We start from the raw sequence: 54,551 nt of genomic DNA on the forward strand, positions 1-54,551 counted from the left end.
CCCCCGGCCTGGGCCTGGTTCCGGCCGCCCCCGCGGGGCTGCGGGGGGGATACCATTCTTAGCCCGGGTCTTAGTGTTGGGGGCCCCACCGCTTGAGGGTTGAAGGTCAGGCGCCCGGGTCGGCCGTGGCGTCCGCGGGGCGGGGCGCGGCCATCTCCCCGCGACCGAGCCGGCTGTGCGAGCGGCCGTAGGCGAAGTAGACGAGCAGGCCGAGCGCCATCCAGACCAGGAACCGGACCCACGTCTCGGCGATCAGGTTGAGCATGAGGTAGCCGCACAGGAGCACCGAGGCGGTGGCGACGACGTAGATGCCCGGCACCCGGAACGCGCGGTGCAGGTCCGGGCGGGTCCGGCGCAGGACCAGCACGCCGACGCTGACGAGCATGAAGGCGAACAGCGTGCCGATGCTGACCAGGTCGCCCAGCGTCTCGAACGGCACGAAGCCCGACAGCACCGAGACCATGATCGCGGTCAGCGCGGTGATGCGGTACGGCGTGCCCAGCGTCGGGTGGACCTTGGCCAGGCTGACCGGCAGCAGCCCGTCACGCGCCATCGCGAACGCCACCCGGGTCTGCCCCATCAGGAGGATCAGCACCACGACGGTCAGCCCGATCGTGGCGCCGATGGCGATCAGGTCGGAGATCCAGTGCAGCCCGACCTTCTCGAACGCCGTGGCCAGCGGGGCCGCGTCGTCGGGGTCGATGTCGCGGTAGGACTGCATCCCGGTGATCACCAGGCAGACCGCGATGTAGAGGACCGTCACGATCGCGAGCGACCCGAGCACCCCGATCGGGATGTCGCGCTGGGGGTTCTTCGTCTCCTCGGCGGTGGTCGCCACGACGTCGAAGCCGATGAAGGCGAAGAACACGATCGCCGCGCCGGCGATCACACCGGCGATCCCGAAGACCGCCGGCTCGAGGCCGAAGATGGACGTGATGAGCGGCGTCTTCCACGCCGAGGCGTCACTGCCCGCGGACGGCTCGCTCGGCGGGATGAACGGCGAGTAGTTCGACGTCTTGATGTGGGCGATGCCGACGATGATCACGAGGGCGACGACGCTCAGCTTGATCGCGACGACGACCTGGTTGACGCGGCTGGAGAGCTTGATGCCGCCGATGAGGACCGACGCGCAGATCAGCGTGATGACGATCGCGGGCAGGTTGACCACACCGTCGCTGGCTGACGTCAGCGAGGCCGGAAGCTCGAGCGCGGTGCCGTCCAGCAGGGACACGAGGTAGCCGGAGAAGCCGACCGCCAGCGCCGAGGCGCCCACGGTGAACTCCAGCACCAGGTCCCACCCGATGATCCACGCGATCAGCTCGCCGAAGGTGGCGTAGCTGAAGGTGTACGCACTGCCCGCGACGGGGACGGTCGAGGCGAACTCGGCGTAGCAGAGGGCGGCCAGCGCGCACGCGAGCCCGGCGATCAGGAACGACAGCGAGATGGCCGGTCCGGCGTTCGTCGCCGCCACCAGGCCGGTGTAGACGAAGATGCCGGCGCCGATGATGACGCCGACGCCGAAGATCGTGAGGTCCAGTGCGCCGAGGTTCTTCTTGAGCCGGTGCTCGGGCTCCTCCGTCTCGGCGATCGACTGCTCGACGGACTTGGTGCGGAAGAGGCTCATCCCAGCAACCTAGGACTCGCCAGCCGTTACCGTCGAGTCACGTCCGGGCGCCCCGAACCCAGGCCAACGCGATCCGTCATGCGGAGCTGATCGGATGACCTCGGGAACGTATGACGAGTCCCCCGGGCCGCCCGATCCGTCATCCAGAACCGATCCGATGACCTCGGGAACGTATGACGGACCGTCGGCGGACCGGGCTCAGGCCGAGTGGTCGACCTGCACCGGCGCCACACCCTCGTCGAGGGCGGTGACGTCCTCGACGATGCCCCGGGCGATGGTCTGCGCGTCGAGGCCGATGCGGGTCAGGATCGCGTCGCGCTTGGCGTGGTCGAGGAACTCCTGCGGGATGCCGTGCAGGCGGAACGGCGTGTGCACGCCCGCGTCGTTGAGCGTCTGGAGGAGCGTGGCGCCGCAGCCGCCGACGCGGCCGTTGTCCTCGACGCTGACCACCAGCCGGTGCTTCGCGGCGAGCTCGATCAGCGCCGGGGCGACGGGCTTGACCCACCGGGGGTCGACCACGGTGACGCCGATGCCCTGCGCCGTGAGCCGTGAGGCCACGTCGACGGCGGTCGCGGCCATCGAGCCGACCGCGACGATGAGCACGTCGGGCGAGCCCTCGCTGACCAGGATGTCGACCCCGTCGTGGCGCTCGATCGCGGGGATGTCCTCGGGCGGCGGGCCCTTGGGGAACCGGACCACGGTGGGAGCGTCGTCGACCTCGACCGCCTCGCCGAGCAGCTCACGCAGCCGGGGCACGTCGCGGGGCGCGGCCAGGCGGAGGCCCGGGACGACCTGCAGGATCGACATGTCCCACATGCCGTTGTGGCTGGCGCCGTCGTCGCCGGTGACGCCGGAGCGGTCGAGCACGAACGTCACCCCGCACCTGTGCAGTGCGACGTCCATCAGGACCTGGTCGAAGGCGCGGTTGAGGAAGGTCGCGTAGACCGCGAAGACGGGGTGCATCCCGCCCATCGCGAGACCCGCCGCCGAGGTGGCGGCGTGCTGCTCGGCGATGCCGACGTCGAAGGTGCGCTCGGGGAACTTCTCGGCGAAGACGTCGAGCCCGACCGGGTGCATCATCGCGGCCGTGATCGCGACGAGGTCCTCGCGCTCCTCGCCGAGCTCGACGATCGCCTCGGAGAAGTGGTCGGTCCAGATCTTGCCCTTCGGCTTCTCGGCGCCGGTCTGGACGTCGAACGGGCCGGGCGCGTGGAACTGGTCGGCCTCGTGGCGCAGCGCCGGGTCGTAGCCCTGGCCCTTGCGGGTGATCGCGTGGACGATGACCGGCCCGCCGAAGCGCTTGGCGCTGGCGAGCGCCTGCTCCATGGCGGCGCGGTCGTGGCCGTCGACCGGACCGACGTACTTCAGGCCGAGATCCTCGAAGAGGCCCTGCGGTGCCAGCGCGTCCTTCATGCCCTTCTTGACCGCGTGCAGCGCGTCGTACGCCGCGTGGCCGACGCCCGGGACGGCGTTGAGGCGCTTCTTGACCAGGTCGAGGACCTGCTCGTAGCGCGGGTTGGTGCGCAGCGAGGTGAGCGCCGTGGCAAGGCCGCCGATCGTGGGCGTGTAGGAGCGCTCGTTGTCGTTGACCACGATCACCAGCCGGCTGTCCTTGGCGATCGCGATGTTGTTGAGCGCCTCCCAGGCCATGCCACCGGTCAGCGCGCCGTCCCCGATCACGGCGACGACGTGCCGGTCCTCGCCGCGGATGGCATAGGCCTTCGCGAGCCCGTCGGCGTACGACAGGGACGTGGAGGCGTGGGAGTTCTCCACGATGTCGTGGTCGGACTCGGCCTGGCTCGGGTAGCCGCTGACGCCGCCCTCCTTGCGCAGGGTGCCGAAGTCGGCGTGGCGCCCGGTGACGAGCTTGTGGACGTAGGACTGGTGCCCGGTGTCGAAGACGACGCGGTCGTGCGGGGAGTCGAACACCCGGTGGATCGCCAGCGTCAGCTCGACCACCCCGAGGTTGGGGCCGAGGTGTCCGGTGTTGGTCGCGACGGTGCGGATCATCAGGTCGCGGATCTCCGCGGCGAGCTCGTCGAGCTGCTCCGCCGAGAGCCCGCGGAGGTCACGCGGAGACGCGATCGAGTCGAGGTGTCCCATGGGGGATGAGTCTATTTCATGCCGGGTCGTAGACGGCCACCGACGGCTCGTGCAGGCTCCCCATCCACACCCTGCCCTCGTGCTCTCTGACACCCGTGACCATGTGGTAGCCGGGGTGGTCGATGTCGAGGTCGTGCACCCGCCGGCCGCCGTCGTCGTAGGCCTGCACCCGGATCGTCTGCTTCGGCTTGGGCTGGAGCGCCTCGGGGATCCTGGTGACCGCCTTCCGCAGCGCCAGGGGCGCCGAGCCGAGCCGCTCGACCAGTCCGTCGACCGGGCTGGCGATCGTCACCCAGATCAGGCCGTCACTGCCGCGGCTGATGTTGTCCGGGTACCCGGGCAGGTCACTCGCCAGGAGGTCACGCTCCCCCGCCCGCGGCCCGGTCAGCCAGTGGCGTACGACGGTCCTCCCGCGCGTCTCGGCGACGCAGACGTAGGACTCGTCGGCCGCGAGCGCGACGCCGTTGGCGAAGGCCAGGCCCTCGATCACCGAGGTGAGCGTGCCGTCGGGGTCGCGCCGGAACAGCCGCCCGGTGCGGGTGTCCTGGACGAAGTCGTCCTTCCACTGGTCGACGCCGTAGTGGAGCGAGGAGTCGCTGAACCAGATCGTGCCGTCGCCCGCGACCGCGGCGTTGTTGCAGAACCGCATGGGTCGACCGTCGATGCGGTCGCAGAGGACCGCGACCGCACCCGACCCGGGGTCGACGTCGAGCAGGCCGCGCTTCGCGTCGCAGACGAGCAGGTGGCCGCCGCCAAGCAGCTCGATCCCGAGCGGGCGCCCTCCGGTGTCGGCGACGCGGCGGGTGCTGCCGGTGGTCGGGTCGAGGGCCCAGATGGCGCCGTCCTCGGTGCCGGTCCAGACAGTGCCGTCAGGGCCGACGAGGACGTCCTCGGCCCCCATCGACGGGACGGGGTGCACGGTGAAGGTCATGGCGCCATGCTGGCGTAGACGTCGCTGCGGAGGAAGGCCGGGACGATGCCCTCGGCTCCCTTCGTCAGCGGCAGCCCACGGGCCACGTCGGGGTCGACGAACACGATCTGGCGGCCCTCCCGGCAGTCGATGTCTGCGTCGGTGAGGTCGACCGCGGCCGCGAAGACCCACATCCGGTCCCAGGTGCCGTAGGACTCGCGGTGGTCGTTGGCGAACGCACCGACCTCGCGCAGGTCGGCCGGCTCGAGGCTGACGCCGGTCTCCTCCTCGAGCTCGCGCAGCGCGCCGACGTCGGGCGTCTCCCCCGGCTCCAGGTGGCCGCCGGACAGGCCCCAGACGTCGGGGTCGATGCGGGCGTGCTCGTCGCGCTCCTGCAGCAGGATCCAGCCGCGCCCGTCGACCAGGATCACCCCGGCGAAGCCGCGTGCGTCGTCGGGCGGCACGGGCGTGTGGTCGGCAGCCCACGCCCGGACCGCCCCGAGGGCGATCGCGGTGGAGCGGACGATCGGGAGGTCATCGATCGTGGCCGGGTCGACGAAGACGATCTGTCGGCCCTCGCGGCAGTCGACGTCGCGGCTGCCGAGCTCGGTCGGGGCCACGAAGACGTGGTAGCTGAACCGGCCGTGCTCGGACTCCACCTCGAAGGTGCCGAGGTCGTGCACGCTGTCGGCCGCCACGACGACGCCGGTCTCCTCGGCCAGCTCGCGGACGGCGCCCTCCCGGGGCGTCTCGCCCGGCTCGATGCCCCCACCGGGGAAGCACCACGTGTCCGGCCAGACCGGGGCGTGCTCGTCACGCTCCTGCATCAGGAACCAGCCGCGCGGGTCGACGAGGGTGAGGCACACGAAGTCCGTCCGGACCAGAGCCGATGAATCCATCGGGCGACCCTAGCCACCCTCACATGCGCACCCGGTAGCGGCGCCCCCGGAGCGCCTCCTCGACGAGCCCGACCTCGCGTCGTACGGCGAGCAGGCGGGCGTCCTCGAGCTGGAAGGTCTGCACGGCCGCCTCGACGACGGCCTGGCTGGCGACGTCCTTGAGGTCGCCACGGATCTCGCTCAGGCCACGGCGGGTGGCCAGCTGCTGGGCCTCGACGTGCAGCACCGCGAAGCGCGCGAGCACGACGACGTGGCGGCGCAGCCCGGCGAAGCGCCGGTAGTCGGGTGGGCACAGGTCGAGCAGCCAGCTGGCCGCGGTGACCTCCCAGTCGGGCGCGTCGGGCGGGCGCACCTGCCGGGGCCAGCCGGGCGGCGCGACGCCGGCGTGCCCCTGCGGTGGCGTGGGCCGCTGCCGGGGCTGGGGAGTCGGGAACACCTCATCAGTCTATCGAACGCCTGTTCGACAGGTGCGAGAAGTCAGGAGGCCGGGAACTCCCGGGCGAACAGGTCCTCGAGGAAGGCGAGGTCGGGGTCGCGCAGGCCGGCGGAGTCGTGCCGCCACCACACGTCCGGGTAGACCAGGCGACCCGTCATCCACTCCTCGTAGCCGTCGAAGGTCACCACCTGGAACGCCGCCTCGGGGGTCCGGCGCGACGCCGGCTCGAGGCCGTACGCGCTGGCCCGGGCGAAGCCGCGGGCGCCGTAGTACGCCGGACTGCCCTCGAGGAAGAGCGCCGGCCGCCCCGAGCTGCGACCCGCCTCGATCGCGGCCGCCACGAGCTCCGTGCCGATCCCCTGGTGCTGCCGCTCGGGCTGCGTGCTCAGCGGGCTCAGCATCGCCACGTCCACCAGCTGCGGTCGCGCGTCGAGCCAGCAGTGGCTGACACCGACGTGGCCGACGACCGTGGCGTCCTCGACCGCGACCAGCTCGGCGAGGACGAGCCCAAGGCTGCGCACCTCTGCCCACAGGTCGCCCACCTGGTCGCCGTGGGCCGCGTCGTCCGCACCGAAGGCAGCCCGGATCACCGCGTCGATGCCCGGCGCCTCGGACGGTGCGGCAGGTCGGATCTCGATGGGTCAGCCCTCCAGGAACGACCAGCGCACCTCGCGCCGGTCGTTGTCGACGTTGAGGTCCACCAGGCAGATGCTCTGCCACGTGCCGAGCGCCAGCCGGCCCCCGAGCACGGGCACCGTGCAGTGGGGCGGCACGATGGCCGGCATCACGTGGGACCTCCCGTGCCCACGCGACCCGTGCCGGTGCCGCCAGCGGTCGTCGGCGGGCAGCAGGTCGGCGAGGGCGGCGAGCAGGTCGTCGTCCGACCCGGCGCCGGTCTCGAGGATGGCTAGGCCGGCCGTCGCGTGCGGCACGAACACGTGCAGCAGCCCGTCACCGCGCCCGGCCACGAGCTCGGCTGCGTCCCCGGTCAGGTCGAGCACGACCTCCGCACCACCCGTGCGGTACGTCCTCGTCTCGCTGTGCATGCCGGCAACGCTAGCCGGGGAGCCGTCCCACAGCGCTAGCCTCCGTCCATGGGACGGCTCCTCCCCCTCGTGACGATGGCCGCGGCCGCGCTCCTCGCCGCCTGCGGCGGTGGATCCACGGACACTCCGGCTGACGGCTCGACCACGTCCTCGCCAGGCCCGGCAGACACCTCGTCCGCGGCCGCGGCCACGGCGCCGTACGTCGAGGTCGACGCCGGCCCGGTCGGCACCACCTCCGCCGACGGTGCTGTCTGGGTGGTCAGCAGCGGATCGGACCAGGTGTCGCGGATCCCGGTGGGGGCGACGGAGCCCGACCTCGTGGTCGACGTGCCCGGCACGCCGTTGCGGGCGGTCGCCGACGGCGGCGCCGTCTGGGTGACCGCCTTCCGGGGCGAGCAGCTGCTCCGCGTCGACGCGGCGTCCGGAGAGGTCACCGACACGATCGACACCGGCGCCGGACCGGAGGGCGTCACCGCGGGCTTCGGCTCCATCTGGCTCGTCGAGCAGGACGCCGGCCGCCTCGTGCGGATCGATCCCGGCACCGGGAAGGTCGCCGACCGGATCGACATCGGCGTGGGGTCGCGCCTCGTGGCGGCTGGCACCGACGCGGTGTACGTCGCCGCCTTCGCCGACGACCGGCTGCTCCGCGTCGACCCCACCAGCCTCGAGGTGACGCGGTCACCCAGGCTGTGCAGCGGGCCGCAGGGCATGGTCGAGCTCGGGGGCAGGCTGTGGGTGGCCTGCACGTTCGCCGACCGGGTCGTCGCCGTGGATCCCGCGACGCTCCGGCGCACGGCCGCGGTGCCGGTCGAGGGCCTGCCCGACTCGGTCGTCGCCCACGACGGTCGGCTCCTGGTGCTGGCCGAGGAGGGACCGCGCCTGGTGGTCGTCGACCCGGACGCCGCTGAAGTGACCGACGAGGTGGTGCTCGGGGAGGAGACCGCCCTCTACGACAGCGCCAACCTCGACCTCACGGTGGCCGGCGGCGAGGCGTGGGTGACGTCGTTCAAGGCCGACCGGGTCTACCACGTGCCGGTGCCCTGAGCCGGCCCCTGAGTCAGCCTCAGTCGCGGAGCGCCTCCTCGATGCGCTCGACCTTGGCCGTCAGCTGGCCGTCGTAGCCGGGGCGGATGTCGGCCTTCAGCACCAGCCCCACGCGCGGCGACGCCTCGGCGACCACGTCGACGGCCCGCTTCACCACCGCCATCACCTCGTCCCACTCCCCCTCGATGTTGGTGAACATCGCGTTGGTCTCGTGCGGGAGCCCGGACTCGCGGACGACACGAACGGCGGCCGCCACCGCCTCGGTGACCGACCCGCTGGGGTCGTGGGCGACGGGCGAGAGGGAGAAGGCGACGATCATGGGGCCACGCTAGCCATGGGGCTCAGCAGGCGCCCACCTGGCCCGTGGCGTACGACGCCGAGCGCCCGTCCTCGCACGCGCCCGCCCCGTCGTCCGTGGTGTTCAGCATGGACAGCCCACCCTGGACGTACAACGTGAGGCGTACGCCGCCCTTCCGGACCACCACCTCGGTGTCGTCGCGGGCGACCTCCCACCCGGTGGCGAGCAGCGACGCCCGCCAGGCGGCGAACGACGCATCAGCCGGGCCGTGGATCGCGGCGGTGCAGCCGAACCGCGAGCTCGAGACCGGGCCGTACAACCAGTAGCCGCCGGGATGGGCCGGGACGTGGAACGCGGCGTCGACGTCGCCCGGCACCGTGCCCTCGGCGCTCGGCCCGTTGCAGGTGAACGTCGCGTCCTGCGCGGCGAGGCGCGCGACCCGGTCGCGCTGCCCGAGCTCGCCGCTGACGACCAGTCCGGCGACGGTCACGGCCACGAAGCCGGCGAGGACCGCCATCGAGGTGCGCGGGGACGAGCCGAGACCGGCCGCGACCACGGCGACGACGAGAGGCAGCACGGCGAACGCCGCCAGGTCTCCCGCGCCGCTGCCGTACTCGGACGCGACGCCCCACGTGGTGACCAGCAACAGGGCCAGCAGGGCGGAGGCCACGGACCACGTGGCGACGGCGACGGCTCGGCGGGCAGGGCTCATCTGCGCAGTGTGGACGTCACGAGGGGCGGCGCGGATCCGCCCGGGTACTCAGCTGACGAGGGCCGTCAGGCGTTGGTGCCCTCCTCCTCGGGCGGGCCGCCCTGCGGGTCCGGGGTGCCGCCCTGGCAGGTCACACCGAACTCGGGTGCCGTGTGCCCGTCGGCGTACTCCTCGAGGAACAGGCCCAGGCGCTCGTCGTCGGGGCCGTCGAGCTGCAGCTGGGCTCCCCACACGGTCACCACCACCGCGGACGGGAGGCCCTCGCGCGGCGACATGATCCCGTTGTCGGGGAGCTGGGCTGCGAGCCGCTCGACGTCGTCGGCGGAGAGGTCGGGGTCGTGGGTGATCCAGACCGTGCCGTGCTCGAGGTCGTGGACCGCGTTCTCGTCGCGGACCGGCTCCTCGTAGACGCCGCACGCGAGCCAGATCGGGGCGTGCGGTCCCCCTGCCGGCGGGGTCTGCGGGTAGTGCACGTCCTCGGTCGTGTGCGACCGGTCCGCGATCTCCCAGGTCTCGACCAGGCTCAGGTCGAGGGCTCGCTGCGCCACCTCGTCTCCCCGCAGGGCCTTGTCGACCAGCGGGGCGAGCAACGCGGCCGCCAGCACCGCGACGGCGCCGGCAGTCGCCAGCACAAGCGGTAGCCGGGTGTTCCGCTCCGGCTCGCTGTGCGTCGATCCGGGGACCGGCGAGGCGCCCGGGTCGTCCGACGGACCCTCACTGTCGCCGGTGCGCGCCTCGTCCGGACCGGGGGTCTCGCTCACGGGCGTCAGGTTACCGGCGCACCCGTTGCGCGGCCGTGCCGCGTCAGCTCCGACGCGTGCGGCCCAGGCACCAGAGGAGCACGCCGGTGCCGACGGAGAGCGCGAGGCAGCGCACGAGGTTGGCGTCGAGGAGGCTGTCGATCGTCGCCTGGGACTGGCCGATGTCGTCGAGCCGGTCGTGCATGGGGATGGCCCACAGGACCGTCGACAGCAGCGAGACGGCCCCCGAGACGGCGACGACCGCGGCAGCGCGGACCGGCACGTCGGCGGGGCGGCTGCGCAGGAAGGCGATGCTCGCCAGGAAGGTGACGAAGCCCGGCACGATGACCACGACCGGGATGGCGTGGTTGTAGGCCTGGTGGTAGGCGAGGAAGTCCTGCTCGCCGACGGCCCGGAAGAGCGGGTAGGACACGAGCTGGGCCTGCCAGCCGATGCCGGTGGAGTACGCCGACAGCGCGGCGAGGCCGACGAGGCCACGGCGTCGCCAGGGCGATCCGGGCGTGGATCCGGGCGTGGATCCGGGCGTGGTGCGGGCGTCGGTGGTGTGGAGTGATGACAGGATCATGCGGAGGCTCCGAAGGGACGGCGGGACACATTGACTCTAGTCAGGATAAAGTGATTTGAGTATGAGTCAACCGAATAGGCGCTACGCGAGCGCCGTCCGCGACGAGCAGGCCGCCCTCACCCGACGCAGGGTGGTGCAGGCCGCGGCCGCGCGCTTCCACGCGGAGGGCTACTCCGCCACCACCGTCGCCGCCGTCGCCCGTGACGCCGCAGTGAGCGCGCAGACGGTCTACAACACCTTCGGCACCAAGGCGGCGCTCCTCAAGGCCGCCTACGACGTGACCCTGGCCGGCGACGACGCCGACGTGCCGCTGGCCCAGCGGCCCGAGGTGCAGGCGCTCTACGCCGAGTCCGACGCAGCGGTCTTCCTCCGGGGGTACGCCGCCCTGGGGCGGACGGTCGTCGAGCGGGTCGGCCCGCTGATGCTCCTCATCGCCGCCGGCGCCGACGCCGGCGACCCCGACCTCGTCGAGATCCGCGACACCACCGACCAGGAGCGGCTCGTCGGCACCTCGATGGTCGTCGGGAAGGTCGCCGACCTCGGCGCCCTCTCCCCCGACCTCACCCGCGAGGCGGCCCGCGACCGGATCTGGACGCTCAACAGCGTCCAGGTCTGGCACCTGCTGACCGGCCGCGGCTGGACCGGCGACGAGTACGCCGCGTGGATCGGCGACGCGATGTGCGCCGCGATCCTTGCCGACCACTGAGGCGCAGGCCGGCTCCGGTCAGGCCAGCGCGGCGCGCACGGCCTCGGCGCGGGCGTCGTACTCGTCCTGCGGGATGTCGGGCAGCATGTCGGCCCAGACGGGCAGGTTCGAGCCGCGGAGCTCGAGCACGCCGAGGGGTCGGGCGAGGAGGTTCACGGACAGGTGCCCGCCGCCGTTCTCCCACTTGCACACGTGGACGTTGCCGACGCCCGGGAGGGCACGCAGGGCGCGGTAGGTCCTGCGGACGAGCCGGCCCAGCTCCTCGTCGGCGGTCTCGTCGAGGTCGTCGAGCCGCTCGTGGGCACGTGCGACGACGTTGGCCACGAACATCGTGCTCGTCCCGCCGGGACGGATCACGGCCAGCCGGTCGCCCGTGTGCAGGACCAGGTCGTCGCGGGCCAGTGCCTTGCAGGTGCCACAGGCGTCGGCGCCGCGCGAGCGGTCCGGCTCGGGGACGACCCGCTCCCCCATCGCCTTCGGGGTCAGGCCCTCACGCTCGAAGGGAAAGACCTCCCAGTCGGCCATGCCGCCCACCGGCGGACGGCCGGCCGCGTCCAGGTGGTCCTGGACGCGGCCGCGCCACACGTCAGCCGGGTCGGTCACCCGCGCAGCAGGTTGCGCAGGACGTACTGCATGATCCCGCCGTTGCGGTAGTAGTTCGCCTCACCCGGGGTGTCGATGCGCACCACGGCCTCGAACTCGCTGGCCTCGCCGTGGGCCTGGTCGGTGCCCGGGGCGGGCTCGACCTTGACGGTGACCGTCTTGGGGGTCGTGCCGTCGTTGAGCTCGGTGATCCCGCTGATGCTGATGATCTCGGCACCGGTGAGGCCGAGGTCGTCGGCGGTCTTGCCCTCGGGGAACTGCAGCGGGATGACACCCATGCCGATGAGGTTCGAGCGGTGGATGCGCTCGTAGGACTCGGCGATGACGGCCTTCACACCGAGCAGTGCGGTGCCCTTGGCGGCCCAGTCGCGCGACGAGCCGGAGCCATACTCCTTGCCCGCCAGGACGACCAGCGGCGTGCCGGCGGCCTGGTAGTTCTCGCTCGCCTCGAAGACGCTGGTGACCTCGCCGTCCTTCGTGAAGTCCTTCGTCACGCCACCCTCGGTGCCGGGCGCGATCTGGTTGCGCAGGCGGATGTTGGCGAACGTGCCGCGGATCATGACCTCGTGGTTGCCGCGGCGCGAGCCGTAGGAGTTGAAGTCACGCTGCTCGACGCCGTGCTCGGCGAGGTAGCGGCCCGCAGGGCTGTCCTTCTTGATGGCGCCGGCCGGGCTGATGTGGTCGGTGGTCACCGAGTCGCCGAGCTTCAGCAGCACGCGCGCGCCGACGATGTCGGAGACGGGCTCCGGCTCGGTGGGCATGCCGTCGAAGTACGGGGGCTTGCGCACGTAGGTCGACTCGGCGTCCCACTCGAAGGTGTTGCCGGTCGGCGTCGGCAGCGACTGCCAGCGCTCGTCGCCCTTGAACACGTCGGCGTAGGAGGAGCCGAACATGTCGGAGGTGATCGCCTGCGCGATCGTCGCCTCCACGTCCTGCGGGCTCGGCCAGATGTCCTTGAGGAACACGTCGTTGCCGTCGGTGTCCTGGCCGAGGGGGTCGCCGAACAGGTCGACGTCCATCGAGCCGGCGAGCGCGTAGGCCACCACCAGCGGCGGGGACGCGAGGTAGTTCATCTTCACGTCCGGGTTGATCCGGCCCTCGAAGTTGCGGTTGCCCGAGAGCACCGAGACGACGGCGAGGTCGGCCTCGTTGACGGCGGCGGACACCTCCGGGATCAGCGGGCCCGAGTTGCCGATGCAGGTGGTGCAGCCGTAGCCGACGAGGTTGAAGCCGAGCTTGTCGAGGTACGGCGTGAGGCCGGCGCGCTCGTAGTAGTCGGACACGACCTTGGAGCCGGGCGCGAGCGAGGTCTTGACCCACGGCTTGCGGGACAGGCCCTTCTCGACGGCGTTCTTCGCCAGCAGCGCGGCGCCGATCATCACCGACGGGTTCGACGTGTTGGTGCACGAGGTGATCGCGGCGATCACGACGGCGCCGTGGTCGATCTCGACCTCCTGGCCGTCGAGCGAGACCTTGGTCTTCTTGCTCGGCCGCCCGGCGTCCTTGGGCGCCGCGGCGTGGACGGGGGCGCCGTTGCCGCCGGAGTGGCTGGGCGAGTCGGAGGCCGGGAAGGACTCCTCGACCGCCTCGTCGTAGCCGGTGGACCCGGCGGCGTCGTCGGGGTCGCTGTCGCCCTCGTCGACGTAGTCGGCCAGCGCGGCCCGGAAGGAGTCCTTGGCCGCGGAGACCTCGACGCGGTCCTGGGGACGCTTCGGCCCGGCCAGCGACGGGACGACCGTGGAGACGTCGAGCTCGAGGCGCTCGCTGTAGCGCGGCTCGGCGCTCGGGTCGTGCCAGAGCCCCTGCTCCTTGGCGTACGTCTCGACGAGGGCCAGCTGCTCCTCGGAGCGACCGGTCATCCGGAGGTAGTCGACGGTCTGGTCGTCGATCGGGAAGACGGCGATGGTCGAGCCGAACTCGGGGCTCATGTTGCCGATCGTGGCGCGGTTGGCCAGCGGCAGGGCGGAGACGCCCTCGCCGTAGAACTCGACGAACTTGCCGACCACACCGTGCTCGCGGAGCATCTCGGTGATGGTGAGCACCAGGTCGGTGGCCGTGGAGCCCTCGGGGAGCTCGCCGGAGAGCTTGAAGCCGACCACGCGCGGGATGAGCATGGAGACCGGCTGGCCGAGCATGGCCGCCTCGGCCTCGATGCCGCCCACGCCCCAGCCAACCACGCCGATGCCGTTGACCATCGTGGTGTGGGAGTCGGTGCCGACACAGGTGTCGGGGTAGGCCACGCCGTCGCGGACCATGACCACGCGGGCCAGGTGCTCGATGTTGACCTGGTGGACGATGCCGGTGCCCGGCGGGACGACCTTGAAGTCGTCGAAGGCGCCCTGGCCCCAGCGCAGGAACTGGTAGCGCTCGCGGTTGCGCTCGTACTCGATCTCGACGTTGCGCTCGAACGCGTCGGCGGAGCCGAACACGTCGGCGATGACGGAGTGGTCGATGACCATCTCGGCCGGCGCGAGCGGGTTGATCTTGGTGGCGTCGCCGCCGAGCTCGGCCATCGCCTCGCGCATGGTGGCGAGGTCGACGACGCACGGGACGCCGGTGAAGTCCTGCATGATCACGCGGGCGGGCGTGAACTGGATCTCCTGGTCGGGCGCGGCACTCGCGTCCCAGCCGGCGATCGCCTTGATGTGGTCGGCCGTGATGTCGGCGCCGTCCTCGGTGCGGAGCAGGTTCTCCAGCAGCACCTTCAGCGAGAACGGCAGGCTCTCGACGTCGAGACCCTCACCCAACACCTTGTCGATTCGGTAGATCTCGTAGGACTGTCCGTCCACGTCCAGGGTGCCCTTGGCACCGAAGCTGTCCTGACTGGCCATCAGCCACATCTCCTCGGGAGTTCGCGGGTCTACGCCCATCCTGCCGTCGCGCGCGAGCGCACGAAAAGGAAGGCGACCCTAACTTCTGACGTCGCAATATCTTGACGTCAAGATATCACACGGGTCCCGCCGACTCGGTAGCCTCCCCGCGTGCCGACCCTCCTCCACCTCAACGGTCCCTCGGGCGTCGGCAAGTCGACGCTCGCCCGCGCGCACGCCGCCGCCCACCCGGGCACGCTCGTGTGCGACATCGACGACCTGCGGTCGTGGGTCTCGGGCTGGGAGGACGACTTCGTCGGCACGGGTGAGGCCGTCCGCCAGACCGCGCTCGCCCTGATGACGGCGTACCTCCGGACCGGGCGCGACGTCGTGCTCCCCCAGCTGATCGTGACGCCGTCCCAGGCCGAGAGGTTCGAGGCGGCCGCGGCGGAGGCAGGAGCGACGTACGCCGGCGTCGTCCTCGACGTCGCGCCCGATGTGCTGCTCGAACGCCTCCACTCCCGCGAGGTCACGCCGGTCACGGCGGTGGTCTCCCGGATCATCGAGGAGCGCGGCGGCGACCCGCTGGTCCTCGAGGGGCGCCGGCAGCTGCTCGACCTGGCACCGGAGCAGGGCTGGACGGTCGTCGACACGGCCGACCGGGACAGCGCGCTGGCCTCGCTGGCGGCGCTCGTCGGACCCTGACGGTCAGTCGATGCCGGCGACCTTGTCCAGCCGCTGCAGCAGGTCGTGGGCGGCGAGCTCGACGGCCTTGTGCCGCCACTCCGCAGCCCGGTAGACGCAGGCGATCAGCCCGGACCGGTGGACCCGGCGGAGGTCGCCGTAGACGAAGGCGTAGCGCGCCTTGGTCTCGTCGTTGGCACCCTCGGTCAGGCCGAGGTGCCAGGCGGCGTAGTCGTCCCACGAGTGCTTCTCGAGGTACGCGTTCTGCGCGTCGGCACCCGGCTGGACGTCGCCCCAGTCGCTGTCCAGGACGTACTGCCGGGCCTCGATCAGGCGGCGGGCGTGGGCGACTGCGTCGCGGTTGACGGCGTACGTGGCCATGCTGCCACCCTGCCCGGCTACTGCCCGAGCGACAAGGCCGGCTCGAGGAGCGCCACGCACTCGACGTGGTGGGTCATCGGGAAGAGGTCGAACGCCCGGATGGCGGTGAGGGCGTAGCCGTGCTCGGCGAAGATCGCCACGTCGCGCCCCAGCGCGGCCGGGTCGCAGGCGACGTACGCCACCGCGCGCGGGCGGCGGTCCACGACCTGCTCGACCACCGCGCGTTTGGAGCCTTCGCGGGGCGGGTCGAGGACGACGAGGTCGAACGGCTCGTCGTAGCCGGACCGCAGCACCCGGTCCACCGGTCCGCACTCCACCACCGCCGGCTTCAGCGCCGCGAGGTTGGAGCGGGCGTGCTGGCAGGCGGTCCGGTCGGCCTCCACCGCGACCACCCGGGCCCCGGTCGCCTCGCCGACGAACCGGGCGAAGAGCCCGACGCCGGCGTACAGGTCGAGCGACCGCTCCCCCGGCGCGGGCGCGAGCAGGTCGAGGACAGCCCCGACCAGGACGTGCGGCGCCTCGGGGTGAACCTGCCAGAAGCCGTCGGCGGCGACGCTGAAGGGGTGGGTGGCGCTCCCGACCGTCACGTCGTGGGACGTCATGGTCTCCGGCTGGCCGGGCGACCACTCGCCATGACGTCCCGGCTGGGCGCCCGCGAGAGGCCGGGCCTCGTCGACGGCGATGAGGCAGTCGTTGACCAGCACGAGCTCGTGGGAGCGGTGCGCGCGCATGGCGGGGCGGCCGTCGGGCAGGACGGCGTACCGCTGGCGGGTGCGCCACCGCAGGCCGTCGTCGGGCCGGCCCTCGACCGGGACCGCCTCGACCTCGAGCCCGCGCACCAGGTCGGAGTCGGCGTCGAGCCTCCCGAGCCGGACCAGCTGCTCGCGCACGACGGCGGTCTTCAGGTCGCGCTGGGCGGGTACGGCGACGTGCTGGAAGTCGCAGCCTCCGCAGAGGCCCGGACCGGCGTACGGGCACGGGGCGGGCACCCGGTCGGGTGACGGAGTGAGCACCGAGACCGCGTCGCCCCGCCAGAAGCGGTCGCCGTCGGTGCCCTCGGTGATCTCCACCACCGACCGCTCGCCGGGCAGCGCGTGGCGCACGAAGACCACGCGGGACTCGGGCTCGGGCAGTCGTGCGACGCAGTGGCCGCCGTGGGCGACCGGGCCGACCTCGACCTCGAACCGCTCACCCACCCGCGAGCGACCACGGGCCTTGCGGGGCCGGTTGGTCCGGCTCACCGGTCGTCGATCTGTCGGTTCGAGCCGCGTGACGCGACCCGGCCGCGACGCAGGTCGCCGGCGTGCACGCGGACCTCGTCGCGCTCCTCGCGCTCGCGGGCGATCTGCGACGAGCGCAGCTGGTAGGGCACCGAGATGACCATGACGCCCGGGGTGAACAGCAGCCGGCCCTTGAGCCGGAGGGCCGTCTGGTTGTGGAGCAGCTGCTCCCACCAGCGGCCGACGACGTACTCGGGGATGTAGACCGCGACGACGCCGCGCGGGCTCGCCCGGCGGATCTCCTGGGTGTACTCCACGATCGGCCGGACGACCTCGCGGTAGGGCGAGTGGAGCACCTTGAGCGGGATGTCGAGGTGGCGCTCGTCCCACTCCTCGAGGAGCCGGTTGGTGGCCTTGGCGTCGATGCTGACGTAGATCGCCTCGAGCACGTTGGGGCGGGTCGCGCGGGCGAAGGCGAGCGCGCGCAGCGTCGGCTTGTGCAGCTTGGACGCGAGCACGATCGCGTGGACGCGGGTCGGCATGACCTTGTCCTGCTCGTCGGCCGCGAGCTCGAGCTCGACGCGCGCGTAGTGACGACCGATCGCCTGCATGACGAAGAAGAACGCGCCCATCGCGAGGATCGTGATCCAGGCACCGGCGAGGAACTTGGTGATCAGCACGATGACCAGGACGACGGCGGTCATGCCGAGGCCGAAGGTGTTGATCGCGCGCGAACGGAGCATCCGCCGCCGGGCCGCCGGGTCGCGCTCGGTCTTCAGGTGCCGGGTCCAGTGCCGGATCATGCCGAGCTGGCTGAGGTTGAACGAGACGAAGACGCCGACGATGTAGAGCTGGATCAGCTTTGTGGTCTCGGCGTCGAAGATCCAGATGAGCAGCATCGACATGGCCGCGAGGAAGACGATGCCGTTGCTGTAGGCGAGCCGGTCGCCGCGCGAGCCGAGCGAGCGGGGCGCGAGGCCGTCCTGGGCGAGGATCGACCCGAGCACCGGGAAGCCGTTGAAGGCGGTGTTCGCGGCGAGCACGAGGATGATCCCGGTGACGGTGACCACGAAGTAGAAGCCCGGCGAGAAGTGGTCGAACACGCCGGCGGCGATCTGCGAGATCACCGGGTGCTGCTCGTAGCCCTCCGGCACCGCGCCCGACGCGGTGCGCAGCCGGTCGAGCTCGTGCGGGTCGACGTACCTGATCGCCATCTGCTTGGCGAGGACGATGACGCTCATCATCATCGAGATGGCGATCATCGCCAGGAGCAGCAGGGTGGTCGCGGCGTTGCGGCTCTTCGGCTTGCGGAAGGCCGGTACACCGTTGCTGATCGCCTCGACGCCGGTGAGCGCTGCACAACCCGAGGAGAACGCACGGGCCAGGAGGAACATCAGCCCGATCTGGGTGAGCGGGCCCTCCCAGCCCTCCTGCGGCTCGATCACCAGGTGGGCGCTCTCGGCCTCGGGCAGGTCACCTGCCAGCAGGCGCAGCAGGCCGTAGGCGCACATGCCGAGGATGGCGACCATGAAGAGGTAGGTGGGGACGGCGAAGAACGAGCCCGACTCACGCACCCCGCGCAGGTTCATCGCGGTCAGCACGACGACCGCGACCAGGCCGACCGTCGCCTCGTGCCCGATGAGCGCTGGGATGGCGCCCGCGGCGTACTGCGCCGCCGACGAGATCGACACCGCGACGGTGAGCACGTAGTCGACGAGCAGCGCGCTGGCCACGGTGACGCCGGCGTTGCGGCCGAGGTTGACCGTGGCCACCTCGTAGTCGCCACCTCCCGAGGGGTAGGCGTGCACGGTCTGCCGGTAGCTCGCCACGACCGTGAGCATCACCAGTGCGACCGCGAGGCCGATCTTCCACGACCAGACGTAGGTCGACGCGCCGGCGACGGCCAGCATGATGAAGACCTCGTCGGGTGCGTACGCCACCGACGACAGCGCGTCGCTGGCGAACACGGGCAACGCGATGCGCTTGGGCAGCAGGGTCTCCCCCAGCTGGCTGCTCCGCAGCTTGCGGCCCAGCAGGATCCGCTTGGAGACGTCGCCGACACTCACGGGCGGCAAGCCTAGACCCGGGGACGCCATATTCCTTGCTGGGATACGGTTCTGGCGTGCACGTCGTGATCATGGGTTGTGGCCGCGTCGGGTCGACGCTCGCCCGCAGCCTCGAGGACCGCAACCACACCGTGTCGATCATCGACAGCGAGCCCGACTCGTTCCGACGCCTGGGCCCGGAGTTCAACGGCGACAAGATCACCGGCTACGGCTTCGACCAGCAGGTGCTGGAGAAGGCCGGCATCCGCCGGGCCGACGCGTTCGCCGCGGTGTCCAGCGGTGACAACTCCAACATCATCGCCGCGCGCGTCGCGCGCGAGACCTTCGGCCTGCAGCAGGTCGTGGCCCGCATCTACGACCCGGGCCGGGCGGAGGTCTACCAGCGGCTCGGCATCACGACCGTCGCCACGGTGAAGTGGACCGCCGACCAGGTCCTGCGGCGGCTGCTGCCGGCCGGCGCCGAGCCCGACTTCCGCGACCCTTCAGGCACCATCCGGGTCGACCACATCCCGGTCCCCGAGGCGTGGGTCGGCAACCGCACCGTCGAGTTCCAGATGCAGTCGCGGAGCCGGATCGCGTGGATCGACCGGCTCGGCGAGGGCATGCTGCCCACCCGCGAGACGGTCCTCCAGGAGGGCGACATGCTCCACATCGTGATCCGCGAGGAGAACGCCGCCCACGCGTACGCCGTGCTCGACGCCGGCCCCGAAGACGACTGAGAAGCACTGAGAAGCCAGGAGCACTGCTGACATGCGCGTCGCCATCGCCGGAGCCGGAGCCGTCGGACGCTCGATCGCCCGCGAGCTGATCGAGAACGGCCACCAGGTCCTCCTCATCGACAAGAACCCGTCCTCGATCCGCCCCGAACGGGTCCCCAACGCCGAGTGGCTGCTCGCCGACTCCTGCGAGCTGTCCTCGCTCGCCGAGGCCCAGCTGGGCAAGTGCGACGTCGTCATCGCCGCCACCGGCGACGACAAGGCCAACCTGGTCACCTCCCTGCTCGCCAAGACCGAGTTCGGCGTGCCGCGGACGGTCGGCCGGGTCAACCACCCCAACAACGAGTGGCTCTTCACGGAGGCCTGGGGCGTGGACGTCAACGTCTCGACGCCCCGCATCATGTCCGCGCTCGTCGAGGAGGCCGTCTCCGTCGGCGACCTCGTCCGGCTGTTCACCTTCCGCCAGGGCAACGCCAACCTCGTCGAGCTGACCCTGTCGGCGGACTCCCCCTACGTCGGCACGCCGGCCGGGCTGGTGCCGTTCCCGGAGAACTGCGCGCTCGTCACGATCCTGCGCGACGGGCAGGTCTACACGCCCGAGGCGGAGCAGCCGCTGGAGTCCGGCGATGAGCTGCTGTTCGTGGTGCCGGCCGAGGTCGAGACCGAGCTCGAGCAGTTGCTCTCCCCCAGCCAGCACCACGGCTGACCGGCCGGCGCGCGGGCCGCGGAGCTAGGCGGTCGCAGGGTCCGCGGCGACCGGGGTCTTGTTGCGCGAGAGCAGCCAGACCATCGAGCCCAGCGCAGCCAGCTGGAGCGGCCAGCCGAGCACGATCTTGAGGACGCCCAGCGCGGCGACCGCGGCGTCGGGGTCGATCGAACCGGACGACCCGGCCAGCCAGATCGGTGCCTGCACCGCGACGCGGATGATGCACGGGGCGACCAGGAGCCAGGTCAGCCGGCTGCACAGCTTCACGACCTGGCGGTCCTTGTGCCACGCCGTCGCGTCGCCGGTGATGCTGCCGACCATGAAGCCAACCAACGGCCACCCGATCAGGCAGGTGAATGCGAGCACGACGGCGTACCCGCTGTTGTAGAGGATGCCGGGCAGGAAGTACGCCAGCGCCTGGTCCTGCTCCGAGCCGCCCGACGCCGCGGAGCGGTGAACGAAGTACCAGCCGATGCCGATGCCGAAGAGTGCGTTGACGACGAACTGGACGGTCGAGCGCTGGACGAGGCGGACCAGGAGGAGCACCAGCGCCGCGCCGATGCTGACGGCCAGTGCGGTGTTGAGGTCGCGGAGCGTCAGCCACGTGGCCGTGAACAGGATCGTCGGCACGGCCGCCTCGGCCATCCCACGTCGGCCGCCGAGCGCCTTGGAGAGCTGGGCGCGCACCACGGCCTCGACCGTGTCGGCCTCGACCTTGTGGGTCTGCTCGGTCACGGACGAAGCTCGTAGCGAGGGTTGAACATGAGGGGTACGCCGCCCTGCCGCCCGATGCAGCCGGCCACTGTCACCGACCGGCCCGGGTCGACGCCGGTGATCCGGCGGCGGCCCAGCCACACCACGGTGATGACGCCGGAGCCGTCGTCGAGCTCGGCCTCCAGGGCCGGCACGCCGCCTCGAGGGCGCAGGGTCACGGTGCGGAGAACGCCGTTGACGACCACGTGCTCGCGCTCGGGGGCGTCGGCGATCGCGACCGCCTCATCGGTGGCGTGCGACTGCCGCAGGTCCCGCTGGTGCTGGTCCTGGCTGTCGGCCCACTTCGAGATGACCTGGCGCATGCGACTCTTCGGCACGGCTCACCTCACCCGTCGGGCGTCGTCCGGCAGCCGGACCGGAAGGGGCTCACCCACCGGCATGGCCGCGTCACCGCGTCGTACGACGACCTGCGCCAGGGCGTCCTCCCAGTCCGACGTGGCGTCGGGGTCGACCGCGGGCCGGCCGAGGAACGAGGCGCGCAGCATCCAGCGGTCGCCGTTGATCCCGATGATCCGGGAGGGCTGGGTGGCCGTGGTGCCGTCGGGACGCTTGACGGGCATCTGGCACACCAGCTCGGTCCCCCAGCGGCCCTCGCGCTCGGTGGCCTGGCCGCCGCGGCGCGTCAGGTCGTCGGCGATCTGGGGGCGCACGTCGGACCAGAGGTCGCCGTTGCGGGGTGCCGCGAACGCCTGGAACTCGCAGGCGCCGTCGGAGCCGGCCAGCATCACGGCCCGGACCTGGCCGCTGCTCTCGTCGACCTGCAGCCGCAGCTCGCGGTCGGCCATGGCGGGGACCAGCACTGAGCCGAGGTCGGCGCGCTCGACGCCGTCGCCCTCGACCTCGGACACGTCGAAGGGCCCGGACGCGTCGGTCGAGCCCTGTGCCGGTCCCTCGTCCGATCCCTGGGCCGTCCCGGGGGCGGTCGTCTCCTCGCCCGGTTGGGCGGTCTCGTCCGACTTGCGACGGAACCTCACGTCAACACTCCTTCGTCACGACCGGATCAGGAACGCGAACCGGTACCTGTAGAACCGTAGCCCCCGGCTCCCCGGGACGACTCCGGCAGCACCCCCACCTCGACGAAACGGGCCCGCTCGTAGCGCTGGACGACCAGCTGGGCGATGCGGTCGCCGCGGCTCAGGGTGACCGGCTCGACCGGGTCGTGGTTGATCAGCAGCACCTTGATCTCCCCGCGGTAGCCGGCGTCCACGGTGCCCGGGGTGTTCACGATCGAGAGCCCGTGGCGCGCGGCGAGGCCCGACCGGGGGTGGACGAGGGCGACGAAGCCGTCCGGCAGCGCGATGGAGATCCCCGTCGGGACGAGGGCCCGCTCGCCGGGGCCGAGCGTCAGGTCGACGGTCGTGTGCAGGTCGGCGCCGGCGTCCCCCGGGTGGGCGTACGACGGCAGCGGCAGGTCGGGGTCGAGGCGGACGACGGCGATGTCGAGGTCAGGGCTCGGGTGGTGGTCGGGCACGAGGACTGAATCTATAGGCTCTGCGCCGTGGACTACGCCGAACGCCTCACCGTCCCGCTGCGCTGGTGGGCGCAGGGCACGATGTTCGTGGCGTCGCTGTGGCTGGCCGTCCTGGCCGCCACGCCCGGCGTCGTCGCCTGGTCGGCCACCTTCGGTGCCCTGGCCCTCATGGTCGCGCTGTTCGTTGCCTACGGCCGCGCGCGGGTGGGCGTCGAGTCCGGCCAGTTCCGCGCCGGACGGGCCCACATCCCCCTGGAGCACGTCGGCGAGGTCTCCGCGCTGGACGCCGAGGGCCTGCGCCGGCAGGCCGGCGTCGACGCGGACGCCCGGGCGTACCTCCTGCTGCGGCCGTACCTCAAACGCGGCGTCCGGGTCGACATCACCGACCCCGCCGACCCCACCCCGTACTGGCTGGTCAGCTGCAGGCGACCGGACCGGCTGGTCTCAGCCCTAGAGGCGTCCCGGGCGCGGTGACCGGCTGGGTAGGGTGACCGACATGGCCTCCACGGACTCGAACAGCAAGTTCTACTCGGCGTTCTCGCTCGTCGCCGCCCTCGGCGCTGCGGCTGTGGCCAAGAAGGGCCTCAACACCTCCTGGCGTGCCGCGACCGGCAAGAACCCGCCCGCCAACCCCGCCGACCCCGATGTCAGCATCGCCGAGGCGGTCATGTGGGCCGCGATCAGCGGCACCCTCATCGGCGTCGCCCGGATGCTGGCCACCCGCCGCGCCGCGCACTACTACGCCAAGTCCACCGGACACCTGCCGCCGCAGCTGCAGAAGGACAACCAGGACGCCGACAAGGCCCCCGCCCCGCAAGCCTGAGCACCCTCGCGCTTCGGGGCGCCGCAGTCGAGGACGCGGCCCCGCTCCGACCACACCCGGGGCGCCCTGCAGCCGCCCCCGCGTACGTCGCCGCAGAGTCTCTAGCCGTTGAGTCGCCGACCGACTCACGCACCTTCCACGTCGGCCCACCGTGCGTCCTGGCCCTTGAGTCACTGACCGACTCAACGGCCCCAAGCCATGCCACCCTTGGCCATCCTCGCCGTTGAGTCACTGCCCGACTCAACGTCGCTGCGCGGGCACCCGCCCCCGGCCCTCGCCCTTGAGTCACTGAACGACTCAACGGCGCTGCGCGGGCCCCGCCCCCGGCCCTCGCCGTTGGGTCACTGACCCACTCAACGGCCATCGTCGACCTCAGCCACCCCCAGGGATCGTGAGTCTGTCAGCGACTCACTGGCTACTGCGCGCGGGGTGCCCGGAGGCCGGAGCCTGACCCGAGCTGCGCCACCAACCGTCCACAGTCACAGATTTTCGGCGCCGACAGCCGGGCCTGTGGACAGGCGCCGCGGGTCGTCGGTGGTCCCGGTTGGGATGGCGTACGACAGCTTGCCGACGCACCGAGGAGATGACGATGAGCGACGACACGACGGTCGACCCGTCGACGTGGGACTGCCTGGCCAACTGGACCGAGGCGGAAAGGGAGTACTGGTGGATGGGGCCGTTCGCCGGCGGGGTGCCCGGGCTCGTGCGACGCGTACGCCGGATCCTCGACGTCTCCCAGCGGGGGCTCGCGGGGCTCCTGGACGTGTCCCAGTCGGCCGTGGCCCGGTGGGAGACGGGGCGGACCAGTCCGCGCGTCGACGTGCTCCAGCGGATGCTGCGGCTCGCGCGGGTCCGGGTGGTGCTCCAGGACGAGGACACCGGCAAGGAGGTCGGCCCGATGCGGGCTGACGGGGCGCGCAAGCACGGTGGCAGCCGGTTCCCCGCGCACACCGACCTCCGGGCTACCGGGTGGTGGGTGCCGCGGGCGCTGCGGGAGATGACGTCCATCGATTACCTCAGGCAGCGCGACCGGTCCCGCGCCAACCGGGACCCCGCCATCGGCTGCCACACCAGTCCGTACCTCAAGCAGGTCGAGCGCACGCTGTTCGGCACACCCGACGACCATCCGGCGGTCCACCAGCTCGCAGCCGAGGTCGAGCACCTCGACGAGCTGCGGGAGGCCAGGCGGGGCAGGCCGCGGGCCGCGTAGTGGATGAGCAGCGGACGACCAGCAGGCGGACACGACACAGCGCCCGCCCTCGTGCGAGGAACGGGCGCTGGATGTGTCCGAGGTGGTGCCTGCTCAGATGCAGTCGCGACAGATGAGCTTCTTCTCGTCCGCCAGCTGCGACCGGTGGTGCACCAGGAAGCAGCTCATGCAGGTGAACTCGTCGTCCTGCCGCGGCATGACCTCCACCGCGAGCTCTTCGTGCGAGAGGTCGGCACCGGGGAGCTCGAAGGACTCGGCCGCCTCGGTCTCGTCCTCGTCGACCTTGCCGGAGTTCTTGTCGTGGCGTCGGGCCTTGAGCTCCTCGATGCTCTCCTCGCTCTGGTCCTCCTCGGACTTGCGTGGTGCGTCGTAGTCGGTGGCCATCGGATCCCTCTCCCCATGCTGTGGCTCGTGTTCCGCCGGATCACGGCGGTCGAGCCCGTTTGTGCTCGTCGTCGGCGCCAGATTGTGCACCATGAACCGGTTCCGTGGTGAGCCGGTCCGCAACGTGTCGCATGAACAGTGACCCACGCCTCGCTATTCCCAGGATCCCGACGAGCGTCAGGAAAGGAATCTGGCGGCCCCCAGAGCGGCTACGAAGGTGTCCCAGCCCTCGGCCGGAGCGCCCACCACGACGTTGCGCGTCGGGTGCGGGTCGAAGGTCATGCTGCCGTCCAGGAGGTCGAACGTCCCGCCCGCCTCGCGGAGCACCAGGCCGGCCGCCGAGTAGTCCCAGGGCTGTGGACCGGCCTCGACGTAGGCGTCCGCGCTGCCCTCCGCCACGTGGCACAGGTCGAGCGCGCAGGAGCCCATCCGGCGGATGTCGCGCACCTCCGGCAGCAGCCGCGCCACGCACGCCGCCTGGTGGGCCCGGACCTCGCGCTGGTAGCCGAAGCCGGTGAGGACCAGGCGCTCGGCGAGCGGGGGCTGGCGGCGTACGCCGATGGGCTGGCCGTCACGCATGGCACCGGCGCCGGCGGCAGCGGCGTACTCGAGCCCTGTCGGGATGGCGACCACGGCACCGGCCACCACCTCACCGTCGACCTCGGCAGCGACCGAGACCGCGCAGTCGGGCAGGCCGTAGAGGTAGTTCACGGTGCCGTCGATCGGGTCGACGATCCACCGGACGCCGCTGGTGCCGGGCAGGTCGTCGCCCTCCTCGCCGAGGATGGCGTCGTCGGGGCGGGCCGCGGTGATGCGCGAGCGGATCAGCGCCTCGACCGCACGGTCGGCCTCGGTCACCACGTCGACCGAGCTGGTCTTGGTGTCGGCGACGTCGATGCCGCCGAGCTGCATCTCGCGGGCGAGGTTGGCCCCCTCATGCGCGACGGCGACCGCGAGCTCGCGCAGCTCGACCGGGGTTGCGTCGGTCACGAGTCGACCCCGCACAGGGCGGGCCGCGGACCACGCGGGTTGGGGCAGCACCCGACGGCGCACAGGTCCGGGCCGGCGGGCAGCGAGCCGACGGCGACGCGCTCGGGGTCCTCCCCGCGCTCGGCGGCCGCCCGCTCGAGCACCAGGTCGCGCACCATCGTCACGAAGCGGTCGTCGGTGCCGGAGGTGGCGGCCCGCACCGCCTGGATGCCCAGTCGCTCGGCGGTGGCCATCGCCTCGGTGTCGAGGTCGTAGATGACCTCCATGTGGTCGGACACGAAGCCGATCGGCACCAGGACGACCTGGCTGACCCCGTCGGTGGCGAGCTCCTCGAGGTGGTCGTTGACGTCGGGCTCCAGCCACGGCGTCGACGGCGCGCCCGAGCGCGAGCAGAAGACCAGGTCGTGCCGGTGCGCGCGCCCGGTCACGGCGCGGATCCGCCGCGCGACCTCGTCGACCGCGCTGCGGTGCTGGCGCACGTAGGCGCCGGAGCTGCCCGGACCGCCGCTGGTCTCGGCCATCTCGGTCGGGATCGAGTGGGTGACGAAGACCAGCCGGGCGCGGTCGCCCCGGTCGGGCAGCTCGGACAGGGCCCCGACGCACGCGTCGACGACGGGCTCGATGAACCCGGGGTGGTTGAAGTACTGCCGCAGCCGGTCGAGCCGCGGAGCGCCCGGGGTCTCGGCGGAGGCGTCGAAGAGGTTCTCGCGGTACTGGCGGCACGACGACCACGACGAGTACGCCGACGTGGTGAACACCGCCGCCCGCGTCACCCCGTCGGCGACCATCTGCTCGAGGGTGTCGGCGAGGTAGGGCTCCCAGTTGCGGTTGCCGAAGTAGATCGGCAGGTCGATGCCCTGGTCGGCGAAGTCCTTCTCCAGCGCCGCGATGAGGGCGCGGTTCTGGTCGTTGATCGGACTTCGCCCGCCGAAGAGGAAGTAGTGCTGCCCGACCTGCTCGAGACGCTCGCGCGGGATCCCCCGCCCGCGGGTGACGTTCTCGAGGAACGGCACCACGTCCTCGGGCTTCTCCGGGCCCCCGAAGGAGAGCACCAGGAGGGCGTCGTACGGCTTCACGTCGGGGTGACCCGCGGGATTCATGCAGCCAGCGTAGAGCGCCCTACGATCTCCCCGATGCTCGACTCCTACCGCCGGGTGCTGGCCCACCCCGGCGCCCTCGCCTTCAGCAGCGCCGCGCTGGTCGCCCGCCTGCCCATCTCCATGGTCGGCCTCGGCATCGTGCTGCTCGTCGAGCAGCGCACCGGCTCCTACGGACTGGCCGGCACGGTGTCCGCGGTCTTCGTCCTCGCGGAGGCCGCGTTCGCGGTGATGCACGGCCGGCTGGTCGACTCCCACGGGCAGTCCAAGGTGCTGCCGATCGCCATCTCGATCTTCGGCGCCGGCCTGGCCCTGATGATGCTGGCCGTCGAGCGCGACTGGCCGCGGGCCCTGACGTACGTCTTCGCCGCCGTCGCCGGCGCCGCGCTCCCCCAGGTCGGCGCGAGCGTCCGCACCCGGTGGTCGCACCTGCTCGACGACACCGGGCAGAAGCAGACGGCGTTCGCGCTCGAGGCCGTGCTCGACGAGGTCGTCTTCGTGGTCGGGCCCGTCCTGGTGACGCTGCTCGCCACCAGCTGGCACCCCGTCGCCGGCCTGTCCGCCGCTCTGCTGAGCGGGCTCGTCGGCACGTTCGCGTTCGCTGCGCAACGTCGCACCGAGCCGCCCGCCGGACGCACCCAGCAGACCGGTGCGCGGGCACCCATGCCGTGGCGCCTGGTGCTCCCCCTCGCGCTGGTCTGCCTCACCCTCGGTGCGTTGTTCGGCGCCGCCGAGGTCACGACCGTGGCGTTCGCCGAGGAGGCGGGCAGGCGGTGGGTGGCCGGCTGGCTCCTCGCGGCATGGTCCTTCGGCAGCCTCGTGGCCGGCCTGGTCACCGGGGCGATCGCCTGGCGCAGCGGCCCCGAGGTGCGGCTGCGGTGGGGCTCGGCGGCGATGGCCCTGGCGATGGCGCCCCTGATGTTCATCGAGTCGGTGCCGCTGATGGCGGTCGTCCTGCTGGTCGGCGGCCTCGCGATCGCGCCCACGATGATCGGCGCGATGACGATGGTCGAGCAGGGCGTGCCCTCCACCCGGCTCACCGAGGGCATGGCGATCCTGCACACCGGCATCGTGGCGGGCGTCGCCCCCGGTGCGAGCGTCGCCGGCTTCGTGGTCGACCACAGCGGGGCGTCCGCGGCCTACTCCGTGGCGCTCGCCGGTGGCCTGCTCGGCGCGCTCCTCGCCCAGACCGCCCGCACGGGCTCGTCCCGTCCCGCTAGCCTCCGGGCATGACGCCCTACGACGGCACCCGCTGGCGCAACTGGTCCGGCCTCGTGGAGGCCCACCCGCAGCGGGTGCTGAGCCCGTCGTCGGTCGGGGCCGTCGTCGACGTCGTACGCCAGGCGCGCGAGCAGGGCACCACGGTGAAGATGACCGGCACCGGCCACAGCTTCACGGCGATCGCCGCCCCCGAGCACACCCTGCTGCGGCCCGAGCGGCTCGCCGGGCTCCTCGAGGTCGACCGCGAGGCGATGACCGTCACCGCCCGGGCCGGCACCCCGCTCAAGGACCTCAACGCCGCGCTCGAGCGACTCGGCCTGTCGCTGCACAACATGGGTGACATCGCCGAGCAGACTCTGGCCGGGGCGACCTCCACCGGCACCCACGGCACCGGCGGCACCGCCGCCGGCCTCGCCGCCCAGCTGGCCGGTCTCGAGCTGGTCACGGGCACCGGTGACGTCGTCCGTGCCTCGGCGCAGGAGAACCCCGACGTCTTCGAGGTCGCCCGCGTCGGCCTCGGCGCGCTCGGCGTCCTGACCAGCGTGACGTTCGACGTCGAGCCGCTCTTCGTGATCGAGGCCCACGAGCAGCCGATGGGCTGGGGCGAGGCGCTCGACGCCTACGACGAGATGACGGCCGCCTCGCACCACGTCGACATGTACTGGTTCCCCCACACCGACGCGATGATGGTCAAGCAGAACGTCCGCACCGACCTCGATCCCGGCGAGCAGCAGCCGCCATCCCGCGTGGCCGCCTGGTGGGAGGACGAGCTCGTGTCCAACACCGTCTTCGGCGCCCTCTGCCGCGTGGGCTCACGCGCCCCCGGCCTGATCCCCCGCATCAACAGCGTCGCCGGCCGGGCCCTGTCGGAGCGCCGCTACAGCGACCTGGCCCACCGTGTGTTCGTGACCCCGCGCCGGGTCCGCTTCCGCGAGATGGAGTACGCCGTCCCGCGGGAGGTCGGCCTCGACGTGCTCCGCGAGTGCCGCCGGGTGATCGACGCGAGCGACTGGCAGATCGCGTTCCCGGTCGAGATCCGGACCGCGCCGGCCGACGACATCCCGCTGTCCACCGCGAGCGGCCGCGACAGCTTCTACCTGGCGTTCCACGTGCCGATGGACACCGACCACACGGCGTACTTCGGTGGCCTCGAGCCGGTCCTGCGCGAGGCCGGCGGCCGCCCGCACTGGGGCAAGGTCCACACCCGCACTGTGGCCGACCTGGCGCCGGCCTACCCCCGCTTCGACGACTTCCTGGCGATGCGCGAGCGCCTCGACCCGGACCGGGTCTTCGCCAACGACTACCTGCGCCGGGTGCTCGGCGACTGAGTCGGCACGGCCTCAGACGTTCGCCGGCCCCTTCGGCATCGGCGCCTGCCAGCCGCGGACCATGGCGAGCAGCCGCCAGCCGAGGCAGGTGCCGAACCCGGCGGCCGCGACGACGAGCAGCGGCAGGTCCGCCCGGTCCAGTACGACGGCCACGGCGGCACCCGCGAGCGCCGGGGTGGCGTACAGCGCCCCCTCGAAGACGACTGGGACGCGGCCGGCGAGCACGTCACGGATCATGCCGCCGCCGATGCCGGTGACCATGCCCATCAGCGCGGCTGGCACCGGGCCGACGCCGAACTCGACGGCCTTGAGCGCCCCGGTGACGCAGAACAGCGCCAGCCCGAACGCGTCGAACAGGGTGACCACCCGCTCGAGGCGGCCCACGGTCGGGTGGAAGACGAAGGTCAGCAGGCCGGCGGCGACCGGGACGATCAGGTAGCGCCAGTCGGCCAGCGCGGCCGGCGGCGTCGCGCCGATCAGCACGTCGCGGATGAACCCGCCGCCGAGGCCGGTCACGCCGGCGAGCACGAGGGCGGCGAACAGGTCGAGCCCCTTGCGCACCGCAACGAGCGCGCCCGTGACCGCGAACACGAAGATGCCGACGAGGTCGATCACGACGAGCGTCGTGGCGTACTCCGCGGTTGGCACACCCGAAGGCTAGGCCACGCTCCTGCAGGCGCGCCGCAGCGCCTCACGAGCGGGGGCCCCACGCTGGCGTAGGCTCGCCGGAACGCACATCGACACCCTCAGGAAGCAGTCAGGAGCACGCCGCCCATGGCCAAGCTGACGTTCACCGGACGCAGCGGTGACGGCAAGCGCCTGCTCCTGGTGGACGAGTCCGGCGAGGAGCACTCCGTGGTGATCGACGCCAAGCTCCGCAACGCCCTCTCGGGCGTGTCCGCAAGCAACGGCCAGTTGGAGATCCCGATGGAATCAAGCCTCCGCCCCCGCGACATCCAGACGCGCATCCGCGCCGGTGAGACGCCCGAGTCGGTGGCCCACGCCGCCGGCACGTCGGTGGAGAAGATCATGCCGTTCGCCGCTCCGGTCATGGCCGAGCGCGCCCACGTCGCCGAGCGCGCGCAGCTGGCATCGGTGCGCCGCCGCGCCAACGAGTCCGGGGCCCGCACCCTCGGCGAGGCGGTCACCGCCCACCTCCGCGCCCACAACGTCGACCCCGGCTCCGTCGAGTGGGACGCGTGGCGCCGCGAGGACGGCCGCTGGACCCTCACCGGGATGTACGACGTCGCCGGCCGCACCGGCACGGCGACCTTCTCCCACGACCCGCGCGGCAACTTCGTGACCGTCGACGACGACGACGCACGGTGGCTGATCGGTGACACCTCGCCCGCCGCGCCTGCGGAGCCGGCCGCCGACGACCTGGCCGCGGCGCGGCAGCGTCGGCTCAACGCCGTCACCGGCGAGGAGCTCCCGCTCGGGGACGACGCGATCGAGATGGTCGCCGAGGAGGAGTCCTCGGCCAACGAGACGACGGCCGAGCTGTCCGCGCTCGGGACCGAGCAGCCGGTCGAGGCCTACCTCGACGACCGGTCCCCGGACGAGCCGCACGACGACGCGACCGCCTCCGAGAGGTCCGCTGAGCCCGCGGCCGAGACCACCGCCGAGACCGCTCCCGAGACCAACCCCGAGCCCAAGGCCCGGCCGAAGAAGCGCGGACGCGCCTCGGTGCCGAGCTGGGACGAGATCATGTTCGGTGGCGGCAAGGGCGACTGACGTGCGCCTGGTCCAGCTCAACGTCCACCCCCTCAAGTCCGGCGCGATCCGGCCCGTCACCTCGGCCGACGTGCTCCGCCGCGGGCTGCGGGACGACCGGTCGTGGATGCTCGTCGACGCGTCCAGCCGCTTGGTGTCGGCGCGTGAGCTGCACGCGATGTTCCACGTCGTCGCCGACACCCCGGCCACCGACCCGTCCGTCACGAGCCCCCTGCGCCTGCGTGCCGCCGGGATGGACGACCTCGCCGTGGAGGTGCCCGACGCCGAGCCCGTGCCGATCCGCCTGTTCTCCCTCGACCTCAAGGCAGTTCCGGCAGGTGCGGAGGCCCAGGCATGGGTGCGCCGGGCGCTCGGTCGTGACGACCTCCGCCTGGTGTGGTGCCACGACCCCGCCGCGCGCAACCTCCAGCCCGGCTTCTCCACCCCCGACGACCACACCGCGTTCGCCGATGCCTTCCCGGTGACCGTCGCGTCGCTGTCCTCCCTGCGCCGCCTCAACGACTGGATCCTCGAGCGCGCCCTCGAGACCGGCGAGGAGCCCCCGGAGCCGCTGCCGGTCGAGCGCTTCCGCGCCAACCTGGTCGTCGACGGTGACGAGCCCTTCGGGGAGGACCACTGGAGCGAGGTCCGGGTCGGCGACGTCCGGTTCCGGGTCGCCAAGCCGACGAGCCGCTGCGTGATGACGACCATCGACCCCGCGTCGCTGACCACCGCCAAGGAGCCGATCCGCACCCTGGCCCGGCATCGCCTGGTCGACGGCAAGACCATGTTCGCCGTCCACCTGCTGCCGCTCGACGTGGGCCGGATCAGCGTCGGCGACGCCGTTACGGTGACCTGAGGCTCAGCCCGTCTCGACCGGTCGCGCGGGATCGGTGATCCAGCCGCTCCAGCTGCCCGGGTAGAGGGCTGAGTCGACGCCCGCCGCGGCCAGCGCGAGCACGTCGTGCGCGGCGGTGACGCCGGAGCCGCAGTAGGCCGCGACCGACCCGGAGGAGGTGGCGCCCACCCGGGCGTACGTCGCGTAGAGCTCGTCGGCGGACCGGAAGCGGCCACGCTCGTCGAGGTTCTCGGTCGTGGGCACGTTGACCGCACCGGGGATGTGGCCGGCCACCGGGTCGACGGGCTCCGTCTCCCCGCGGAACCGGTCCCCCGCCCGGGCGTCGATGAGCACGTCGACGTCGAGCACGTCGTCGGCCCCGACGACCGCCATCTGCTTGTCGGCGGACACGGTGAAGTCACCCGGATCGACGCTGGTCTCCCCCACCTCGACGGGGTGGCCGTCGTCCTGCCAGGCGGTCCAGCCGCCGTCGAGGACGCGTACGTCGTCGTGGCCGTGGTGCCGCAGCAGCCACCAGGCTCTCGCGGCTGCACGGCCCTGCCAGTCGTCGTACACCACGACGGGGCGGTCGGCGCGCACCCCGACCCGCTGCATCGCGGCCTCGAAGCGCTGCTCGTCGGGGAGCGGGTGCCGGCCACCGGCCCCCGGCGGGTCGGCGAGGTCCTCGTCGAGGTCGACGTACGCCGCTCCCGGCACGTGCCCGGCCGCATGCTCCTCGCGCCCGGGCGGGCCGCCCATCAGGTAGCGCACGTCGAGGACCGTGACGTCGTCGAGCTCGGCCGCGAGCTGGTCGGGACTGATCAGGGGCCCGTCGGTCATGGAGCCACCCTCCCACGACGTGGCACCCTGCCCCCATGGAGATCGACTGGGCCAAGGGGGACGTGATCCTCGTCGACGGGATGGAGGTCGCGCACGCCTCCCGCGCCTGGTGGCGCGAGCGGGCCGAGGTGCAGATCGGGCCGGAGCTGTGGCACTACCGCTCCGAGCACCGCGGCACCCTGGTCGCGGAGCTCGACGGCGTCGTCCGCTTCACCGCGCGGCGGTCCGGGGTCTTCAGCTCGACGTGGTCCGTCGACGTCGGCGACCAGCTCCAGATGCGGCAGGCCAGCTGGTTCCGGACCCGGCTGGCGATCACCCGGGCAGGTGCCCCGGTCGGCGAGGCGTCGTCGTCGGGCATCTTCACCACCCGTCCGCGCATGACGCTCGACCTGCACGTCGACACCCGGGCTGCCTGCTTCCTGCTCTGGGTCGCCCACATCGAGTTCAACCGCGAGCAGGCGAGCAACGGCGCGTCGGCCGGCGGCGCCACCTGACCGTGTCCCGCGCCCGGGACCACCGGGTGCTGTGACAAGATCACCGCGACATGGCTGAACTGCACTTCTTCACGGGCACGATGGACTCCGGCAAGTCGACGCTGGCGCTCCAGACCAACCACAACCACGCCGCCCGAGGACGCGTCGGCCGCATCTTCACCACGCACGACCGTGCCGGCGCGGCCGTGCTCTCCAGCCGGCTCGGGCTCACCCACGACGCGCTCGAGGTCGACGCCGACTTCGACTTCTGGACCTACGTCGTCGACACGCTGACGCGCGGCGGCCGGATCGACTACCTCATCTGCGACGAGGCCCAGTTCTACTCGCCCGCGCAGATCGACCAGCTCGCCAAGGTCGTCGACGAGCTGCAGATCGACGTGTTCGCCTTCGGCATCCTCACCGACTTCCGGACCCAGCTGTTCCCCGGCAGCGCGCGCCTCGTCGAGCTCGCCGACCGGATGAACGTGCTCCAGGTCGAGGCGCTGTGCTGGTGCGGCAAGCGCGCGACCCACAACGCCCGCACCGAGAACGGCGCCATGGTCGTCGAGGGCGAGGTGATCGTCGTCGGTGACGTCGACCAGGTCGACGAGCCGCCGGCCGACGTCGCCTACGAGGTGCTCTGCCGCCAGCACCACCGCCGTCGGCTCACCGCCGCGCGGGCCAAGGCGGTCAGCCTCGCACCCGAGCCGCTGCCCTTCGGCTGAGCCTCACCCCACCAGGACGGGGATCAGCATCTCCGTCGAGGTCAGCGATCCGTGCAGGCCCACGAGCGTGTTCTCGTAGGGGAAGTCGCGCGTGGAGACCACGGCGGCGTCGCCGTGGCAGGCCACCATCACGTCGCCGAGCCGCGGCAGCACGCCGGGCTCGACCGCGCCGAACCAGCCGGTGGCGACGGCCTCCTCCCGCGTCAGCACCGTCGCGTGCTCCCCCAGCACCTCGCGCCACGTGTCGACGACGTCCGGCACGGCTCCCGCGGCGCAGTAGAGGTGCCGGAAGCGGGCCTCGCCGCCGACCAGGCCCACGCCGTCGCGCAGCCCGTCGGTCTCGTCGACGTCGACGCGCGCCTCCTGCGGGCTGTCGACCATGCCGTGGTCGGCGACCACGAGGAGCCGGGTCGAGGAGGGCAGCGCCTCGCGCAGCTGCTCGGCCTGGTGGTCGACCATCGCGAGCTGCTGGAGCCACTGCGTGGAGGCGACGCCGAACTTGTGGCCGGTCCAGTCGAGGTCGGAGTCGTAGACGTAGGTCAGCGCCGGCTGGTGGGCCGACGCGCTCACCGCGGCCGCGATCCGCTCGCCCACGCGGTCGGCACCGACGTACGTCGCCCCGCGCTGCGAGGCGACGGTGAGGCCCGAGCCGTCGAAGTCGCGCTTGTTGACCGAGGTGACGTGCACGCCGGCGTGGGCGAGCCGGCCGAAGGCGGTCGGGTGCGGCTGCCACTCCAGCGGGTCGACGTGCTTGTCCCACCACAGGTGGTTGAGCAGCCGGTCGGTGCCGGGGATCCGGGCGGTGAAGCCGACCAGCCCGTGCGCACCCGGGACCAGGCCCGTGCCGAGCGAGGTCAGCGACGTCGCGGTCGTCGACGGCACGCCTGCCGTGCCGGTCGTGCCGTCGGCCACCAGGGAGGAGAGGTAGGGCGCGGAGTGCCCGAACCGAGCCAGCAGCTCGGCGCCGAGGCCGTCGACCAGGAACACGACGTACGCCGGTGCCGGGGGCAGGTCGAGCCCACCTGTGTGGCCGTCGAGGCCCACGCCCAGGGCGCGCGCCACGGAGGGCACCACGTCGGCCAGGGAGCGTTCGCCGTAGGCCGGTGGCGTGAAGTCCGGGTTCATCCCCGCGTGCGCGCGGAGAGGGTGTCGGCGAAGGACAGCAGCCCGGCCACCGAGTCGGCGCCCTCGGCGGCGGCCGAGACCCGCAGTGTGTAGTCGTCCCCGGCCAGGGTGCCGGTGTAGCCGTGGTCGGCGTCGCAGCTGGGGTCGGAGCAGACCGCCGGCTCGAGGTCGAGACGACCCACCCCGCCCCAGCCGATCGTCAGCACGGCCTCGGCCGGCGGCGCGACGCCGGCGGTCGGGTTGGCCACCATCCGGGTCACCACGACGGTCCGGATCGAGGTCAACGTGACCGCCTCGGTGGTCGTGGACGTGTAGGGCTCGGGGAGCAGGTCGTCGCCGGGGTGCTCGTCGGTGTGGGCGATCACCAGGCGGGTCGGGGTGAGCAGCAGCGCCGTGAGGTGCCGGCGTACCTCCTCGTGGTCGAACGTCGTCTCGTGGTGCACGAAGTAGGAGACGACCTCCTCGCCGCCGGCGGCGGAGAAGACGCCGTCCGCGACGACCTCGGGGTAGTAGCCGGTGCGGTGGATCTCGCGGCGGAGGTCGTCGGAGACGTCCAGGTCACGGGTGGAGCGGGCCATGGGTGAAGTCTGTCACGCACCGCTCAGTCGGGCAGCGTGTCCCCGGGCATCGTGCTCAGCCGCCGCACGAACCAGTCCGAGCGCGGGTCCTTCACCGGCTCGACGCGCATGCTCGCCCCGAGGACGGTGGCGCCCTCGGCGCCGGCGAGCACCAGCGGCAGCTGGAGCGCGCGGACCTGCGGCAGGTCGTGCTGGAGCTGGGCGACCTGGCGGACCAGCCGCTCGATCTCCTCCACGTCGACGATCTCGCTGCCCCGGTAGCCGAAGAGCAGCGGCGAGGCCTTGATCTCGCGGACCATGTCCTGCGCGTCGTGCTCGGCCAGCGGCGGGATCCGGTAGGACCGGTCGCCCAGCAGCTCGGTCAGCGGGCCGCTCACGCCGAAGGAGATCACCGGACCGAAGAGCGGGTCCTCCATCGTGCTGATCGTCACGGGCACGCCGGGCGGCGCGTTGCGCTGCACCACGAACCCCGCCTTGTCGGGGTCGGTGATGAGCTGGTTGAGCGAGGTCCAGGCGTCCTTCATCTCCTCGGCGTCGTCGATGTTGCGCCAGACGTGGGCGAGGTCGGGGCGGTCGCGCAGGTGGTCGGCCGTCGCCTTGAGCACCACGTCCCAGCCGAGGGCCTCACCCGCGGTGACGGCCTCGTCGAGCGACTCGACGGCGTAGGTGTCCCACAGGTCGATGCCGTAGGCGTTGAGGAGCCGGTGCTGCTCCTCGAAGTCGAGGTCGCGGCCCTCGGGGTGGCGCATGAGCAGCTCGTTGACGAGGTGGCGGGCCTTGTCGCGCTCGGAGGAGTCGGCCTCGAGCGGCTGCGCCTGCGGGAACCGCAGCCACACGGCGTACTCGACGACGCGGGCCATGGCGCGCACCGCCGCCTCCACAGCGGGGTACGACGGCACGGAGCCGCGGCCGGCGCTGGAGCCGGCCACGTCGGGCACCCGCAGCAGCTCCGGTACGCCCTCGGTGCCGAGGAAGGTCGAGACGATCGGCTTGTCGGACTGCTCACCGACAGCGGCGAGCACGTTGGCGACGTCCTCACGGGCGCCGGCGACGTTGAGCGGCGGGATGAAGATCGCGACCACCGCGTCGACCTCGGGGTCGTCGATCGCCCCGTCGAGCGCGTCCTCGAAGTCCTCCGCCGTGGCCTCGGCGCCGAGCGCGACCTGCTTGTTCACGACCAGGCCGACGGAGTTCGCGGCGTCGGCCGCGAGCAGCCCGAGCGCGTCGGAGTTGCCCACGATCGCGACCCGTCGCCCACGCGGCAGCGGCTGGTGCGCGAGCAGCTGGGCGACGTCGAACATCTCCTCCAGCGACTCGACCTGGATGATGCCGGCCTGCCGGAACATCGCGTCGACGGCCTCCGGCGGTGCGCCGATCTTGCGCACCGCGTGGCCCATCGGCACGCCCTGGGAGCTGCGCCCCGAGCGGACCGCGACGATCGGCTTGCGCCGGCTGACCCGGCGGCAGATGCGGGAGAACTTGCGCGGGTTGCCGATCGACTCGAGGTAGAGCAGCACGACCTCGGTGGCGTCGTCCTCCTCCCAGTACTGCAGGAGGTCGTTGCCCGACACGTCGGCGCGGTTGCCGGCACTGACGAACGTGGTGAGGCCGAGCCCACGGTTCTGGACCTTCTCCAGGATCGCGGAGCCGAGCGCGCCGGACTGGCAGAAGAAGCCGGCACGGCCGCGCGGCGGCATCACCGACGAGAGGGAGGCGTTGATCGAGACGTCGGGGTCGGTGTTGATCACGCCGAGCGCGTTGGGCCCGATCAGGCGCAGGCCGTAGGAGCGGGACAGCCCGACGAGGCGGCGCTGCCGCATCCTGCCCTCCTCCCCCGTCTCCGCGAAGCCGGAGGAGATCACGACGAGGCCGTGCACGCCCTTGGCCGCGCAGTCGAGCACGACGTCCTGCACCGCCTCGGCCGGGACCGCGACGATCGCCACGTCGACCTCGCCCGGTATCTCGGCGACCGACTTCCACGCCGGCATGCCGCCGACCGCGTCGGCGCTGGGGTTGACCACGTGCACCCGGCCGGTGAAGTCACCCAGCACGAGGTTGCGCACCAGCAGGTGGCCGATGGTGTCCTGGCGGCGGCTGGCGCCGATCACCGCGACAGACTTCGGGGACAGGAAGCGCTCGATCGAGGCGTACTCGGCCCGGTGCTCGCGCTGCTCCATCACGCCGATGGCGGTGTCGGTCGGGTCGATCCGGAAGACCAGCTCCATCACGCCGTCCTCGAAGGCGCTCTTCACCTGGTAGCCGGCGTCCTTGAAGGTGTGGATCATCGCCTGGTTGTCGGGGAGCACCTCCGCGACGAACTCCTCGATCCCCCGCTCGCGCCCCGCCTGGGCGAGGTGCTCGAGCAGGAGCTGGCCGATCCCCCGCCCCTGGTGCTTGTCCTCGACGAGGAACGCCACCTCGGCGTAGCCGGGCCGGATCGTGTCGTAGCGCCCGACGGCGATCATCTGCCCCGCGACGAGCAGGATCATCGCCACCCGGTCGCGGTGGTCGACCCGCGTGAAGCGGTCGAGGTCGCGCTGGGACAGCTCGGGCATCGGGGAGAAGAAGCGGTAGTACTTCGACTGGTCCGAGACGCGGCTGTAGAACTCGACCAGCAGCTCCCGGTCCTCGGGCTGGATCGGACGGATGTGCGCGGTCCGCCCGTCCCGCAGCAGCACGTCCGCCTCCCAGTGGCGCGGCGGAGGCGGAGCGGTCGGCAGTTCATCCGCTTCGGTCACGGCTGCAATCTATCGGGCACCCGCTTTCGGCGTGCCCCGGCTCCGAGCTGCGGCACGAGCGGGGACAATGGCGCCCATGGCACGACGTACGACGAAGCAGCCCCTCCCGGACGACTTCGAGGAGCACATCCTCGACACCGACATCCGAGACGAGATGCAGTCGTCGTTCCTGGAGTACGCCTACTCGGTCATCTACTCCCGGGCGCTGCCCGACGCCCGCGACGGCCTCAAGCCGGTCCAGCGCCGGATCCTCTACACGATGGACGACATGTCGCTGCGCCCTGACCGCGGGCACGTGAAGAGCGCCCGCGTCGTGGGTGAGGTCATGGGTCGACTGCACCCGCACGGCGACGGCGCGATCTACGACGCGCTGGTCCGGATGGCGCAGCCCTGGTCGATGCGGCTGCAGACCGTCGACGGCCACGGCAACTTCGGCTCGCCCGACGACTCCCCCGCCGCGATGCGCTACACCGAGTGCCGGATGGCGCCGGCCGCGGTGGCGATGACCGCCTCGATCGACGAGGACACGGTCGACTTCAAGCCCAACTACGACTCCCGCGAGATGGAGCCGGTCGTCCTGCCGGCCGCCATCCCCCACCTGCTGGTCAACGGCTCGGCCGGCATCGCGGTCGGCATGGCCACCAACGTCGCCCCCCACAACCTCGTCGAGGTGGTGCAGGCGCTCAAGCACCTGATCACCCACCCGAAGGCGTCCCTCGACGACCTGATGCGCTTCGTCCCCGGCCCCGACCTGCCGACCGGCGGCAAGATCGTCGGCCTCGACGGGATCCGCGACGCCTACGAGACGGGGCGGGGCACCTTCAAGATGCGCGCCACCGCCCGCGTCGAGTCGGTCACCGCCCGCCGCAAGGGCATCGTCGTGACCGAGCTGCCCTACGGCGTGGGCACCGAGCGGGTCATGGACCAGATCAAGAAGCTGGTCCTGGCCAAGAAGCTGCAGGGCATCGCCGACATCAAGGACCTCAGCGACCGCGACCACGGCCTGCGCCTGGTCATCGAGGTCAAGAACGGCTTCGTCCCCGAGGCGATCCTCGAGCAGCTCTACCGCCAGACGGCGCTGGAGGACTCCTTCGGCATCAACGCCGTCGCCCTGGTCGACGGCCAGCCGCGCACGCTCGGCCTGGTCGAGATGCTCGAGGTCTTCCTCAACCACCGCTTCGACGTCGTACGCCGTCGCTCCGTGCACCGCCGCACCAAGGCCGCCGACCGGCTCCACCTGGTCGACGGGCTCCTCATCGCGATCCTCGACATCGACGAGGTGATCCAGGTGATCCGCGGCTCCGACAACGCCGCGGCCGCCAAGGAGCGCCTGATCTCGGTCTTCGACCTGTCCGAGGCCCAGGCCGACTACATCCTCGACATGCCGCTGCGCCGTCTCACCAGGTTCTCCAAGCTGGAGCTGGAGAAGGAGAAGGGCGAGCTCGAGCGCACGATCGAGTACCTCGACGCGATCCTCGCCGACGAGAAGCTGCTCCGGAAGGTCGTCTCCGACGAGCTCACCGAGGTCGCCAAGGAGCACGGCACCCCGCGGCGGACGGTCCTGCTCGGCGCCGCTCCCGCGGTGTCGGTCGCGGCGACCTCCGTCGAGGTCACCGACGACCCGTGCTTCGTCCTGCTCTCCTCCACCGGGCTGCTCGCACGCACCCGGGACACCGGTCCTCTCGGCAGCGGGGGCGACCGGGCCAACCACGACGTCACGGTGTCCGCGGTGCTGACGTCGAAGCGCGGGGAGATCGGTCTGCTCACCAACCGCGGTCGGCTGGTCAAGGTCCAGGTCATCGACATCGGCGCGGAGCTGCCCTCCACGGCCAACGACCCCAACGTGGCGGGTGGCGTCCCCCTCACCGAGCTGGTCGCGCTCGACAACGGCGAGCGCGCCCTGGCCCTCACCTCGCTCCCGACGGACGGCCCCGGCCTCGCGCTCGGCACCCGCCAGGGCGTGGTCAAGCGGGTCAACCCCGAGATGCTCGGCCGCGACGAGTGGGAGGTCATCGGCCTCAAGGACGGCGACGAGGTCGTCGGCGCCGTCGAGCTGCGCACGGGCGAGGAGGAGCTCTGCTTCATCTCCTCCGACGCCCAGCTGCTGCACTTCCCGGCCTCGGGCGTCCGCCCGCAGGGTCGCTCCGGTGGCGGCATGGCCGGCATCAAGCTCGGCGCGGGCCAGCAGGTCGCCTTCTTCGGGGCCTTCGACCCCGCCGACGCCGTCGTGGTGACTGCGTCCGGGTCCTCCGTGGCCCTGGAGGGCACCGAGGCCGGCGCGGTCAAGGTCACCCCGTTCAGCGAGTACCCCGGCAAGGGCCGCGCCACCGGGGGCGTCCGCAGCCACCGGTTCCTCAAGGGCGAGGACGTGCTGGTCAACGCCTGGGCCGGCCCCGGCCCGGCCCGTGCCGCCGCGTCCAGCGGCGCCCCCATCGACCTCCCGGAGACCAACGGCAGGCGCGACGGCTCCGGCGTACCTGCTCCGCAGCCCATTGCAGCCATCGCCTCCCCGGTCGCGGCGCAGGTGGCGGGCGCGGATGCCGTCGCGGCAGCCGCCCCTGTGGAAGGCTGACGCCATGCTCCTTCGCGCGCCGCTCCGTGCCCGGACGCACCGTCGTCTGGCCGCCACCGCCTCGGTCCTGCTCGCCCTGCCGACCTTCGCCGCCTGCTCGGGCGACTCCGGCGACGCGGCCGAGGACGGCAAGTCCCCCGAGGACGTCCTTGCCGAGGCGGCCACCAAGCTCACCGAGACGAGCGGCGTCGACCTGACGCTCTCGACCGCGAAGCTGCCCGACGGCGTCTCCGGCATCGCCAAGGCCGACGGCACCGTCACCAACGCGCCGGCCTTCGACGGCTCGATCACGGTCGTCTTTGCCGGGCAGACCGCCGAGGTCCCCGTGATCGCGGTGGACGACAAGGTCTACGCCCAGCTGCCGTTCACGACGGGCGCCTGGGACACCGTCAACCCCAAGGAGTACGGCGCTCCCGACCCCTCACAGCTCGTGGGCGAGGACGGCTTCGCGGGCCTGCTCGGGCTGACGCAGTCCCCCGAGGAGGGCGAGAGCGTGCGCGGCGGTGACAACAACACCGAGGTCCTCACGACCTACTCAGGGACGGTGCCCGGTGACGCGATGGACGCCGTCATCCCCTCCTCGGCCGGTGACGCCTTCGACGTCGAGTGGCAGGTCAACGACGACGGGGAGCTGCGCAAGGCGACCCTGACCGGCGTCTTCTACCCCCACACCGACCCGATGACCTACACCGTGGAGTTCGACGCCTACGGCACCGAGAAGGAGATCACCGCGCCGTGAGCGTCGGCCCGGCTGCGACCGGGGACGTCTCGCGCACCTCGCGGCTCCTCCTGTCGATCGCGGCGGTCGCCGTGGCGTTCGCGGCAGCCGACACGTACGTCGTCGTGCTCGCGCTGCCCGACATGATGACCGGCGTCGGCGTCCCGATCGACCAGCTCCAGCGGGCCGCGCCCATCGTCAGCGGCTTCCTGCTCGGCTACGTCGCGATGCTGCCGCTCATCGGCCGGATCGCCGACCTCCGCGGCCGCGTCCCGGTGCTGGTCATGGCGCTCGTGCTCTTTGCGCTGGGCTCGCTGATCACGACGCTGGCCTACGACATGCCCAGCATCGTCGCGGGGCGCTTCCTGCAGGGAGTCGGCGGTGGCGGCCTGGTGCCGGCCACGCTCGCCCTCGTCGCCGACCTCTACCCCGTCGAGCGCCGCGGGATCCCGCTCGGCGTCGTCTCGGCGGTGCAGGAGATCGGCTCGGTCGTGGGCCCGCTCTTCGGCGCGGCCGTGCTCGCGGTCGCGGACTGGCGGGCGATCTTCGCGATCAACCTCGCCGTCGGGCTGGTGCTCGCAGCGGCCGTACGCACGCTCTCACCCGCCGCGGACCGCGAGCGGCGGCTCCGGCGGCCCGACGTGGTCGGGCTGCTGCTCCTGCTCGCGACCCTGGCGAGCGCCCTGGTCGTGTTCCTTCGTCCTTCCGTGCTGATGCGCGACCTCACCTGGGGCAGGCTCTTCATCCCCTTCGCCGGCGACGGCCGCTGGCTCACCCCGATCGGCGCGATCACCGTCGCAGCCCTCGCCCTGCTCCTCACCTGGTGCTGGTTCGCGCGCCGTCCGCTGCTCGACCTCCGCGGCTGGACGCGCGTGCTGCTCGAGGCCGACCTGGTGGGTGCGTTGCTGCTGGCCCTCGCGCTCGGCGGGGTGATCCTGGCCTTCGCCACGGCGGACCCCAAGGTCGAGGTCTTCTCGCCGCGCGGGCGCTGGTACCTCCTCGGCGCGCTCGTGGCGGCCGCTGCCTTCACCTGGCACGTACGCCGCGCCGCCAGCCCGCTCGTGCCCCGCGGAGCCCTGCGGCGTACGCCGGCGTGGGGGGCGCTGCTGGTCAGCTTCTTCGTCGGCGCCGCGCTGATCGCCGCCCTCATCGACATCCCGCTCTTCGCCCGCACCACGGTCTATCCCGACGACCAGCTCCCCGCTGCACTGGTCCTGGTGCGGTTCCTGCTGGCGCTGCCGGTGGGCGCCGTCGTCGGTGGCTACCTGATCCGCTCCCTGTCCCCGGGCGTCGTCACGGCCATCGGGATGGCGATGGCGGCGGCCGGCTTCGTGCTGATGACGCGCTGGGGGCTGACCACGATCGAGGAGCCGATCGCCAACCTCGCGCTCATCACCGGTGGCCTCGGCTTCGGCCTCGCCCTCGCGCCGGTCAACGCCGCCCTGCTGGCCTTCACCGACGACGACGTCCACGGCGTGGCCAGCGCCTTCGTGGTGGTCGCGCGGATGGTGGGCATGCTGATCGGCATCTCGGCGCTCACCACGATCGGCCTGCGCCGCTACTACTCCGAGCAGCTCGCGATCCCGCCGGTGCAGGAGGTCTGCGACGGCAAGAGCAAGTGCAAGGCCTTCTCCGACCTCCTGCGGGTCGCCGGCATCGCCCAGGAGCACGCGGTCTTCTGGGGGGCGGCCGGCTGCGCGGTCGTGGCGGGCGTGCTCGCGCTCGTCGTCTTCCGCGAGGTCCGGCCGACCCGGCTGGCCGCACGAGACGTGTTCTCGGGCCACGCCTGAGGTTCGCTAGCCTGCGGGGCGTGGACGACTTCTCCGACCTCATGCAGGCCAACCGCGCGTTCGCGGACTCCTTCGACCTCGGCGGCTTCGACGGCAAGGCGCATGCCGGGATCGCCCTCGTCACGTGCATGGACTCCCGCATCGACCCACTGCGGATGCTCGGACTCAAGCACGGCGACGCCAAGATCTTCCGCAACCCCGGCGGCCGGGTGACGCCGCAGGCGCTCGAGGCGCTCGTGCTCGGCGTGCACCTGCTCAACGTCTCGCGCATCCTCGTCGTCCCGCACACCCGCTGCGCCATGGCCTCCGCGTCGGAGGAGGAGCTGCGGGTCAAGGTGGGCGAGTCCGCCGGCACCGACGCCAGCTGGCAGTCGTTCGGCGTCGTGCCCGACCAGCTCGACCAGCTGCGCCAGGACGTCGCCAAGGTGCGCACGCACCCGCTGATCGCCGACCGGGCGAGCGTCGGCGGGTTCCTCTACGACGTCGACACCGGCCTGCTCACCCAGCACGTGTGACCGCCTCGCCTGTTCATCATGGGATGTCGGCGAACAGGCGCTTGTCCGGGTCAGGTGACCATGGCAAGCGCCCATTGACCGACATCCCATGGTGAAGCGTCACCGGGACCCGACGGCGTACGTCAGTCGCCGGACGTCGCCCGGCCTCGCTGAGGGTCTGCCTGCATGGCGGCGATCCGCTGGTCGGTGCGGTCGATCCGGTAGGCGTCGAGTGTGCCGTGGCGCACCGCGAGCCGGATGATCCAGTACAGCGCGAACACGGCCGCCCCGTAGACCGGCACGACGAAGAGCAGCAGCCCTGCAGCGTCGAACATGCCCGGATCCTAATCGCTCCGCCGGCACCCGCCCCGGGCAGCCGTCCTGACCGTCGGATGAACGTCCGCCCACACGCGCGGAAGTCCATCCGCGTCCGAGCGTGGGCGGCTCCCCAGCGGCCCGAACCTCCACTCGTGTGCGTGGAAGTCCATCGGGGACCGAGCGTGGATCCGACGCCCAACCACCTCGGTCTCAGGCGTCCAATGTCTCCACGTCGACCTCGTAGGCGCCCTGGACGATGAACTCCTTGCGGGGCGCGACGTCGGAGCCCATCAGCAGCTCGAAGACCCGGCTGGCCTCGTCGACGTCGTCAATCGTCAGCTTGCGGAGCGTCCGGTGGCGCGGGTCCATGGTGGTCTCGGCCAGCTGGTCGGCGTCCATCTCGCCGAGGCCCTTGTAGCGCTGGACCGGGTCCTTCCACCGCAGGTTCTTCTTCTTCAGCTCGGCGAGCTTCCGCTGGAGCTCGTCGTCGGAGTAGGTGTAGATGTACTTGTCCATCCCCTTCTTCGGGTTGGACAGCTCGATGCGGTGCAGGGGCGGCACGGCTGAGTAGAGCCGCCCGTCGCGCACCAGCTCGGGCATGTACTTGAAGAACAGCGTCGCCAGCAGGCACCGGATGTGCGCGCCGTCGGAGTCGGCGTCGGCCATCAGGATGATCCGGCCGTAGCGCGCCGCCTCGAGCTCGAAGGTCCGCCCGGACCCGGCGCCGACGACCTGGATGATCGAGGCGCACTCGGCGTTCTTGAGCATGTCGCCCACGGACGCCTTCTGGACGTTGAGGATCTTGCCGCGGATCGGCAGCAGCGCCTGGAACTCGCTGCTGCGCGCGGCCTTGGCGGTGCCCATCGCCGAGTCACCCTCGACGATGAAGAGCTCGGTGCGCTCGGTGTCGGTGCTGCGGCAGTCGAAGAGCTTCGCCGGCAGCGCGGAGGACTCGAGGGCGTTCTTGCGGCGCTGGTTCTCCTTGTGCTGGCGCGCGGCGAGCCGGGTCTTCGACGCGCCGGCGACCTTCTCCATCAGCAGCTTGGCCTGCGCCTTCTCGGCGCGCTTGGTCGAGGTGAGGAACGACTTCAGCTCGCCGGCCACCACCTTGCGCACGACGCTGCGCGCGGCCGGGGTGCCGAGGATCTCCTTGGTCTGCCCCTCGAACTGGGGCTCGGCCAGGCGCACGGTCACGACGGCGGTGAGGCCCTCGAGGACGTCGTCCTTGATCACGTCGGTGTCGGCGGCCTTGAGCACCTTCGCGCCGCGCATCGCGTCGTTGAAGGTCTTGGTCAGCGCCGCCTCGAAGCCGCTCACGTGCGTGCCGCCCTTGGGGGTGGCGATCACGTTGACGAACGAGCGCAGCTCGGTGTCGTACGCCGTGTCCCACCGCACCGCGACGTCGACGGTCAGCTCGCGCTCGACCTCCTGCGGCGTCATGTGGCCCTTGTCGTCGAGCAGCGGCACCGTCTCGGTGAAGGTGTCGGTGCCCTGCAGGCGCAGGATGTCGGTCACCGGCTCGCCGTGCGAGAGGAAGTCGACGAACTCGGCGATGCCGCCGTCGTGGCGGAACTTCTCCTCCACCATCTCCTCGCTGCGCTGGTCGCGGATGACCAGCTCCAGCCCCGGCACGATGTACGACGTCTGGCGGGCGCGACCGAGCAGGCCGTCCATCTCGAAGCGGGCGTCCTTGGTGAAGATCTGGCGGTCGGGCCAGAACCGGATCCGCGTGCCCGTCTTCCCCTTGGCGACACGCTTGCCCTTGCGGGTCAGGCCCGAGGTCGGGGTGAAGGCGGCCCCGGGCCCCTCGCCGTCGAACACGCCCGGCACGCCACGCTGGAACGACAGGCCCTGCTGGGAGGGCGAGCGGTCGACGTCGATGTCCATCCGCGCGGACAGCGCGTTGACGACCGAGAGGCCGACGCCGTGCAGGCCGCCGGTCGCGACGTAGGAGCCGCCGCCGAACTTGCCGCCGGCGTGCAGCTTGGTGGCGACCACCTCGACGCCCGAGAGCCCGGTCTTGGGCTCCTTGTCGGTCGGGATGCCGCGCCCGTCGTCGTAGACCTCGACGGAGCCGTCGTCGTGCAGCGTGACCTCGACGCGGTGCGCGACGCCGGCCAGGGCCTCGTCCACGCCGTTGTCGATGATCTCCCACAGGCAGTGCATCAGGCCGCGCGTGTCGGTCGAGCCGATGTACATGCCCGGCCGCTTGCGCACCGCGTCGAGGCCCTCGAGGACCAGGAGGTGTGCTGCGTTGTAGGTGTTGTCTGCCGGTGCCGCCACGGAGGTCCTGTCGTACGTGAAATCTGGAGGAACGGGGTACTACGAACCACAGATGTGGAACGACTCGACACTACCCGCGACACGCCGCCCGGCGACGGAGGCACGCCTGCTCCGGTCGCCGCCCGGCGCGGACTAGCGTGGGGCACGCCACACCGCACCACCCAGCACCGATTGGTCTCACTTCTGCAACGGCACGTCCACGGTTGAGGACAACGCCAGCGCGACGGAGTGTGACGTGATTGACTTCAAGCGTTCTCGAAGCTGAAACGCCGGAGGGGAATCTTTGCCCCACTGGCTACGTTGGGCCAGACACCGATGAACAGAAATGAGGCTGACGTGACCACTGCCACCGCACCCTCCCAGGCCGTGCTGACGGCCGGTGACCGCTGCGACCGCTGCGGCGCCCAGGCCTACCTCCGCGTGGAGCTCCAGACCGGCGGCGAGCTGCTCTTCTGCGCCCACCACGCTCGCGAGCACGGCGAGAAGCTCCGCGAGATCGCGGCCAGCGTCCACGACGAGACCCACAAGCTGGGCACCCCCGCCGCGGGCAGCGAGGCCTGAGCACGACCACCCGCACCGACTTCCCGAACGGCCCCGGACTCAGCTCTCCGGGGCCGTTCTGCGTCCCGGGGCGGGTCTGGGAGGCTTCTCCCGTGAGCCTGACCGAGATCCTGATCGCCGTGCTGATCGCCGTCGGCATCGCCGGCATCATCGTCCCCGTCCTGCCGGGCTCGGTGCTGGTCCTCGGCGCGATCCTGGTGTGGGCGCTCGAGATCGGCACCTCGACCGGCTGGGTCGTCTTCGCCGTGGCCACCACGCTGCTGGCCGCCGGCACGGTCGTGAAGTACCTCGTCCCGGGCCGCCGGCTCAAGGCGTCGGGCGTCCCCAACCGCACGCTGCTCGTCGGAGCGCTGCTGGCGTTCGTCGGGTTCTTCGTGGTCCCGGTCGTGGGCCTGTTCATCGGCTTCGTGCTCGGCGTCTACCTCGCCGAGCGCGCCCGGGTCGGTGCCGCCCAGGCCTGGCCGTCGACCACCGCGGCCCTCAAGGCCGTCGGGGTGTCGATCCTGATCGAGCTGGTCGCCGCCTGCCTGGCCGCGGTCACGTGGGCCGTCGGCGTGGTGCTCACCTGATGGCGGTCCTGCTCTCCCTCGCCGCCGCCCTCGCCTACGGGCTCTCGGACTTCGTCGGCGGCCTCGCCTCACGTCGTACGTCGGCGTGGCCGGTCGCCTTCGTCGGTGCCGTCGCGGCCTTCGTGGGCGCGGTCGTGCTGGCGCTGGCCACCGAGGGGTCCGCCAGCCGGACCGACCTGCTCTGGGGTGCCCTCGCGGGCGTGGGCAGCGGCGCCGGCGGAGCCTTCCTCTACCGCGGCCTCGCGGCCGGGCGGATGGGGGTCGTGGCCCCGATCTCCGCCGTCGGTGCCGCCCTGCTGCCGGTGTGCGTGGGCGTCGCCACCGGCGAGCGGCCCGACCTCCTGGTGTGGCTCGGGATCCTGGCGGCCGTGCCGGGCATCTGGCTGGTCAGCCGGGAGCCCGACGGTGCCGGCGACTTCGCGGCGGGGATCCTCGACGGGGTGCTCGCGGGCGTCGGGTTCGGCCTGCTGTTCGCAGCCATGGGCCAGGTCCCCGAGAGCGCTGGCTTCGCACCCCTCGCCGTCGCGCAGGGCGTCGCGGTGGTGGGCGTCGCCGCGACCGCGGCCGTCCTCGGCGGCCGCTGGCTGCCGTACGACGTCTCGCAGGCGTGGGGCGTGGTCGCGGGCGTCCTCGCCACCGGGGCGGTCCTGGCGTTCCTGCTCGCCACCCAGACCGGGCTGCTGACGGTCGCCTCGGTCGTGACCTCGCTCTACCCCGCGATCACGATCGCCCTGGCCGCCGTGGTGCTGCGCGAGCGCATCCACGCCTCGCAGGGCCTCGGCCTGCTGCTGTGCGGGGTCGCGGTCGGGCTGGTGGCGGCGGCCTGACGGCTCAGGTGCTGAGCCCGGAGCCGATCGGCAGGGTCCACCGGTGCCGCTTGGGCACCCAGTCGACGATCGGGCCGGAGCCGTCGGCCTGGTCGACCATCTTCACCGACACCCGCACGGACGGGTCCCGGTCGAAGCAGTCACGGCTGATGACCGCGCGGAACACGTCCTGGCCCCACTTGGGCCGAGCCGTGTAGTCGCACCGCACCCGGTCGTCGCTGCCCCGCCAGGCCTCGGCCTCGGTGAGGACGTAGTCGGTGCCGTCGCCCAGCCCGCTGCTGAGCACCAGCTCGGGCCCCTTGACGTCGCGGTCGGTGTCGATGAACACCGAGACCCCGGCCGCGCTCGACCTCATCAGCTCGGTGAAGCGGACCTTCACCAGGAGGTTGTCCTTGCCGTGGTTGGCCTCGAGAGCGGTGATGTCGGTCAGCGAGCCGCTGGCGTCGGCCGGGTCGTCGATCGAGAAGAACTCCGCGCTGGCCGGTGGTGACGCCAGTGCGACGAGCGTGAGTGCGGACAGTGCGGCAACCGAGATCCGAGTCCTCATGCCTCGAGTGTGGCACCACCCACCCCCACGCCGTCCACCCACTTGCGGGGGTGCGCCGTCCACGCGGTGGCACGATGGGGCCATGGCGGGTGCGGGGGTCCGGGGCAGGTGCCCGACCGGCGTGGCCGCCGTCCTGGCCACCGCTGCGACGCTGGCCGGGTGCACCTCCGCCGTCGACACGCCGCGCGCAGAGCAGCCGGTCCGCTCGTCGACGTCCAGGCCCACGCCCACGCCGACGTCCACGCCGACCCCGACCCCCGACGCAGCGACCCGCCCCATCCGCATCGCGCTGGCCGGGGACATCCACTTCGAGGGCCCCCTCGCCGACCGCCTGCGCGACCCGGCCTCGGCGCTCGCGCCGGTCTCCGCCGCCCTGTCGGCGGCCGACCTCACCATCGTCAACCTCGAGACCTCGGTCGGCACGGGTGGTCGTCCCGAGCCGGGCAAGCGCTTCACCTTCTCCGCCGGGCCGGAAGCCTTCGAGGCGGTGGCCGCCGCGGGCGTCGACGTGGCCAGCATGGCCAACAACCACGCCCTCGACCTCGGTCGCGCCCGGCTCCCCAGCACGCTCGCGGCAGTCCGTCGTGCCGCGCGGGCAGAGCAGCCGCTGTCGGTCGTGGGCATCGGCCGCGACGCCGACGAGGCCTTCGCACCCGCGATCTCGACGATCCGCGGCACCGTGGTCGCCACCCTCGCCGCCTCGGTCGCCGACCAGGACCCGACGGCCGACCCGACGGGGCACTGGGCGGCCACCGGGCAGCGGGCCGGCATCGCCGTCGCCCTCGACCCGGCGCGGCTGCTCGACGGCGTACGCCGTTCCCGGGAGACCGCAGACGTGGTCGTGGTCTACCTGCACTGGGGCATCCAGGGTCAGCGCTGCCCGAGCCCCGAGCAGCGCTCGCTGGCGAGGTCGCTGGTCGAGGCCGGGGCCGACATCGTGGTCGGCTCGCACGCCCACCGCCTGCAGGGGGACGGTCGACTGGGCGGCAGCTACGTCGCCTACGGGCTGGGCAACTACGCCTGGTACTCCCCCGGTGACGCCGCCACGTCGCGCACGGGCGTGCTCCACCTGACGGTCCGGCCGCGCGCCGCGGACGCGCGTCCCCCGGACGTCGTGCGCGCCGTCTGGGCACCCGCGCGGATCGGCGTCGCCGGCCTGCCGGTGGCCGCCACGCCCGCGGACGCCCGCGCCTTCCGGACCGACCGCGAGTCGCTCCGGGCATGCGCCGGCCTCGCTCCGTGAGCGGTCAGCGCGGCGCCAGCCACTCCAGCAGGAGCCGACCCACCCGCTCGAGCTGCGCGCGCTCCACCACGGCCGGGACGTCGCCCGCCGAGTGGTAGCCGGCGTACGGCGTCGAGCCGAGGCGGGCGCCGGGCAGGCCGTTGCGGACGAACGACCAGTGGTCGCTGCTGCGCTGGCCCGGGTCGGGGACGGCGGGCACGCCCGCGCGTCGGGCCGCGGCCAGCAGGCTGCGCTGGACGGGGTCACCGTCGCTGGCGGACCCGACCGGCACCGTGGCGCCCACCCCGACCCGGTCGAGGGAGACCATGCCACGCACGGCGGCCCGCTCGGCGGGCGCCAGCAGGGCGACGTACCTCCGCGAGCCGTAGTGGTGGTCGTCGTCCGACGGACCCCGCGGCTCCTCGGCGCCGAAGGCGACGAAGACGACCGGCAGCCGGGTGCGCCGGCCGGACACGGCGGCGGAGACCGCCAGCACGACGCCCACCCCCGACGCGTTGTCCTCGGCGCCCGGCGCCTGCGGGACCGTGTCGAGGTGCGCGCCCACCACCAGGTGCGGCTCGGTGGGGTCGAACCCGAGTGGCGTCGCGACGACGTTGGCCGAGCGGCCGGCGGAGACGGGCACGCCCCACGACTCCCCCGCGGGCACGTCGACCCGCTGGCGACTGACGTCGTAGCCCTGGCGCTCGAAGGCCCGGGCCACCCAGTCGGCCGCCCGGGCAAACGCCGGGCCGGTCGCCTCGCGCGGGCCGACGACGCCCGCCAGGTGGCGTACGGTCCCGGTCGCCGTGGACACGTCGAGGTCGTCGGGCGCGACGGGCGTCGGCTGCGGCTCGGGCTCGACCGACGGGCTCGCGGACGGCTCGGGCGTCGTCGAGCGTGCGACGGCGGGCTGGTCGGAGGGTTGCCGCGACGGCTGCGCCGGGTCGGCCGAGCAGGCGGCGAGGAGGAGCGCAGCCGGCACCGCGACGGCCACGCGACCCGGGCGGGCCACGGCCGTCACTGCAGCCGGGCGTCCAGGTAGGCGCGGAGCATCAGCTCGACCTCGCGCAGCGACGGCTCCCGGTCGTCGTGTCCCGGCGGGCGGTGCGCCAGGGTGTGGCGGACCGTCTCGATGCAGAGCTCGACCACGCGACGCAGCTCGCCCGGCGACTGCTCGACCCCGGTCCCGCGGAGCGCGTCGGTGAAGAGGTCGACCAGGTGCTCGCGGACCGCGTGGGCGGGTGAGTCGCCGCGGTCGGGCGAGAGCTCCTCGGTGAGCCGGTAGTAGCCGGGGTGCTCCTCCTGGAGCGCTGCGGCGCGCCGGAGCAGCTCGCCGAGGGCGTCGTTGAGGTCGGCGACGGACGCGATCCCCGACACCACCTCGGTGTAGGCGGGCGCGACCGCCTCGAGGTAGCGGTTCGCGAGGGCGTCCACGATCGCGGCCTTGTCCTCGAAGAAGCGGTAGAGCGCACCGACGGACAGCCCGGCCCGCGCGGCGATCCGTGTCGTGCTCGCCCCGGCCACGCCCCGCTCGCCGATCTCGTGCTCGGCCGCGACCAGGATCCGGTCGACCGTCTCCCGCGACCGGTCCTGCTGGGGGCTGCGCCGAGTGCCACTCACTGGACCATGATGGCCCCGGACCCGCTGCGCACGCACGTGACGCTCCGGGCGCCGGCCAGCCACGCGCCCCGCAGGCAGGTGCCGAGGGCCCGCTGACCCGCCGCGTTGGGGTGCCAGGACTCCTGGCAGGTCTGGTAGTACGACTGGCAGGTGTCGGTGACCCGCTTGATGTCGAACTTGTCGTACGGCGTGAAGCTCTGCACGTGCACCCCGCTCGGGCCGTCCATCACCCGCAGCGGCGTGGCGAGCGAGTTGCCCGGGCTGCCCGGCTGCTCGCACAGCCGGGCGCCGTCGAATGCCCGCTGCACGTTCAGGTAGGTGATCTTCGCGCTGGGCCGCTCGGCCTGGAGCGTCGACGCCACTCCTGCGACGAGACCACCGAGGTTCTGGCTGAACCGGTGCGCCGGCGCCAGGGAGTCGATGTCGGCGGGGCAGCCCGCGGCGTACCTCTCGTCGACGAGCGCACGGTACTTGTCCCGGGTGTCGCTGCGGCCGTCCTCGGTGCGGTACTGCTCGGCGTACGCCGGCGGCAGCGGGTTGGTGTAGTCCTGGAGGACCACCCGGTGGTCGCCGTCGGCGTCCACCTCGTCGAGGACGTCGAGGACCTGGCGCACCGCGGCCGTCGTCTCCGCCCGCGCTGCCGCGAGCTGGGTCGCGGTCGCGAAGTCGGCGTCGCTGCACGCCCGCTCGTTGAGCTCGGCGCCGGTGACCCAGTTGGCGAAGTGGATCCACACCTCCCACCAGCCGGTGTAGCCGTCGGCCACGAAGCGGCCGGCGCACTCCGCGGCCACGCCGCCGAAGGTGAACTGGCTGTTGTTGGACCCCAAGCCCAGCAGCACGAGGTCGATGTCGCCGGTCTGCGCCACGCTCCGCAGCTGAGCGATCTGGGCGGCGACCGTACGTCCGGCGGGACGCGCGGTGGAGGCCGACGCCATGTCGGCGGGCTGCGCGCCCGAGCAGGCGAGGTTCACCCGGTGGGTGATGCCCGGCAGGTCCGCCACCTGGATCGAGGCGTTGGCCGAGCGGTGGCAGAAGAAGGCGTTGCTGTTGGACGCCGACCAGCGGGGGAACCCCTGCGCCACACCGGACTGGTCGGTGACGGCCTGGTAGGCGCCGGCGCCCTCGCCGCTGATGAAGCTGTCCCCCATCGCCACCGCTGTCGGTGGCAGCGGGTCGGCCTGCGCGGGCGGCGCGAGCGCGGCCAGCGCCCCCGTCGCGAGCAGGAGCACGCCGGCCAGTGCCGACCGGTCACGAGCGCTGTGTCCGAGCATGGGCCCTCCCGAGATCCATGAACGCGAATCGTCGTTCGCGTTCTTGCATCGTCCGCCTGGCGCGATCCGGCGTCAAGGGGTGCGGGCGGGCCCGAAATGCCGAGCAGCGCCGCCCATCGGGGCGACGCTGCTTCGGGTGCGACGGAGCCGGGTGCTCAGTCCAGGTAGTCGCGCAGGACCTGCGACCGGCTGGGGTGGCGCAGCTTCGACATCGTCTTCGACTCGATCTGGCGGATCCGCTCGCGGGTCACGCCGTAGACCTTGCCGATCTCGTCGAGCGTCTTGGGCTGGCCGTCGGTGAGGCCGAACCGCATCGACACCACGCCCGCCTCGCGCTCGGAGAGCGTGTCGAGCACGGCGTGCAGCTGCTCCTGGAGCAGGGTGAACGAGACCGCGTCGGCCGGGACGATCGCCTCGGAGTCCTCGATCAGGTCACCGAACTCGGAGTCGCCGTCCTCGCCGAGCGGGGTGTGCAGCGAGATCGGCTCGCGGCCGTACTTCTGGACCTCGATGACCTTCTCCGGGGTCATGTCGAGCTCCTTGGCCAGCTCCTCCGGGGTGGGCTCGCGGCCCAGGTCCTGGAGCATCTGGCGCTGCACGCGGGCGAGCTTGTTGATGACCTCGACCATGTGCACCGGGATGCGGATGGTGCGGGCCTGGTCGGCCATCGCGCGGGTGATCGCCTGGCGGATCCACCACGTCGCATAGGTCGAGAACTTGTAGCCCTTGGTGTAGTCGAACTTCTCGACCGCGCGGATCAGGCCGAGGTTGCCCTCCTGGATCAGGTCGAGGAAGAGCATGCCGCGACCGGTGTAGCGCTTGGCCAGCGAGACCACGAGGCGGAGGTTGGCCTCGAGGAGGTGGTTCTTGGCGCGGCGACCGTCCTCGGCGATCCACTCGTACTCCTCGAGCATCTTCGCGCTGATCCGGCCGCCCTTGGCGAGCTTCTCCTCCGAGAACAGGCCGGCCTCGATCCGCTTGGCGAGCTCGACCTCCATCTCGGCGTTGAGCAGCGGGACCTTGCCGATCTGCTTGAGATAGTCCTTGACGGGGTCGGCGGTGGCACCGGCCACCATGACCTGCTGCTCGGGCTCGTCGGTCTCGTCGGCCGCGGAGACGGTGAAGGCCTGCTTCTCGTCCT

57 protein-coding genes (1 of these 57 cut by a window edge) are annotated in these 54,551 nt (G+C 72.2%); 22 read left to right on the forward strand and 35 right to left on the reverse strand.

The window, feature by feature from the left end; translation table 11 throughout:
• Nucleotides 1–106 precede the first annotated feature (106 nt).
• The 7 genes from ACE3QY_RS06095 to ACE3QY_RS06125 all read right to left on the reverse strand — a co-directional run bounded on the left by ACE3QY_RS06095 (nt 107) and on the right by ACE3QY_RS06125 (nt 7,018).
• Nucleotides 107–1,624: an amino acid permease gene (locus tag ACE3QY_RS06095; RefSeq protein ID WP_374455116.1), complete on the reverse strand. Its 1,518-nt coding sequence runs from the start codon at nt 1,622–1,624 to the stop codon at nt 107–109.
• Between the two features lie 198 nt (nt 1,625–1,822).
• Nucleotides 1,823–3,727 carry a 1-deoxy-D-xylulose-5-phosphate synthase gene (gene dxs / locus ACE3QY_RS06100; protein ID WP_374455117.1) on the reverse strand — a complete coding sequence of 635 codons (1,905 nt, stop codon included), beginning with the start codon at nt 3,725–3,727 and terminating at the stop codon, nt 1,823–1,825.
• Nucleotides 3,728–3,743: 16 nt separating this feature from the next.
• Nucleotides 3,744–4,658 (reverse strand): SMP-30/gluconolactonase/LRE family protein, encoded by a 915-nt coding sequence (locus ACE3QY_RS06105; RefSeq protein WP_374455118.1) that lies wholly within the window; start codon nt 4,656–4,658, stop codon nt 3,744–3,746.
• Nucleotides 4,655–5,536 (reverse strand): NUDIX domain-containing protein, encoded by an 882-nt coding sequence (locus ACE3QY_RS06110; protein WP_374455119.1) that lies wholly within the window; start codon nt 5,534–5,536, stop codon nt 4,655–4,657. The genes ACE3QY_RS06105 and ACE3QY_RS06110 overlap by 4 nt, the downstream gene beginning before the upstream one ends.
• 19 nt (nt 5,537–5,555) lie before the next feature.
• Nucleotides 5,556–5,972 carry a hypothetical protein gene (locus tag ACE3QY_RS06115; RefSeq protein WP_374455120.1) on the reverse strand — a complete coding sequence of 139 codons (417 nt, stop codon included), beginning with the start codon at nt 5,970–5,972 and terminating at the stop codon, nt 5,556–5,558.
• 41 nt (nt 5,973–6,013) lie between these two features.
• Nucleotides 6,014–6,610: a GNAT family N-acetyltransferase gene (locus tag ACE3QY_RS06120; RefSeq protein WP_374455549.1), complete on the reverse strand. Its 597-nt coding sequence runs from the start codon at nt 6,608–6,610 to the stop codon at nt 6,014–6,016.
• A 3-nt stretch (nt 6,611–6,613) separates the two neighbouring features.
• On the reverse strand, nt 6,614–7,018 hold the full coding sequence (locus tag ACE3QY_RS06125; protein ID WP_374455121.1) for a YjbQ family protein: 405 nt from the start codon (nt 7,016–7,018) through the stop codon (nt 6,614–6,616).
• A 48-nt stretch (nt 7,019–7,066) separates the two neighbouring features.
• Here ACE3QY_RS06125 and ACE3QY_RS06130 point away from each other — a divergent pair, with 48 nt between their 5' ends.
• The gene (locus tag ACE3QY_RS06130; protein ID WP_374455122.1) at nt 7,067–8,062 is read left to right on the forward strand and encodes a hypothetical protein; all 996 of its coding nucleotides are present in this window, start codon (nt 7,067–7,069) and stop codon (nt 8,060–8,062) included.
• Between the two features lie 19 nt (nt 8,063–8,081).
• Here ACE3QY_RS06130 and ACE3QY_RS06135 read toward each other — a convergent pair whose 3' ends face one another.
• The 4 genes from ACE3QY_RS06135 to ACE3QY_RS06150 all read right to left on the reverse strand — a co-directional run bounded on the left by ACE3QY_RS06135 (nt 8,082) and on the right by ACE3QY_RS06150 (nt 10,398).
• Nucleotides 8,082–8,381 (reverse strand): MTH1187 family thiamine-binding protein, encoded by a 300-nt coding sequence (locus ACE3QY_RS06135; protein ID WP_374455123.1) that lies wholly within the window; start codon nt 8,379–8,381, stop codon nt 8,082–8,084.
• 22 nt (nt 8,382–8,403) lie between these two features.
• Nucleotides 8,404–9,072, reverse strand: coding sequence for a hypothetical protein (locus ACE3QY_RS06140; RefSeq protein WP_374455124.1), 669 nt, complete (start codon nt 9,070–9,072; stop codon nt 8,404–8,406).
• A gap of 65 nt (nt 9,073–9,137) precedes the next feature.
• Complete coding sequence (locus tag ACE3QY_RS06145; RefSeq protein WP_374455125.1) at nt 9,138–9,833, reverse strand: DUF3105 domain-containing protein; 696 nt, start codon at nt 9,831–9,833, stop codon at nt 9,138–9,140.
• Nucleotides 9,834–9,876: 43 nt separating this feature from the next.
• Nucleotides 9,877–10,398 (reverse strand): hypothetical protein, encoded by a 522-nt coding sequence (locus ACE3QY_RS06150; protein WP_374455126.1) that lies wholly within the window; start codon nt 10,396–10,398, stop codon nt 9,877–9,879.
• 61 nt (nt 10,399–10,459) lie between these two features.
• Between ACE3QY_RS06150 and ACE3QY_RS06155 the strand changes: the two genes are divergently transcribed.
• Nucleotides 10,460–11,104: a TetR family transcriptional regulator gene (locus tag ACE3QY_RS06155; RefSeq protein WP_374455127.1), complete on the forward strand. Its 645-nt coding sequence runs from the start codon at nt 10,460–10,462 to the stop codon at nt 11,102–11,104.
• 18 nt (nt 11,105–11,122) lie between these two features.
• Here the strand turns inward: ACE3QY_RS06155 and ACE3QY_RS06160 are convergent, their stop codons facing one another.
• Complete coding sequence (locus ACE3QY_RS06160; protein WP_374455128.1) at nt 11,123–11,707, reverse strand: hypothetical protein; 585 nt, start codon at nt 11,705–11,707, stop codon at nt 11,123–11,125.
• Nucleotides 11,704–14,538: an aconitate hydratase gene (locus ACE3QY_RS06165; RefSeq protein ID WP_374455129.1), complete on the reverse strand. Its 2,835-nt coding sequence runs from the start codon at nt 14,536–14,538 to the stop codon at nt 11,704–11,706. The genes ACE3QY_RS06160 and ACE3QY_RS06165 overlap by 4 nt, the downstream gene beginning before the upstream one ends.
• A gap of 150 nt (nt 14,539–14,688) precedes the next feature.
• Here ACE3QY_RS06165 and ACE3QY_RS06170 point away from each other — a divergent pair, with 150 nt between their 5' ends.
• Entirely contained in the window at nt 14,689–15,222 is a 534-nt protein-coding gene (locus ACE3QY_RS06170; RefSeq protein WP_374455130.1) for an AAA family ATPase, read from the forward strand.
• Nucleotides 15,223–15,225: 3 nt separating this feature from the next.
• On the opposite strand, the gene ACE3QY_RS06175 is transcribed toward ACE3QY_RS06170, so the two are convergent.
• From ACE3QY_RS06175 to ACE3QY_RS06185, 3 genes are read right to left on the reverse strand one after another with little or no spacing between them, the layout of a single operon-like run.
• A complete protein-coding gene (locus ACE3QY_RS06175; protein ID WP_374455131.1) occupies nt 15,226–15,582 on the reverse strand; it encodes a hypothetical protein in 357 nt (118 codons plus the stop codon).
• Nucleotides 15,583–15,599: 17 nt separating this feature from the next.
• Complete coding sequence (locus ACE3QY_RS06180) at nt 15,600–16,823, reverse strand: class I SAM-dependent RNA methyltransferase (RefSeq protein WP_374455132.1); 1,224 nt, start codon at nt 16,821–16,823, stop codon at nt 15,600–15,602.
• Nucleotides 16,820–18,868 carry an APC family permease gene (locus ACE3QY_RS06185; RefSeq protein WP_374455133.1) on the reverse strand — a complete coding sequence of 683 codons (2,049 nt, stop codon included), beginning with the start codon at nt 18,866–18,868 and terminating at the stop codon, nt 16,820–16,822. Before ACE3QY_RS06185 ends, ACE3QY_RS06180 begins: the two co-directional genes overlap by 4 nt.
• 56 nt (nt 18,869–18,924) lie before the next feature.
• Between ACE3QY_RS06185 and ACE3QY_RS06190 the strand changes: the two genes are divergently transcribed.
• Nucleotides 18,925–19,587, forward strand: a complete 663-nt coding sequence (locus tag ACE3QY_RS06190) for a TrkA family potassium uptake protein (RefSeq protein ID WP_311291115.1) — start codon at nt 18,925–18,927, stop codon at nt 19,585–19,587.
• A 31-nt stretch (nt 19,588–19,618) separates the two neighbouring features.
• The gene (locus ACE3QY_RS06195; protein WP_374455134.1) at nt 19,619–20,290 is read left to right on the forward strand and encodes a TrkA family potassium uptake protein; all 672 of its coding nucleotides are present in this window, start codon (nt 19,619–19,621) and stop codon (nt 20,288–20,290) included.
• A gap of 24 nt (nt 20,291–20,314) precedes the next feature.
• Here ACE3QY_RS06195 and ACE3QY_RS06200 read toward each other — a convergent pair whose 3' ends face one another.
• From ACE3QY_RS06200 to dut, 4 genes are read right to left on the reverse strand one after another with little or no spacing between them, the layout of a single operon-like run.
• Nucleotides 20,315–21,025 carry a DUF3159 domain-containing protein gene (locus ACE3QY_RS06200; RefSeq protein WP_374455135.1) on the reverse strand — a complete coding sequence of 237 codons (711 nt, stop codon included), beginning with the start codon at nt 21,023–21,025 and terminating at the stop codon, nt 20,315–20,317.
• Nucleotides 21,022–21,381: an OB-fold nucleic acid binding domain-containing protein gene (locus ACE3QY_RS06205; protein WP_374455136.1), complete on the reverse strand. Its 360-nt coding sequence runs from the start codon at nt 21,379–21,381 to the stop codon at nt 21,022–21,024. The genes ACE3QY_RS06200 and ACE3QY_RS06205 overlap by 4 nt, the downstream gene beginning before the upstream one ends.
• 3 nt (nt 21,382–21,384) lie before the next feature.
• A complete protein-coding gene (locus tag ACE3QY_RS06210; RefSeq protein WP_374455137.1) occupies nt 21,385–22,038 on the reverse strand; it encodes a DUF3710 domain-containing protein in 654 nt (217 codons plus the stop codon).
• 26 nt (nt 22,039–22,064) lie between these two features.
• The gene (gene dut / locus ACE3QY_RS06215; RefSeq protein WP_374455138.1) at nt 22,065–22,535 is read right to left on the reverse strand and encodes a dUTP diphosphatase; all 471 of its coding nucleotides are present in this window, start codon (nt 22,533–22,535) and stop codon (nt 22,065–22,067) included.
• A gap of 27 nt (nt 22,536–22,562) precedes the next feature.
• Here dut and ACE3QY_RS06220 point away from each other — a divergent pair, with 27 nt between their 5' ends.
• The 3 genes from ACE3QY_RS06220 to ACE3QY_RS06230 all read left to right on the forward strand — a co-directional run bounded on the left by ACE3QY_RS06220 (nt 22,563) and on the right by ACE3QY_RS06230 (nt 24,568).
• The gene (locus tag ACE3QY_RS06220; RefSeq protein WP_374455139.1) at nt 22,563–23,009 is read left to right on the forward strand and encodes a DUF3093 domain-containing protein; all 447 of its coding nucleotides are present in this window, start codon (nt 22,563–22,565) and stop codon (nt 23,007–23,009) included.
• A gap of 22 nt (nt 23,010–23,031) precedes the next feature.
• Nucleotides 23,032–23,358, forward strand: a complete 327-nt coding sequence (locus tag ACE3QY_RS06225; RefSeq protein ID WP_374455140.1) for a DUF4235 domain-containing protein — start codon at nt 23,032–23,034, stop codon at nt 23,356–23,358.
• A 589-nt stretch (nt 23,359–23,947) separates the two neighbouring features.
• Complete coding sequence (locus ACE3QY_RS06230) at nt 23,948–24,568, forward strand: helix-turn-helix domain-containing protein (RefSeq protein ID WP_374455141.1); 621 nt, start codon at nt 23,948–23,950, stop codon at nt 24,566–24,568.
• Nucleotides 24,569–24,661: 93 nt separating this feature from the next.
• On the opposite strand, the gene ACE3QY_RS06235 is transcribed toward ACE3QY_RS06230, so the two are convergent.
• The 3 genes from ACE3QY_RS06235 to ACE3QY_RS06245 all read right to left on the reverse strand — a co-directional run bounded on the left by ACE3QY_RS06235 (nt 24,662) and on the right by ACE3QY_RS06245 (nt 27,042).
• Nucleotides 24,662–24,952: a DUF4193 domain-containing protein gene (locus ACE3QY_RS06235; RefSeq protein WP_056600397.1), complete on the reverse strand. Its 291-nt coding sequence runs from the start codon at nt 24,950–24,952 to the stop codon at nt 24,662–24,664.
• 177 nt (nt 24,953–25,129) lie between these two features.
• Nucleotides 25,130–25,942: an inositol monophosphatase gene (locus tag ACE3QY_RS06240; protein ID WP_374455142.1), complete on the reverse strand. Its 813-nt coding sequence runs from the start codon at nt 25,940–25,942 to the stop codon at nt 25,130–25,132.
• Entirely contained in the window at nt 25,939–27,042 is a 1,104-nt protein-coding gene (locus ACE3QY_RS06245) for a ferrochelatase (protein WP_374455143.1), read from the reverse strand. Before ACE3QY_RS06245 ends, ACE3QY_RS06240 begins: the two co-directional genes overlap by 4 nt.
• 33 nt (nt 27,043–27,075) lie before the next feature.
• On the opposite strand from ACE3QY_RS06245, the gene ACE3QY_RS06250 reads away from it, so the two are divergent.
• Nucleotides 27,076–28,272, forward strand: a complete 1,197-nt coding sequence (locus ACE3QY_RS06250) for an MFS transporter (protein ID WP_374455144.1) — start codon at nt 27,076–27,078, stop codon at nt 28,270–28,272.
• Nucleotides 28,269–29,588: a D-arabinono-1,4-lactone oxidase gene (locus tag ACE3QY_RS06255; RefSeq protein ID WP_374455145.1), complete on the forward strand. Its 1,320-nt coding sequence runs from the start codon at nt 28,269–28,271 to the stop codon at nt 29,586–29,588. Before ACE3QY_RS06250 ends, ACE3QY_RS06255 begins: the two co-directional genes overlap by 4 nt.
• Nucleotides 29,589–29,600: 12 nt before the next feature.
• Here the strand turns inward: ACE3QY_RS06255 and ACE3QY_RS06260 are convergent, their stop codons facing one another.
• Nucleotides 29,601–30,236, reverse strand: a complete 636-nt coding sequence (locus ACE3QY_RS06260) for a trimeric intracellular cation channel family protein (RefSeq protein ID WP_374455146.1) — start codon at nt 30,234–30,236, stop codon at nt 29,601–29,603.
• Between the two features lie 126 nt (nt 30,237–30,362).
• Between ACE3QY_RS06260 and sepH the strand changes: the two genes are divergently transcribed.
• Nucleotides 30,363–31,322, forward strand: a complete 960-nt coding sequence (sepH, locus tag ACE3QY_RS06265) for a septation protein SepH (RefSeq protein ID WP_374455147.1) — start codon at nt 30,363–30,365, stop codon at nt 31,320–31,322.
• A 1-nt stretch (nt 31,323) separates the two neighbouring features.
• A complete protein-coding gene (locus ACE3QY_RS06270) occupies nt 31,324–32,160 on the forward strand; it encodes an MOSC domain-containing protein (protein ID WP_374455148.1) in 837 nt (278 codons plus the stop codon).
• Between the two features lie 3 nt (nt 32,161–32,163).
• Here ACE3QY_RS06270 and ACE3QY_RS06275 read toward each other — a convergent pair whose 3' ends face one another.
• Nucleotides 32,164–32,979 carry a sulfurtransferase gene (locus tag ACE3QY_RS06275; RefSeq protein WP_374455149.1) on the reverse strand — a complete coding sequence of 272 codons (816 nt, stop codon included), beginning with the start codon at nt 32,977–32,979 and terminating at the stop codon, nt 32,164–32,166.
• Between the two features lie 35 nt (nt 32,980–33,014).
• Between ACE3QY_RS06275 and ACE3QY_RS06280 the strand changes: the two genes are divergently transcribed.
• Together ACE3QY_RS06280 and ACE3QY_RS06285 are read left to right on the forward strand one after the other, a co-directional pair.
• Nucleotides 33,015–33,473 carry a hypothetical protein gene (locus ACE3QY_RS06280; protein ID WP_374455150.1) on the forward strand — a complete coding sequence of 153 codons (459 nt, stop codon included), beginning with the start codon at nt 33,015–33,017 and terminating at the stop codon, nt 33,471–33,473.
• A 50-nt stretch (nt 33,474–33,523) separates the two neighbouring features.
• Nucleotides 33,524–34,177, forward strand: coding sequence for a thymidine kinase (locus ACE3QY_RS06285; RefSeq protein ID WP_374455151.1), 654 nt, complete (start codon nt 33,524–33,526; stop codon nt 34,175–34,177).
• Between the two features lie 3 nt (nt 34,178–34,180).
• Here ACE3QY_RS06285 and ACE3QY_RS06290 read toward each other — a convergent pair whose 3' ends face one another.
• The 3 genes from ACE3QY_RS06290 to ACE3QY_RS06300 are packed head-to-tail and all read right to left on the reverse strand — an operon-like array spanning nt 34,181 to nt 38,618.
• Nucleotides 34,181–35,302, reverse strand: coding sequence for an alkaline phosphatase family protein (locus tag ACE3QY_RS06290; protein ID WP_374455152.1), 1,122 nt, complete (start codon nt 35,300–35,302; stop codon nt 34,181–34,183).
• A complete protein-coding gene (locus ACE3QY_RS06295; RefSeq protein WP_374455153.1) occupies nt 35,299–35,880 on the reverse strand; it encodes a DUF5998 family protein in 582 nt (193 codons plus the stop codon). Before ACE3QY_RS06295 ends, ACE3QY_RS06290 begins: the two co-directional genes overlap by 4 nt.
• Before the next feature lie 23 nt (nt 35,881–35,903).
• Nucleotides 35,904–38,618, reverse strand: coding sequence for a GNAT family N-acetyltransferase (locus tag ACE3QY_RS06300; protein ID WP_374455154.1), 2,715 nt, complete (start codon nt 38,616–38,618; stop codon nt 35,904–35,906).
• A 76-nt stretch (nt 38,619–38,694) separates the two neighbouring features.
• Between ACE3QY_RS06300 and ACE3QY_RS06305 the strand changes: the two genes are divergently transcribed.
• Genes ACE3QY_RS06305 through ACE3QY_RS06320 form a run of 4 tightly spaced genes read left to right on the forward strand, consistent with a single transcriptional unit; the run spans nt 38,695 to nt 44,213 of the window.
• A complete protein-coding gene (locus ACE3QY_RS06305) occupies nt 38,695–41,190 on the forward strand; it encodes a DNA topoisomerase (ATP-hydrolyzing) subunit A (protein ID WP_374455155.1) in 2,496 nt (831 codons plus the stop codon).
• Nucleotides 41,191–41,194: 4 nt separating this feature from the next.
• Complete coding sequence (locus ACE3QY_RS06310; RefSeq protein ID WP_374455156.1) at nt 41,195–41,929, forward strand: LppX_LprAFG lipoprotein; 735 nt, start codon at nt 41,195–41,197, stop codon at nt 41,927–41,929.
• The gene (locus tag ACE3QY_RS06315) at nt 41,926–43,698 is read left to right on the forward strand and encodes an MFS transporter (RefSeq protein ID WP_374455157.1); all 1,773 of its coding nucleotides are present in this window, start codon (nt 41,926–41,928) and stop codon (nt 43,696–43,698) included. Before ACE3QY_RS06310 ends, ACE3QY_RS06315 begins: the two co-directional genes overlap by 4 nt.
• Nucleotides 43,699–43,718: 20 nt before the next feature.
• Complete coding sequence (locus ACE3QY_RS06320; protein ID WP_374455158.1) at nt 43,719–44,213, forward strand: beta-class carbonic anhydrase; 495 nt, start codon at nt 43,719–43,721, stop codon at nt 44,211–44,213.
• Between the two features lie 122 nt (nt 44,214–44,335).
• Here the strand turns inward: ACE3QY_RS06320 and ACE3QY_RS06325 are convergent, their stop codons facing one another.
• Entirely contained in the window at nt 44,336–44,527 is a 192-nt protein-coding gene (locus tag ACE3QY_RS06325) for a hypothetical protein (RefSeq protein ID WP_374455159.1), read from the reverse strand.
• 193 nt (nt 44,528–44,720) lie between these two features.
• Entirely contained in the window at nt 44,721–46,793 is a 2,073-nt protein-coding gene (locus ACE3QY_RS06330; protein WP_374455160.1) for a type IIA DNA topoisomerase subunit B, read from the reverse strand.
• A 315-nt stretch (nt 46,794–47,108) separates the two neighbouring features.
• Between ACE3QY_RS06330 and ACE3QY_RS06335 the strand changes: the two genes are divergently transcribed.
• The 3 genes from ACE3QY_RS06335 to ACE3QY_RS06345 all read left to right on the forward strand — a co-directional run bounded on the left by ACE3QY_RS06335 (nt 47,109) and on the right by ACE3QY_RS06345 (nt 48,750).
• Nucleotides 47,109–47,354 (forward strand): hypothetical protein, encoded by a 246-nt coding sequence (locus ACE3QY_RS06335; protein WP_374455161.1) that lies wholly within the window; start codon nt 47,109–47,111, stop codon nt 47,352–47,354.
• Between the two features lie 92 nt (nt 47,355–47,446).
• Nucleotides 47,447–47,923, forward strand: a complete 477-nt coding sequence (locus ACE3QY_RS06340; protein WP_374455162.1) for a DUF456 domain-containing protein — start codon at nt 47,447–47,449, stop codon at nt 47,921–47,923.
• Complete coding sequence (locus ACE3QY_RS06345) at nt 47,923–48,750, forward strand: EamA family transporter (protein WP_374455163.1); 828 nt, start codon at nt 47,923–47,925, stop codon at nt 48,748–48,750. Before ACE3QY_RS06340 ends, ACE3QY_RS06345 begins: the two co-directional genes overlap by 1 nt.
• Before the next feature lie 4 nt (nt 48,751–48,754).
• Here the strand turns inward: ACE3QY_RS06345 and ACE3QY_RS06350 are convergent, their stop codons facing one another.
• Nucleotides 48,755–49,297: a hypothetical protein gene (locus tag ACE3QY_RS06350; protein WP_374455164.1), complete on the reverse strand. Its 543-nt coding sequence runs from the start codon at nt 49,295–49,297 to the stop codon at nt 48,755–48,757.
• Nucleotides 49,298–49,379: 82 nt separating this feature from the next.
• On the opposite strand from ACE3QY_RS06350, the gene ACE3QY_RS06355 reads away from it, so the two are divergent.
• Entirely contained in the window at nt 49,380–50,540 is a 1,161-nt protein-coding gene (locus ACE3QY_RS06355) for a CapA family protein (RefSeq protein WP_374455165.1), read from the forward strand.
• 4 nt (nt 50,541–50,544) lie between these two features.
• On the opposite strand, the gene ACE3QY_RS06360 is transcribed toward ACE3QY_RS06355, so the two are convergent.
• From ACE3QY_RS06360 to ACE3QY_RS06375, 4 genes are all read right to left on the reverse strand, one after another.
• A complete protein-coding gene (locus tag ACE3QY_RS06360; protein WP_374455166.1) occupies nt 50,545–51,531 on the reverse strand; it encodes a M28 family peptidase in 987 nt (328 codons plus the stop codon).
• Nucleotides 51,532–51,536: 5 nt separating this feature from the next.
• Complete coding sequence (locus ACE3QY_RS06365) at nt 51,537–52,139, reverse strand: TetR/AcrR family transcriptional regulator (protein ID WP_374455167.1); 603 nt, start codon at nt 52,137–52,139, stop codon at nt 51,537–51,539.
• Nucleotides 52,136–53,410, reverse strand: a complete 1,275-nt coding sequence (locus ACE3QY_RS06370; RefSeq protein ID WP_374455168.1) for a hypothetical protein — start codon at nt 53,408–53,410, stop codon at nt 52,136–52,138. Before ACE3QY_RS06370 ends, ACE3QY_RS06365 begins: the two co-directional genes overlap by 4 nt.
• A gap of 155 nt (nt 53,411–53,565) precedes the next feature.
• On the reverse strand, nt 53,566–54,551 hold the 3' portion of the coding sequence (locus tag ACE3QY_RS06375) for an RNA polymerase sigma factor (protein ID WP_374455169.1). The gene runs 520 nt beyond the window's last position; only the last 986 of its 1,506 coding nucleotides appear in the window; the start codon falls outside the window, past its right edge; its stop codon occupies nt 53,566–53,568.

Origin of the sequence: Nocardioides sp. (assembly GCF_041913365.1) — a bacterium.
Taxonomy (GTDB): Bacteria; Actinomycetota; Actinomycetes; order Propionibacteriales; family Nocardioidaceae; genus Nocardioides.

What these genes read in the sequence shown, in the direction of transcription:
- ACE3QY_RS06335 (WP_374455161.1), top strand. Translation starts at nt 47,109, where the DNA reads ATGAACAGAAATGAGGCTGACGTGACCACTGCCACCGCACCCTCCCAG.
- ACE3QY_RS06325 (WP_374455159.1), bottom strand. Translation starts at nt 44,527, where the DNA reads ATGTTCGACGCTGCAGGGCTGCTGCTCTTCGTCGTGCCGGTCTACGGG.
- sepH (WP_374455147.1), top strand. Translation starts at nt 30,363, where the DNA reads ATGGCCAAGCTGACGTTCACCGGACGCAGCGGTGACGGCAAGCGCCTG.
- ACE3QY_RS06225 (WP_374455140.1), top strand. Translation starts at nt 23,032, where the DNA reads ATGGCCTCCACGGACTCGAACAGCAAGTTCTACTCGGCGTTCTCGCTC.
- ACE3QY_RS06135 (WP_374455123.1), bottom strand. Translation starts at nt 8,381, where the DNA reads ATGATCGTCGCCTTCTCCCTCTCGCCCGTCGCCCACGACCCCAGCGGG.
- ACE3QY_RS06285 (WP_374455151.1), top strand. Translation starts at nt 33,524, where the DNA reads ATGGCTGAACTGCACTTCTTCACGGGCACGATGGACTCCGGCAAGTCG.
- dxs (WP_374455117.1), bottom strand. Translation starts at nt 3,727, where the DNA reads ATGGGACACCTCGACTCGATCGCGTCTCCGCGTGACCTCCGCGGGCTC.
- ACE3QY_RS06280 (WP_374455150.1), top strand. Translation starts at nt 33,015, where the DNA reads ATGGAGATCGACTGGGCCAAGGGGGACGTGATCCTCGTCGACGGGATG.
- ACE3QY_RS06250 (WP_374455144.1), top strand. Translation starts at nt 27,076, where the DNA reads ATGCTCGACTCCTACCGCCGGGTGCTGGCCCACCCCGGCGCCCTCGCC.
- ACE3QY_RS06140 (WP_374455124.1), bottom strand. Translation starts at nt 9,072, where the DNA reads ATGAGCCCTGCCCGCCGAGCCGTCGCCGTCGCCACGTGGTCCGTGGCC.
- ACE3QY_RS06370 (WP_374455168.1), bottom strand. Translation starts at nt 53,410, where the DNA reads ATGCTCGGACACAGCGCTCGTGACCGGTCGGCACTGGCCGGCGTGCTC.
- ACE3QY_RS06165 (WP_374455129.1), bottom strand. Translation starts at nt 14,538, where the DNA reads ATGGCCAGTCAGGACAGCTTCGGTGCCAAGGGCACCCTGGACGTGGAC.
- ACE3QY_RS06305 (WP_374455155.1), top strand. Translation starts at nt 38,695, where the DNA reads ATGGCACGACGTACGACGAAGCAGCCCCTCCCGGACGACTTCGAGGAG.
- ACE3QY_RS06125 (WP_374455121.1), bottom strand. Translation starts at nt 7,018, where the DNA reads ATGCACAGCGAGACGAGGACGTACCGCACGGGTGGTGCGGAGGTCGTG.
- ACE3QY_RS06105 (WP_374455118.1), bottom strand. Translation starts at nt 4,658, where the DNA reads ATGACCTTCACCGTGCACCCCGTCCCGTCGATGGGGGCCGAGGACGTC.
- ACE3QY_RS06290 (WP_374455152.1), bottom strand. Translation starts at nt 35,302, where the DNA reads ATGAACCCGGACTTCACGCCACCGGCCTACGGCGAACGCTCCCTGGCC.
- ACE3QY_RS06195 (WP_374455134.1), top strand. Translation starts at nt 19,619, where the DNA reads ATGCGCGTCGCCATCGCCGGAGCCGGAGCCGTCGGACGCTCGATCGCC.
- ACE3QY_RS06255 (WP_374455145.1), top strand. Translation starts at nt 28,269, where the DNA reads ATGACGCCCTACGACGGCACCCGCTGGCGCAACTGGTCCGGCCTCGTG.
- ACE3QY_RS06245 (WP_374455143.1), bottom strand. Translation starts at nt 27,042, where the DNA reads ATGAATCCCGCGGGTCACCCCGACGTGAAGCCGTACGACGCCCTCCTG.
- ACE3QY_RS06275 (WP_374455149.1), bottom strand. Translation starts at nt 32,979, where the DNA reads ATGACCGACGGGCCCCTGATCAGTCCCGACCAGCTCGCGGCCGAGCTC.
- ACE3QY_RS06355 (WP_374455165.1), top strand. Translation starts at nt 49,380, where the DNA reads ATGGCGGGTGCGGGGGTCCGGGGCAGGTGCCCGACCGGCGTGGCCGCC.
- ACE3QY_RS06110 (WP_374455119.1), bottom strand. Translation starts at nt 5,536, where the DNA reads ATGGATTCATCGGCTCTGGTCCGGACGGACTTCGTGTGCCTCACCCTC.
- ACE3QY_RS06310 (WP_374455156.1), top strand. Translation starts at nt 41,195, where the DNA reads ATGCTCCTTCGCGCGCCGCTCCGTGCCCGGACGCACCGTCGTCTGGCC.
- ACE3QY_RS06345 (WP_374455163.1), top strand. Translation starts at nt 47,923, where the DNA reads ATGGCGGTCCTGCTCTCCCTCGCCGCCGCCCTCGCCTACGGGCTCTCG.
- ACE3QY_RS06230 (WP_374455141.1), top strand. Translation starts at nt 23,948, where the DNA reads ATGAGCGACGACACGACGGTCGACCCGTCGACGTGGGACTGCCTGGCC.
- ACE3QY_RS06295 (WP_374455153.1), bottom strand. Translation starts at nt 35,880, where the DNA reads ATGGCCCGCTCCACCCGTGACCTGGACGTCTCCGACGACCTCCGCCGC.
- ACE3QY_RS06150 (WP_374455126.1), bottom strand. Translation starts at nt 10,398, where the DNA reads ATGATCCTGTCATCACTCCACACCACCGACGCCCGCACCACGCCCGGA.
- ACE3QY_RS06235 (WP_056600397.1), bottom strand. Translation starts at nt 24,952, where the DNA reads ATGGCCACCGACTACGACGCACCACGCAAGTCCGAGGAGGACCAGAGC.
- ACE3QY_RS06095 (WP_374455116.1), bottom strand. Translation starts at nt 1,624, where the DNA reads ATGAGCCTCTTCCGCACCAAGTCCGTCGAGCAGTCGATCGCCGAGACG.
- ACE3QY_RS06130 (WP_374455122.1), top strand. Translation starts at nt 7,067, where the DNA reads ATGGGACGGCTCCTCCCCCTCGTGACGATGGCCGCGGCCGCGCTCCTC.
- ACE3QY_RS06175 (WP_374455131.1), bottom strand. Translation starts at nt 15,582, where the DNA reads ATGGCCACGTACGCCGTCAACCGCGACGCAGTCGCCCACGCCCGCCGC.
- ACE3QY_RS06155 (WP_374455127.1), top strand. Translation starts at nt 10,460, where the DNA reads ATGAGTCAACCGAATAGGCGCTACGCGAGCGCCGTCCGCGACGAGCAG.
- ACE3QY_RS06350 (WP_374455164.1), bottom strand. Translation starts at nt 49,297, where the DNA reads ATGAGGACTCGGATCTCGGTTGCCGCACTGTCCGCACTCACGCTCGTC.